General features: G+C 75.8%; 55 protein-coding genes and 1 riboswitch (1 of these 56 only partly in view). Of the genes, 22 read left to right on the top strand and 33 right to left on the bottom strand.

All coding sequences use genetic code 11. The annotated features are described in order from the left end of the window. The 6 genes from E9565_RS06075 to E9565_RS06100 form a co-directional block, all read left to right on the top strand. A partial coding sequence (locus E9565_RS06075; RefSeq protein ID WP_236834323.1) for a hypothetical protein occupies nt 1–401 on the top strand: 401 nt, incomplete at its 5' end. A gap of 87 nt (nt 402–488) precedes the next feature. Further along, nucleotides 489–604: riboswitch (SAM riboswitch) on the top strand. 43 nt (nt 605–647) lie between these two features. Then, complete coding sequence (locus E9565_RS06080; protein ID WP_236828223.1) at nt 648–1940, top strand: bifunctional o-acetylhomoserine/o-acetylserine sulfhydrylase; 1293 nt, start codon at nt 648–650, stop codon at nt 1938–1940. A 1-nt stretch (nt 1941) separates the two neighbouring features. Further along, nucleotides 1942–3018: a homoserine O-acetyltransferase gene (locus E9565_RS06085; protein WP_236828222.1), complete on the top strand. Its 1077-nt coding sequence runs from the start codon at nt 1942–1944 to the stop codon at nt 3016–3018. 40 nt (nt 3019–3058) lie between these two features. Beyond that, entirely contained in the window at nt 3059–3637 is a 579-nt protein-coding gene (locus tag E9565_RS06090; protein ID WP_236828221.1) for a YdeI family protein, read from the top strand. Nucleotides 3638–3662: 25 nt separating this feature from the next. Further along, a complete protein-coding gene (locus tag E9565_RS06095) occupies nt 3663–4733 on the top strand; it encodes a low specificity L-threonine aldolase (protein ID WP_236834324.1) in 1071 nt (356 codons plus the stop codon). Between the two features lie 25 nt (nt 4734–4758). Further along, nucleotides 4759–5958: a cysteine desulfurase-like protein gene (locus E9565_RS06100; protein WP_236834325.1), complete on the top strand. Its 1200-nt coding sequence runs from the start codon at nt 4759–4761 to the stop codon at nt 5956–5958. Between the two features lie 3 nt (nt 5959–5961). On the opposite strand, the gene E9565_RS06105 is transcribed toward E9565_RS06100, so the two are convergent. After that, on the bottom strand, nt 5962–6540 hold the full coding sequence (locus E9565_RS06105) for a gamma carbonic anhydrase family protein (protein ID WP_236828218.1): 579 nt from the start codon (nt 6538–6540) through the stop codon (nt 5962–5964). Between the two features lie 62 nt (nt 6541–6602). Between E9565_RS06105 and E9565_RS06110 the strand changes: the two genes are divergently transcribed. After that, a complete protein-coding gene (locus E9565_RS06110) occupies nt 6603–7640 on the top strand; it encodes a uroporphyrinogen decarboxylase family protein (RefSeq protein ID WP_236834326.1) in 1038 nt (345 codons plus the stop codon). Here E9565_RS06110 and gdhA read toward each other — a convergent pair. From gdhA to E9565_RS06140, 6 genes are all read right to left on the bottom strand, one after another. Then, nucleotides 7637–8986, bottom strand: coding sequence for an NADP-specific glutamate dehydrogenase (gene gdhA / locus E9565_RS06115; protein ID WP_236828216.1), 1350 nt, complete (start codon nt 8984–8986; stop codon nt 7637–7639). The genes E9565_RS06110 and gdhA overlap by 4 nt on opposite strands. An 87-nt stretch (nt 8987–9073) precedes the next feature. Beyond that, nucleotides 9074–10102, bottom strand: coding sequence for a C40 family peptidase (locus E9565_RS06120; protein ID WP_236834327.1), 1029 nt, complete (start codon nt 10100–10102; stop codon nt 9074–9076). A gap of 172 nt (nt 10103–10274) precedes the next feature. Next, a complete protein-coding gene (locus tag E9565_RS06125; RefSeq protein WP_236828214.1) occupies nt 10275–10763 on the bottom strand; it encodes a hypothetical protein in 489 nt (162 codons plus the stop codon). Nucleotides 10764–10860: 97 nt separating this feature from the next. Continuing rightward, on the bottom strand, nt 10861–11163 hold the full coding sequence (locus E9565_RS06130) for a hypothetical protein (protein WP_236828213.1): 303 nt from the start codon (nt 11161–11163) through the stop codon (nt 10861–10863). A 233-nt stretch (nt 11164–11396) separates the two neighbouring features. Next, complete coding sequence (locus tag E9565_RS06135) at nt 11397–12803, bottom strand: metallopeptidase TldD-related protein (RefSeq protein WP_236828212.1); 1407 nt, start codon at nt 12801–12803, stop codon at nt 11397–11399. Next, a complete protein-coding gene (locus E9565_RS06140) occupies nt 12800–14314 on the bottom strand; it encodes a TldD/PmbA family protein (RefSeq protein WP_236834328.1) in 1515 nt (504 codons plus the stop codon). Before E9565_RS06140 ends, E9565_RS06135 begins: the two co-directional genes overlap by 4 nt. Nucleotides 14315–14378: 64 nt before the next feature. Between E9565_RS06140 and E9565_RS06145 the strand changes: the two genes are divergently transcribed. Then, nucleotides 14379–15182: an MBL fold metallo-hydrolase gene (locus E9565_RS06145; RefSeq protein ID WP_236834329.1), complete on the top strand. Its 804-nt coding sequence runs from the start codon at nt 14379–14381 to the stop codon at nt 15180–15182. 97 nt (nt 15183–15279) lie between these two features. On the opposite strand, the gene E9565_RS06150 is transcribed toward E9565_RS06145, so the two are convergent. Continuing rightward, entirely contained in the window at nt 15280–16578 is a 1299-nt protein-coding gene (locus E9565_RS06150; protein ID WP_236834330.1) for an amidohydrolase family protein, read from the bottom strand. Nucleotides 16579–16648: 70 nt separating this feature from the next. Here E9565_RS06150 and E9565_RS06155 point away from each other — a divergent pair, with 70 nt between their 5' ends. Genes E9565_RS06155 through E9565_RS06165 form a run of 3 tightly spaced genes read left to right on the top strand, consistent with a single transcriptional unit; the run spans nt 16649 to nt 18644 of the window. Next, nucleotides 16649–17344: a DedA family protein gene (locus E9565_RS06155; protein ID WP_236834331.1), complete on the top strand. Its 696-nt coding sequence runs from the start codon at nt 16649–16651 to the stop codon at nt 17342–17344. Further along, nucleotides 17341–18024, top strand: a complete 684-nt coding sequence (locus E9565_RS06160) for an HAD-IA family hydrolase (protein WP_236834332.1) — start codon at nt 17341–17343, stop codon at nt 18022–18024. The genes E9565_RS06155 and E9565_RS06160 overlap by 4 nt, the downstream gene beginning before the upstream one ends. Further along, a complete protein-coding gene (locus E9565_RS06165) occupies nt 18021–18644 on the top strand; it encodes an alpha/beta family hydrolase (protein WP_236828204.1) in 624 nt (207 codons plus the stop codon). The genes E9565_RS06160 and E9565_RS06165 overlap by 4 nt, the downstream gene beginning before the upstream one ends. A 96-nt stretch (nt 18645–18740) precedes the next feature. Here E9565_RS06165 and E9565_RS06170 read toward each other — a convergent pair whose 3' ends face one another. The 4 genes from E9565_RS06170 to E9565_RS06185 all read right to left on the bottom strand — a co-directional run bounded on the left by E9565_RS06170 (nt 18741) and on the right by E9565_RS06185 (nt 23820). After that, nucleotides 18741–19811 (bottom strand): SRPBCC family protein, encoded by a 1071-nt coding sequence (locus tag E9565_RS06170; protein ID WP_236825408.1) that lies wholly within the window; start codon nt 19809–19811, stop codon nt 18741–18743. Nucleotides 19812–19937: 126 nt separating this feature from the next. Beyond that, nucleotides 19938–20795, bottom strand: coding sequence for a xanthine dehydrogenase family protein subunit M (locus tag E9565_RS06175; RefSeq protein WP_236825409.1), 858 nt, complete (start codon nt 20793–20795; stop codon nt 19938–19940). Next, nucleotides 20792–23281, bottom strand: a complete 2490-nt coding sequence (locus tag E9565_RS06180) for a xanthine dehydrogenase family protein molybdopterin-binding subunit (protein ID WP_236825410.1) — start codon at nt 23279–23281, stop codon at nt 20792–20794. The genes E9565_RS06175 and E9565_RS06180 overlap by 4 nt, the downstream gene beginning before the upstream one ends. Beyond that, on the bottom strand, nt 23278–23820 hold the full coding sequence (locus E9565_RS06185) for a (2Fe-2S)-binding protein (protein ID WP_236825411.1): 543 nt from the start codon (nt 23818–23820) through the stop codon (nt 23278–23280). Before E9565_RS06185 ends, E9565_RS06180 begins: the two co-directional genes overlap by 4 nt. A 240-nt stretch (nt 23821–24060) precedes the next feature. Here E9565_RS06185 and E9565_RS06190 point away from each other — a divergent pair, with 240 nt between their 5' ends. Next, a complete protein-coding gene (locus E9565_RS06190; protein WP_236825412.1) occupies nt 24061–24585 on the top strand; it encodes a DinB family protein in 525 nt (174 codons plus the stop codon). A gap of 102 nt (nt 24586–24687) precedes the next feature. Here E9565_RS06190 and E9565_RS06195 read toward each other — a convergent pair whose 3' ends face one another. The 5 genes from E9565_RS06195 to E9565_RS06215 form a co-directional block, all read right to left on the bottom strand. Then, entirely contained in the window at nt 24688–25944 is a 1257-nt protein-coding gene (locus E9565_RS06195; RefSeq protein ID WP_236825413.1) for an MFS transporter, read from the bottom strand. 49 nt (nt 25945–25993) lie between these two features. Further along, nucleotides 25994–27325 (bottom strand): GAF domain-containing protein, encoded by a 1332-nt coding sequence (locus E9565_RS06200; protein ID WP_236834333.1) that lies wholly within the window; start codon nt 27323–27325, stop codon nt 25994–25996. 68 nt (nt 27326–27393) lie between these two features. Further along, nucleotides 27394–28662: a multidrug effflux MFS transporter gene (locus E9565_RS06205; protein ID WP_236834334.1), complete on the bottom strand. Its 1269-nt coding sequence runs from the start codon at nt 28660–28662 to the stop codon at nt 27394–27396. 108 nt (nt 28663–28770) lie between these two features. Beyond that, a complete protein-coding gene (mftF, locus tag E9565_RS06210) occupies nt 28771–30180 on the bottom strand; it encodes a mycofactocin biosynthesis glycosyltransferase MftF (protein WP_236834335.1) in 1410 nt (469 codons plus the stop codon). Next, the gene (locus E9565_RS06215; RefSeq protein ID WP_236825417.1) at nt 30177–30731 is read right to left on the bottom strand and encodes a cysteine hydrolase family protein; all 555 of its coding nucleotides are present in this window, start codon (nt 30729–30731) and stop codon (nt 30177–30179) included. Before E9565_RS06215 ends, mftF begins: the two co-directional genes overlap by 4 nt. A gap of 127 nt (nt 30732–30858) precedes the next feature. Between E9565_RS06215 and E9565_RS06220 the strand changes: the two genes are divergently transcribed. Continuing rightward, complete coding sequence (locus E9565_RS06220) at nt 30859–31860, top strand: iron-siderophore ABC transporter substrate-binding protein (RefSeq protein ID WP_236825418.1); 1002 nt, start codon at nt 30859–30861, stop codon at nt 31858–31860. On the opposite strand, the gene mftE is transcribed toward E9565_RS06220, so the two are convergent. Then, a complete protein-coding gene (gene mftE, locus E9565_RS06225) occupies nt 31857–32570 on the bottom strand; it encodes a mycofactocin biosynthesis peptidyl-dipeptidase MftE (protein ID WP_236825419.1) in 714 nt (237 codons plus the stop codon). The two genes, E9565_RS06220 and mftE, sit on opposite strands and share 4 nt — an antisense overlap. 146 nt (nt 32571–32716) lie before the next feature. Here mftE and E9565_RS06230 point away from each other — a divergent pair, with 146 nt between their 5' ends. Together E9565_RS06230 and E9565_RS06235 are read left to right on the top strand one after the other, a co-directional pair. After that, complete coding sequence (locus E9565_RS06230; protein ID WP_236825420.1) at nt 32717–33094, top strand: YchJ family metal-binding protein; 378 nt, start codon at nt 32717–32719, stop codon at nt 33092–33094. Between the two features lie 39 nt (nt 33095–33133). Then, a complete protein-coding gene (locus tag E9565_RS06235) occupies nt 33134–33613 on the top strand; it encodes a pyridoxamine 5'-phosphate oxidase family protein (RefSeq protein ID WP_236825421.1) in 480 nt (159 codons plus the stop codon). Here E9565_RS06235 and E9565_RS06240 read toward each other — a convergent pair. From E9565_RS06240 to mftA, 4 genes are all read right to left on the bottom strand, one after another. Next, nucleotides 33610–35433, bottom strand: coding sequence for a bifunctional diguanylate cyclase/phosphodiesterase (locus E9565_RS06240; protein WP_236834336.1), 1824 nt, complete (start codon nt 35431–35433; stop codon nt 33610–33612). The two genes, E9565_RS06235 and E9565_RS06240, sit on opposite strands and share 4 nt — an antisense overlap. A gap of 71 nt (nt 35434–35504) precedes the next feature. Next, a complete protein-coding gene (gene mftC / locus E9565_RS06245; protein ID WP_236825423.1) occupies nt 35505–36737 on the bottom strand; it encodes a mycofactocin radical SAM maturase in 1233 nt (410 codons plus the stop codon). After that, nucleotides 36734–37036 (bottom strand): mycofactocin biosynthesis chaperone MftB, encoded by a 303-nt coding sequence (gene mftB / locus E9565_RS06250; RefSeq protein ID WP_236825424.1) that lies wholly within the window; start codon nt 37034–37036, stop codon nt 36734–36736. The genes mftC and mftB overlap by 4 nt, the downstream gene beginning before the upstream one ends. 10 nt (nt 37037–37046) lie before the next feature. After that, a complete protein-coding gene (gene mftA / locus E9565_RS06255) occupies nt 37047–37181 on the bottom strand; it encodes a mycofactocin precursor MftA (protein WP_236825425.1) in 135 nt (44 codons plus the stop codon). A 107-nt stretch (nt 37182–37288) separates the two neighbouring features. Between mftA and E9565_RS06260 the strand changes: the two genes are divergently transcribed. The 3 genes from E9565_RS06260 to E9565_RS06270 all read left to right on the top strand — a co-directional run bounded on the left by E9565_RS06260 (nt 37289) and on the right by E9565_RS06270 (nt 39712). Beyond that, complete coding sequence (locus tag E9565_RS06260) at nt 37289–37885, top strand: TetR family transcriptional regulator (RefSeq protein WP_236825426.1); 597 nt, start codon at nt 37289–37291, stop codon at nt 37883–37885. A gap of 119 nt (nt 37886–38004) precedes the next feature. Beyond that, a complete protein-coding gene (gene mftD / locus E9565_RS06265; protein ID WP_236825427.1) occupies nt 38005–39237 on the top strand; it encodes a pre-mycofactocin synthase MftD in 1233 nt (410 codons plus the stop codon). Nucleotides 39238–39289: 52 nt separating this feature from the next. After that, entirely contained in the window at nt 39290–39712 is a 423-nt protein-coding gene (locus E9565_RS06270; RefSeq protein ID WP_236834337.1) for a DUF1707 domain-containing protein, read from the top strand. A gap of 18 nt (nt 39713–39730) precedes the next feature. Here the strand turns inward: E9565_RS06270 and E9565_RS06275 are convergent, their stop codons facing one another. Both E9565_RS06275 and E9565_RS06280 read right to left on the bottom strand, forming a co-directional pair. Next, nucleotides 39731–39934, bottom strand: coding sequence for a hypothetical protein (locus E9565_RS06275; RefSeq protein WP_236825430.1), 204 nt, complete (start codon nt 39932–39934; stop codon nt 39731–39733). 28 nt (nt 39935–39962) lie between these two features. Continuing rightward, nucleotides 39963–41405 (bottom strand): bifunctional 3-(3-hydroxy-phenyl)propionate/3-hydroxycinnamic acid hydroxylase, encoded by a 1443-nt coding sequence (locus E9565_RS06280; RefSeq protein ID WP_236834338.1) that lies wholly within the window; start codon nt 41403–41405, stop codon nt 39963–39965. A 170-nt stretch (nt 41406–41575) separates the two neighbouring features. Between E9565_RS06280 and E9565_RS06285 the strand changes: the two genes are divergently transcribed. Then, entirely contained in the window at nt 41576–42703 is a 1128-nt protein-coding gene (locus E9565_RS06285) for an NDMA-dependent alcohol dehydrogenase (RefSeq protein WP_236825432.1), read from the top strand. Between the two features lie 60 nt (nt 42704–42763). Here the strand turns inward: E9565_RS06285 and E9565_RS06290 are convergent, their stop codons facing one another. The 6 genes from E9565_RS06290 to E9565_RS06315 form a co-directional block, all read right to left on the bottom strand. Beyond that, nucleotides 42764–44638: a MoxR family ATPase gene (locus tag E9565_RS06290; protein ID WP_236834339.1), complete on the bottom strand. Its 1875-nt coding sequence runs from the start codon at nt 44636–44638 to the stop codon at nt 42764–42766. A 100-nt stretch (nt 44639–44738) separates the two neighbouring features. Further along, nucleotides 44739–45458, bottom strand: a complete 720-nt coding sequence (locus E9565_RS06295) for a hypothetical protein (protein ID WP_236825434.1) — start codon at nt 45456–45458, stop codon at nt 44739–44741. A 98-nt stretch (nt 45459–45556) separates the two neighbouring features. Then, a complete protein-coding gene (locus tag E9565_RS06300; protein WP_236834340.1) occupies nt 45557–46105 on the bottom strand; it encodes an MOSC domain-containing protein in 549 nt (182 codons plus the stop codon). Between the two features lie 20 nt (nt 46106–46125). Next, nucleotides 46126–47247 (bottom strand): XdhC/CoxI family protein, encoded by a 1122-nt coding sequence (locus tag E9565_RS06305; RefSeq protein WP_236825436.1) that lies wholly within the window; start codon nt 47245–47247, stop codon nt 46126–46128. Between the two features lie 41 nt (nt 47248–47288). Next, nucleotides 47289–48398 (bottom strand): VWA domain-containing protein, encoded by a 1110-nt coding sequence (locus E9565_RS06310; protein ID WP_236825437.1) that lies wholly within the window; start codon nt 48396–48398, stop codon nt 47289–47291. Then, on the bottom strand, nt 48391–49278 hold the full coding sequence (locus E9565_RS06315) for a MoxR family ATPase (protein ID WP_236825438.1): 888 nt from the start codon (nt 49276–49278) through the stop codon (nt 48391–48393). Before E9565_RS06315 ends, E9565_RS06310 begins: the two co-directional genes overlap by 8 nt. A 68-nt stretch (nt 49279–49346) precedes the next feature. On the opposite strand from E9565_RS06315, the gene E9565_RS06320 reads away from it, so the two are divergent. Continuing rightward, nucleotides 49347–50633, top strand: a complete 1287-nt coding sequence (locus tag E9565_RS06320) for a M18 family aminopeptidase (protein ID WP_236825439.1) — start codon at nt 49347–49349, stop codon at nt 50631–50633. 91 nt (nt 50634–50724) lie between these two features. Here E9565_RS06320 and E9565_RS06325 read toward each other — a convergent pair whose 3' ends face one another. Next, nucleotides 50725–51579, bottom strand: a complete 855-nt coding sequence (locus E9565_RS06325; protein ID WP_236825440.1) for a DUF2382 domain-containing protein — start codon at nt 51577–51579, stop codon at nt 50725–50727. A gap of 350 nt (nt 51580–51929) precedes the next feature. Between E9565_RS06325 and E9565_RS06330 the strand changes: the two genes are divergently transcribed. Next, complete coding sequence (locus tag E9565_RS06330) at nt 51930–52739, top strand: DUF3097 domain-containing protein (protein ID WP_236834341.1); 810 nt, start codon at nt 51930–51932, stop codon at nt 52737–52739. A gap of 179 nt (nt 52740–52918) precedes the next feature. On the opposite strand, the gene E9565_RS06335 is transcribed toward E9565_RS06330, so the two are convergent. Beyond that, nucleotides 52919–53773 carry an aldo/keto reductase gene (locus E9565_RS06335; RefSeq protein ID WP_236825442.1) on the bottom strand — a complete coding sequence of 285 codons (855 nt, stop codon included), beginning with the start codon at nt 53771–53773 and terminating at the stop codon, nt 52919–52921. A 73-nt stretch (nt 53774–53846) separates the two neighbouring features. Beyond that, nucleotides 53847–55085: an MFS transporter gene (locus E9565_RS06340; RefSeq protein WP_236834342.1), complete on the bottom strand. Its 1239-nt coding sequence runs from the start codon at nt 55083–55085 to the stop codon at nt 53847–53849. 148 nt (nt 55086–55233) lie between these two features. On the opposite strand from E9565_RS06340, the gene moaA reads away from it, so the two are divergent. Continuing rightward, nucleotides 55234–55551, top strand: partial view of a GTP 3',8-cyclase MoaA gene (gene moaA, locus E9565_RS06345; protein ID WP_236834343.1) — the 5' portion only. Its footprint extends 738 nt past the window's final position; 318 of the gene's 1056 nt are visible here — the first part of the coding sequence; the start codon lies at nt 55234–55236; its stop codon lies off the right edge, out of view.

The following is a 55551-nucleotide window of genomic DNA, read 5'->3' on the forward strand; positions in this document are numbered from 1 at the left end:
GCTGGTGGGCGGCGATCCCCCGCCGGCTCGGCCGCGCCCGCACCTCCACGGTGGTGCTCGCCGTGCTCTTCGTCGCGGTCTTCGCGCTGTGGCTCAACGTCAAGCCGCCGGCGCCCGGCGCCACCCCGCCGGCCGAGGACACCGCCGTCACCGAGCCCACCGCGCCGACGGGACCGACGGAGACCGGGCCGACGGAGACCGGGCCGACGGAACCGGGGGAACCGACCGAGGAGCCGGGGCCGACGACGACGCCCGTGCCGACCACCCGCCCGACCTCACCGACCACCAGCGCGCCCTCGTCCCCGGACGGGGACGGGACCGGCACCACGACCACCGTCCCGGAGACCACCGCGCCGGTGCCGACCGGCGGCGCGGGCGGGGAGACGGCACCCGGCTCGTAGCCGGTGGGGCCGGTGTTTCACGTGGGACATCGCCCCGGTGCGGGGGCGGGCGCGCGGTGTGCGCACGGGCGTCCTACGATCACGTCGGCTCCTGAGAGGCAGCGCGAAGCACCTGGCTGGCTGCCCGGCAACCTCGACTCCGTCCGAGGTGCTCCAGGGGAAGAGCCGGCCGGCCGGCGCCCCGCCCCCGGCAAGGACGGAGTTCCCGTGCGCCGCGGGATCTCCCGCGAGCGAAGGAGACGGCGCATGACCGACCCGCAGAGCTGGAGCTTCGAGACCCGGCAGATCCACGCCGGCACCAGCCCCGACCCGGCCACCGGCGCCCGCGCGCTGCCGATCTACGCCACCACCGCGTACCAGTTCCGGGACACCCAGCACGCTGCCGACCTCTTCGCGCTGGCGGAGATGGGCAACATCTACACGCGGATCATGAACCCGACGCAGGACGCGCTGGAGCAGCGCGTCGCGTCGCTGGAGGGCGGCGTCGCGGCGCTCGCGGTCGCCTCCGGCCAGGCCGCGGAGACCCTCGCGATCCTCAACCTGGCCGAGGCCGGCGACCACGTCGTCGCCTCCGCCTCGCTGTACGGGGGCACCTACAACCTGCTGCACCACTCGCTGCCGAAGATGGGCATCACCGTCTCCTTCGTCGAGGACCCCGACGACCCGGAGAACTGGCAGTCACTGGTGCAGGAGAACACCCGGGCGTTCTTCGCCGAGTCGATCGGCAACCCCAAGGGCGACGTCCTCGACATCGAGACCGTCGCCGGCGTCGCGCACCGCAACGGCGTGCCGCTGATCGTCGACAACACCATCGCCACCCCGTACCTCGTGCGGCCGCTGGAGCACGGCGCCGACGTCGTCGTCCACTCGGCGACCAAGTACCTGGGCGGCCACGGCACGGTGATCGCCGGGCTCATCGTCGACGGCGGCTCGTTCGACTGGACCGGCGGCCGGCACCCGATGTTCACGACGGCCGACCCGACGTACCACGGCGTCGTCTACGCCGACCTCGGCGCACCGGCGTTCGCGCTGAAGGCGCGGGTGCAGCTGCTGCGCGACCTGGGGCCGGCGGTCTCCCCCTTCAACGCCTTCCTGGTGGTGCAGGGCATCGAGACGCTGTCGCTGCGCATGGAGCGGCACGTGCAGAACGCCCAGCGGGTGGCCGAGTTCCTCGAGGCCCACGACGCCGTCGACCGGGTCAACTACCCGGGCCTGCCCTCCTCGCCGTGGCACGCGGCGCAGCAGAAGTACGCGCCGAAGGGGGCCGGTGCCGTGCTCACCTTCGAGCTGCACGGCGGCGTGGAGGCCGGCAAGCGGTTCGTGGAGGCCCTGGAGCTGCACAGCCACGTCGCCAACATCGGCGACGTGCGCAGCCTGGTCATCCACCCGGCCTCGACGACGCACTCGCAGCTGACCCCGGAGGAGCAGCTGACCACCGGCGTCACCCCGGGCCTGGTGCGGCTCGCCGTGGGCCTGGAGGGGATCGAGGACATCCTCGCCGACCTGGAGGCCGGGTTCCGCGCCGCCAAGTCCGCCTGACGTGGGCGGGTGGGTCGAGGGGGATCCGGCGGGCGACCGGCGGTTCCTCGACCTGCCCGCCGCCTTCGAGCTGGAGCGCGGCGGGACCCTGCCCGGGATCCGGGTCGCCTACGAGACCTGGGGGACGCTCGCCCCGGGCGGCGGCAACGCCGTCCTGGTCGAGCACGCGCTGACCGGTGACAGCCACGTCGTCGGCCCGGCCGGCCCCGGCCACCCGACGCCCGGCTGGTGGGGCGGCGTGGTGGGCCCCGGCGCGGCCCTGGACACCGACCGCTTCTTCGTCGTCTGCGCGAACGTCCTCGGCGGCTGCCAGGGCACGACCGGGCCGTCGTCGGCGGCGCCGGACGGCCGGCCGTGGGGCGCGCGGTTCCCCGAGGTGACCGTCGGGGACCAGGTGCGCGTCGAGGCCGCGCTCGCCGACGCGCTCGGCGTCCAGCGGTTCGCCGCCGTCGCCGGGGGCTCGATGGGCGGCATGCGGGCGCTGGAGTGGGCGGTGCGGTTCCCCGGCCGGGTGGGGGCGCTGTTCTTCCTCGCCTCGACCGCCGTCGCCTCGGCCGACCAGATCGGCACCCAGACGACGCAGCAGGCCGCGGTGCGGGCCGACCCCCGCTGGCGGGACGGCGGCTACCCGCTGGACGACCCGCCGGTGGCGGGGCTGGACGTCGCCCGGCGGATCGCCCACCTCACCTACCGCAGCGCGGACGAGCTGGAGGCGCGCTTCGGCACCCGGCTGCAGGAGGACGGCCGCTTCGCCGTCGCCTCCTACCTTCAGCACCACGGGGCCAAGCTCGCCGGGCGCTTCGACGCCGGCAGCTACGTCGTGCTCACCCAGGCGATGAACAGCTGGGACGTCGGCCGGGGCCGCGGCGGGGTGGAGGCGGCGCTGGCCGGGGTGACCGCCCGGGCGCTGGTCGCAGGCGTGGACAGCGACCGGCTGTACCCCGTGGCGCAGCAGCAGCGGGTGGCCGACGCCCTCGGCGTCCCGCTGCGGCTGATCCGCTCCCCCTACGGCCACGACGGTTTCCTCGTCGAGACGGCCGAGGTCGACGCGCTGCTGCGCGAGCTGCTGGCGGGCTGAGGCGCCCCGATCCGTCGCACCCCCGGGCCAGGATGGTGCCGTGCCCGCACCGACGGACCTGCCGATGCTGCCGTTCGCCGACCAGCCCGCCCTGGAGGCCTGGCTGGAGGCCGAGCACGCCACGGCTCCAGGCCTGTACGTGCAGATCGCCCGCAAGGGCTCGGGCATCCGGTCGGTCACCAGCGCGGAGGTCGTCGAGGCGGCGCTGTGCTTCGGGTGGATCGACGGGCGCGGCCTGCGACTGGACGACAGCTACCACCTGCTGCGGCTCACCCCGCGCCGCCCGCGGAGCGTCTGGTCGCAGAAGAACGTCGCCACCGTGGAGCGGCTGACCGCCGAGGGGCGGATGCGCCCGGCCGGCCTCGCGGCGGTCGAGGCGGCGCGCGCCGACGGCCGTTGGGCCCGCGCCTACCCCGGCCCGGCCACCGCCACCGTGCCCGACGACCTCGCGGCGGCGCTGGCCGCCGAGCCGGGGGCACGGGACGCGTTCGACGCCCTCGGCGGGCAGGACCGCTTCGCGATCCTCTTCCGGGTGCACACCGCCGCCACCCCGGCCGGCCGGGCGAAGCGGATCGCCGCCGCGGTGCGGGCGCTCACCGAGGGCCGTGGCGGGCGCTGAGCGGGCCACGGGCGAGACTGGCCGGGTGGACGACGACCTCCTGGCGCTGCGCGAGGGCTGCACCCGCTCGCTGACGGGGCACGGCGCGTGGCGGCCGGCCGACCTGCTGGCCACGGTCCCGGCGGACGCCGCGCCGGACCGGTACGGGGAGGGCGGGGTGGTGGCCGAGCTGGAGGCCGAGGTGGCGGAGCTGCTCGGGCTGCCCGCGGCGGTGTACCTGCCCAGCGGCGTCATGGCCCAGCAGGCGGCGCTGCGGGTGCACGCGGACCGGAGCGGTCGGCGTACCGTCGTCTGCCACCCGGAGAGCCACCTGATCCGGCACGAGGAGCAGGCGTTCGAGCGGCTGCACGGCATGGTGCTGCGCCCGGCGGGCGACCGGTACCGCCTGCTGCTGCGCGCCGACCTCGACGCCGTCGCCGAGCACCCCGCCGCGCTGCTGGTGGAGCTGCCCCAGCGCGACCTCGGGGGCCCGATCCCGGCGTGGGAGGACCTCACGGCGCAGGTGGCCTGGGCCCGGGAGCGCGGGGCGGCCGCGCACCTGGACGGTGCCCGGCTGTGGGAGGCCGCGGCCGGCTACGACCGCCCGCCGGCCGAGATCGCCGGGCTGTTCGACACCGCGTACGTCAGCTTCTACAAGGGCATCGGGGCGCTCGCCGGCTGCTGCCTGGCCGGCCCGGCCGACGTGGTCCAGGAGGTCCGCGAGTGGCGCCGCCGCCTGGGCGGCACGCTGTTCGGCCTCTGGCCCGCGGCGGCCTCGGCGCTGGCCTGCCTGCGCCGGCGGCTGCCCCTGATGCCCGCCTACCTGGCGCGCGCCCGCGAGATCGCCGGCGCGGTGCGCGACCTGCCGGGCGTCACCGTCGTCCCCGACCCGCCGCAGACGCCGATGCTGCACCTGCTGCTCCGCACCACCCCGGACGCGTTCACCACGGCCGCCCGGCGGCTGGCCGCCGACGAGGGCCTGTGGACCTGGCCGCAGGCGGCGGTCACCGGCGACCCGGGCGCCGTGCGGGTGGAGCTGCCGGTGGGCGACGCGACGCTGGCGCTGACCGTCGAGGAGGCGCGGTCGGCGATCGCCGCCCTGGCCGGGAGGTCCTGACGGCCGGGCGCTAGCGTCGGCGACCATGGGCTTCGACGTCGCCGCGCTCCGCTCCTGCTTCCCGTCGCTGGCCGGCGGCACCGCGCACTTCGACGGCCCGGGCGGGACCCAGGTGCCCGAGGCGGTGGGCCGGGCGGTCGCCGCGACGCTGACCGCGCCGATCAGCAACCGCGGCTCGGTCACCGCCGCCGAGCGGCTCGCCGACGAGACGGTGCTGGGCGCGCGCTCGGCGGTGGCCGACCTGCTCGGCGTCGAGCCGGGCGGCGTCGTCTTCGGGCGCAGCGCCACCGCGCTCACCTTCGACCTGGCCCGCACGCTGGCCGCCGGCTGGGGCCCGGGGGACGAGGTCGTGGTCACCCGGCTGGACCACGACGCCAACATCCGGCCGTGGGTGGTCGCCGCGGAGGCCGCCGGCGCGACGGTGCGGTGGGCGGCGTTCGACCCCGCCACGGGCGAGCTGACCGCCGACGACGTCGCCGCCGTGCTCTCCGACCGCACACGCCTGGTGGCGGTCACCGGGGCGTCCAACCTGATCGGCACGCGGCCGCCGATCGAGGAGATCGCCGGGCGGGTGCACGCGGCGGGTGCGCTGCTCGTCGTCGACGGCGTGCACCTCACCGCCCACGCGCCGGTCGACGTCCCCGCGCTCGGTGCCGACGCCTACCTCTGCTCGCCGTACAAGTTCCTCGGGCCGCACTGCGGCGTCCTGGCCGCCGACCCCGCGCTGCTGGAGACGCTGCACCCGGCGAAGCTGCTGCCCAGCTCGGACGCCGTGCCCGAGCGCTACGAGCTCGGCACGCTGCCCTACGAGCTGCTGGCCGGGACGACCGCCGCCGTGGACTTCCTCGCCGCGCTGGGCGACGGCGGCAGCCGCCGGGAGCGGCTGGTCACGGCGATGACCGCGATCGAGGAGCACGAGGACCGGCTGCGCGAGCGGCTGGAGGCGGGGCTCGCCGGGCTGCCCGGGGTGCGGCTGTGGTCGCGGGCGGCGCACCGCACGCCGACGCTGCTGCTCACCTTCGAGGCGGGCGAGGCCGCCGACGCCTACCGCTTCCTCGCCGCGCGGGGCGTCAACGCGCCGGCGGGCTCGTTCTACGCGATCGAGGCGAGCCGGTGGCTCGGGCTCGGCGACACCGGCGGGCTGCGGGTGGGCCTGGCGCCCTACAGCGACGCCGACGACGTCGACCGGCTGCTCGCCGGCCTGCGGGAGTGGCTCGCCCGCTGACCCCTAGGGCATCCCGTCGCCGGGGAGGTGACCGGCCGACGGGAGGGGGCGGCGCACGACGGGCCGGACCTTGCGCGCCTCGGGGAGCCGCTCGGAGTAGGCGGCCGCGTTCCCGCGGATGTGCAGCAGGTCGTCGTCGGTCGCCTCGCGGACCACCTTGGCGGGGACGCCGGCGATCACCGACCGCGGGGGGAACTGCTTGCCCTGGGTCACCACGGCCCCGGCGGCCACGATCGACCCGGTGCCGATGTGCGCCCCGTTCATGACGACGCTGCCCATGCCGACGAGCACCTCGTCGTCGATCCGGGCCCCGTGCAGCACGACGCGGTGCCCGACCGTCACGTCCCGGCCCACCACCAGCGGGAAGCCCGGGTCGGAGTGCAGCGTGCACCCGTCCTGGACGTTGGAGCCGGCCCCGATCTCGATCGTCTCCTGGTCGGCCCGGGCCACGGCGCCGTACCAGATGCTCGCGCGCGGGCCCATGGTGACCGCGCCCACCACGACGGCGGTCGGCGCGACGAAGGCCTCGTCGTCGATCCTGGGCGCCCCGAAGGGCAGTTCCGCGATGTAGTTGTCCGCCACGCCCTCAGCACAGCACAGCCCCGCACGAGGCGCACGCAGCGGATCCTCGGCAGACTCCCTGCATGCCCGCCGCACCGCTGCCCCCGCTGCCCACGTCGATCGTCGGCAGCCTGCCCCAGCCGGACTGGCTGATCGACCGCGACCGCCTCGCCCACCAGTTCCCGCCCCGGGTGCGGGCCGCCGAGCTGTGGCGCATCCCGCCGGAGCTCCTCGCCGGCGCGCAGGACGACGCGACCCTGCTCGCGATCCGGTCGCAGGAGGAGGCGGGGCTCGACATCGTCACCGACGGCGAGATCCGGCGCGAGTCCTACTCCAACCACTTCGCGACGGCGCTCAGCGGCGTGGACGTCGACCAGCCCGGGACCATCCTCAACCGGTCCGGCAAGCCGATCCCGGTGCCGCGGGTCGTCGGCGACATCCGCCGGCCGGCCCCGGTCCAGGCCGACGACGTCCGCTTCCTGCGCGCCCACACCGACCGGGCCGTGAAGATCACCGTCCCCGGCCCGTTCACGATGGCCCAGCAGGCCCAGGACGAGCACTACGGCGACGGCCGGTCGCTGGCCCTTGCCTACGCCGACGTCGTCCGTGCCGAGATCGCCGACCTGTTCGCCGCCGGCGCCGACATCGTGCAGATCGACGAGCCGTGGCTGCAGGCCCGGCCCGAGGTGGCCCGGGAGTACGGCGCGGAGGCGGTGACCCGTGCCGTCGAGGGCGCCCCCGGGCCGGTGCACCTGCACCTGTGCTTCGGCTACGCGGCGATGGTCTCCGAGCGGCCCGAGGGCTACTCGTTCCTGCCGGAGCTCGCCGACACCCCCGTGGACACGGTCGCCGTGGAGACCGCGCAGTCGCACCTCGACCCGGCCACGCTGCGCCCGCTGCGGGGCAAGGGCATCGCGCTCGGCGTCCTCGACCTCTCCACCGAGGAGGTGGAGACGCCGGAGACGGTGGCCGACCGGGTGCGGCGCGCGCTCGAGGACGTCGACGTCGACCGGCTGGTGCTCACCAGCGACTGCGGGCTGAAGTACCTGTCCCGGGCCTCCGCCGCCGGCAAGATGCGCTCCCTGGCCCGGGCCGCGGAGGTCCTGCGCACCGAGCTCTAGATCAAGCCGTGGGCGTGCACCGCGTCGGCCACCTGCAGGAAGCCCGCCACGTTGGCGCCCAGGACGAGGTCGCCCGGTGAGCCGTACTCGTCGGCGGTCTCGTGGCAGCGGGCGTGGATGTCGCGCATGATCTCCTCGAGCCGGGCCTCGCTGTGCTCGAAGGTCCAGCGGTCGCGGGACGCGTTCTGCTGCATCTCCAGCGCGGAGGTCGCCACCCCGCCGGCGTTGGCCGCCTTGCCCGGGGCGAAGGCGATGCCGGCGTCGCGGAAGGCCTTCACCGCCGACGGGGTCGCCGGCATGTTGGCGCCCTCCACCACGTACCGGCAGCCGTTGCGGGCCAGGGTCGCCGCGGCGTCGCCGTCGAGCTCGTTCTGCGTGGCGCTGGGGATCGCCACGTCGCAGGGGACGTCCCAGATGCTCCCGTCCGGCACGAAGCTCGCCGAGCCGCGGCGCTCGGCGTAGTCGGAGATCCGGCCGCGCTCGACCTCCTTCACCTGCTTGAGCAGGTCGAGGTCGATGCCCTTCTCGTCGACCACGTAGCCGCCGGAGTCCGAGCAGGCGACGACGGTGCCGCCGAGCTGGTGGACCTTCTCGATGCCGTACACCGCCACGTTGCCCGAGCCGCTGACCACGACCCGGCGGCCGTCGAAGGACTCGCCCCGCACCCGCATCATGGCGTCGGCGAAGAAGGCGGCCCCGTACCCGGTGGCCTCGGTGCGCACCAGCGCACCGCCCCAGCCCAGGCCCTTGCCGGTGAGGACGCCGGACTCGTAGCGGTTGGTGATGCGCTTGTACTGGCCGAACAGGTAGCCGATCTCGCGCGCCCCGACGCCGATGTCACCGGCGGGGACGTCGGTGTACTCCCCCAGGTGCCGGTAGAGCTCGGTCATGTACGACTGGCAGAACCGCATGACCTCGGCGTCCGACCGCCCCTTGGGGTCGAAGTCCGCGCCGCCCTTGCCCCCGCCGATGGGCATGCCGGTGAGCGCGTTCTTGAAGATCTGCTCGAACCCGAGGAACTTGACGATGCCCAGGTTCACCGAGGGGTGGAAGCGCAGGCCGCCTTTGTAGGGCCCCAACGCGGAGTTGAACTCGACCCGGAAACCGCGGTTGATCCAGACCTCGCCGCGGTCGTCCTGCCACGGCACCCGGAAGATGATCTGCCGCTCCGGCTCGCAGATGCGCTCCACCGTCTTCATCTCGGTGTACTCGCGGTGCCGGCCGAGGACGACGGCCAGCGACTCCAGCACCTCGCGGACGGCCTGGTGGAACTCCGTCTCACCGGGGTTCCGGCGCAGCACCTCGTCGTAGATCGCGCGGACGGTCTCCGGTACCTCGCCACTCACCACGTGCCCCTCTCGCGCCGGTCGCTCATCACGCGCAACGTACGTCGCTCGCTCGGGGGTCGCGGAACGGGGTCGGGCGGTAGGTCGTCAGCCGGTGGGGCGGACGCCGAACCGGAAGCCGCCCTGGTCGACCGTGGTCACCGCCAGCGGCGTCCCGTAGGTGCGGGCGTGCACGATCATCCCGTTGCCGATGTACAGCGCGACGTGGCTGATCGGCGAGTAGTAGAAGACCAGGTCGCCGGGCTGGAGCTCGCCGCGGGAGAGCGGCGGGCCGATCTTCGACTGGCCGCCGCTGGTGCGCGGCAGGGTGATGCCGGCGGCGGCGTAGGCGTAGGACGTCAGCCCCGAGCAGTCGAAGGCGTCCGGACCGGTGGCGCCGCGCCGGTAGGGGGCGCCGACCTGGGCGAGCGCCACCTGGATGGCGGTCGCCGCGGCGCTACCGGGCGCGACCGGCAGCTCGGCGACCGACGGCGCCGCCAGGCGGGGCCCGGCGACCATGGTGGAGACCCGGTCCTGCTCGGCCGCGGAGAGCCGGGCGTAGTCCGACTGGTACTCGACGGCGCGCCGCTCCACCTCGGCCTGCTGGGCCTGCAGCTCGGTGAGGCCCGCCTGGGCGGTGGCGGCGGCCTGGTCGGCGGCGGCCTGGGCCTCGTCGGCGGCGGCGCGGGCCGCGGCGACCTGCGCGATGACCGAGTTGGTGTGCGTGGCGATCATGTCCAGCGTCGTCATCTGCTGGACGAGCTCGCCCGCGGAGTCGCTGGTGAGGAATGCGGCGACCCGCGACTGCGCCTGACCGGTGAAGCTGCTCTGCACGATCGCCCGGATCTGCGGCTCGTGGACGGCGAGCGCCTCGCGCGCGGCACGGGCCTGCTCGGCGGCGGCCACGGCGGCCTGCTGGTGCGCTGCGACGATCTCCTCGGCCTCGTGGACCTGTGCCTCGATGACCGTCAGCTGCTGGGCCGCCTCCGCCATCCGCTCCGCCGCCTCGGCCACCGTGCCGGGGTCGGCGGAGGCCGCGGTCGGGGGGAGGACCGCCGTCGCCGCCGCCAGCACCGCGGCGCCGACCGTCAGGACGGCGCGCGTGCGGCGTCGGGGAGTCGTGCGCTGCGCCTGCACCCTGGCCTCCGATCACCTGCGCCCGGGCCCGGGGAAGGGGCCACGACCATGCGCGTCAGCACCGAACGTAGGGATCTCGCACCACGCGGTAGCGGGGGCGCGCGGGCCGGTGGACGCGGGTTGGTCCCGCCCGTCACACGGGTCCCAGGAGCGCGCCGCCTTCCCGGGCGGCTCAGCGTCGGCGGGGGCCGGCCGCGGTGCCGTCGGGCAGCCGGTCCGGCGCCAGGGGGACGAGGCGGTCGGCCACGGCGCCGGTGACGAGGGAGTAGACGACCTTGTGGGCGACGTCGACGACCCGGTCGCGGCGGGACCAGGTCCAGGGCGGCGCCCCGACGCCGGTGGCGTTCTCGAGCGTCTGGTCGGTGGCCAGCCGGACGGAGGCGTGCCAGGCCGACGCGCGCACGCCGCGCAGCCCGCTGGCGGCCCAGATGCCGCGCAGGGCACCGACGGCGGCGCCGGTGCCCCAGTGCATGAGGTGGTTGCGCACCGGCGGGCGGGCGGACCCGGGCAGCCGCCGGCCGGTGCCGAGCGCCGTCAGCGTGCGGGCGGGGACGTAGCTGTCCGGCCGCCCGGTCACGGCCTGCTCGAGCTTCTCCCCGAGGGTCATCACCGCGACCCCGGCGATCCCGGCAACAGCCCCCCGCACGGCAGCGCGTCCCATCACGGGAACCGCACTACCCCAGAGGTGACGTACTGGAACGGCCTCGCCGCAGGGACCCGGCGCGAGCGGAGCGAGCACCGGGGGGCGGCGAGGTCCTTCACCCGGCGAGGGGCTCCTGCACCTCGAGGGCGGCGAGCGCCTGGAAGTCGCGCAGGATGCCGGAGAGCTCCTCGGAGGTCCACGGCTCGCAGCAGTCGCAGCCGTCCTCGCGGAAGCTGACCAGGCCGATGGAGCCCCCTGCCTGGTCCTCGGCGATGGCGAGGTGACCGGCGGAGGGGTGGCGGTGGCAGGTGCAGCCGGCGGCGCAGAGGCCCAGGCCCCAGCCGGAGATGACGACGGTGTGCCCGTCGTCGCGGACCTTGCCCACCTGGAAGACGGACGGCTTGCGACTCCTGGTCACGGAGTCCTCCCCTCGACAGCCCCGTGGGAGCGGGGCTCGCGTGCGGTACCCGGTTTTCCGAGCCAGGGGATGTTTCGGCATCCGCCCGCTGTGGGTAAAGCCTCCTGCCAGCTCTGGTACCGCCACTGAGGGTAGTTCGACGCATACAGGTCGTCGCCGTCAGTTTCCGCCAGGGTGCCCGAGATCGACTTGGCGGAAGTGTGACGGAACGGCCCCGACCCGCCGGACCGGCCTCAGCTCGCCGGGCTGACGCTGCTCATGTTGAAGTCCGGGACCCGCAGCGCCGGCATCGCCGTCCGCGTGAACCAGTCGTTCCACTCCCGCGGGAGCGTGCGTTCGGTGACTCCTGCCTGCACCGCTCTGCCGAGCAGGTCGACCGGGGACTCGTTGAACCGGAAGTTGTTCACCGCGCCGGTCACCTCCCCGTTCTCCACCAGGAAGACCCCGTCGCGGGTGAGCCCGGTGAGCAGCAGGGTCTGCGGGTCCACCTCGCGGATGTACCAGAGGGTGGTGAGGAGCAGGCCCCGGTCGGTCGCGGCGACCATCTCCGCCTGCGTCGTCGTGGCGCCGGGCAGCTCGAGCAGGAGGTTGCCCACGGCGGCGGTGGCCGGCGCGGTGGTCCTCAGCGCCCACGACCGCGGCCGGACCAGGTCGGCCAGGACGCCGCCGGCGATCCAGTCCACCGCCGGCGTCGCCATGCCGTTGTCGAAGACCGAGGCGGCGCCCGAGGAGGCACCGACCACCTGGAACGGCGACGTCTCCAGCCCGGGGGCGTGCGGATCGCTGCGCAGGGTCAGCGGCAGGGTGGCCAGCCGCTCGCCGATGCGGTTGCCCCCACCGGTCCGGGCGAAGACGTTGCGGCCCTCGTCGGCGTCGCGCGCCTCCATCGTCCAGTAGAGGTAGATCATCAGGTCGGCGACGGCCGAGGGCGGCAGCAGCGTCTCGTAGCGGCCGGCCGGCAGCTCCACCTGCCGCTGCGACCAGGCGAGCTTCTGGCGGACGTCGGCGGTGAGATCGGCGACCGAGACGTCGCGGAAGTCGCGGGTGCCCGTGCCGGCCCAGACCGACCGGCCGAAGTCGGGTGTCTTGCCGTTGAGCTCCACCCGCCCCGAGGGCTGGTCGTGCCGCAGCCGCAGGCCGGTGGAGCTGCCCAGGTAGGTGGTGCGCATCGAGTGCTCGGCGAAGCCGAACAGCAGCTCGCCCCGGTCGCGGGCCTCGCCGAAGGCCTGGCCCAGCGCCGGCGCGAAGTCGGCGAACACCCCGATGGAGGTCTCCGCCGGGTCCGCGTCCCAGTCCCCGGCCCCGGGCGGGGCTCCGCCGTCGCGATCCGGGGCGATCAGCGGCATCGCGTCCTCGGCCGGGCCCGCATCCCGTGCGGCCTGCTCGCTGGCGGCCACCAGGGCGGCGACGTCGGGGGCGCCCGAGCGGCTCACCGTGCCCGCGGCCATCCCCGCGCCGCCGTCGACGAAGGAGATCACCACCACCGAGCGCGACCGCATCGCACCGTTGGTGGTCAGGCTGTTGGCGGCCCACCGCAGGTTCGCCTCGGCCCCCTCGACGACGATCGCCACCTGGCCGTCGGCGGTGGAGGCGGCCAGCGCCTCCTCGACGACGTCCTGCGGGCGCTGGAACCGGCTCATCGCCCGGCCTCCTCGACGGTGTTGAGGATGGTCACGCCCTCGAACAGGGCGGTGGGGCAGCCGTGGCTGACCGCCGCGGTCTGGCCCGGTTGCGCCTTGCCGCAGTTGAACGCCCCGCCCAGCACGTAGGTCTGCGGGCCACCGACCGCGCGCATGGCGCCCCAGAAGTCCGTCGTCGTCGCCTGGTAGGCGACGTCGCGGAGCTGCCCGGCGAGCCGGCCGCCCTCGATGCGGTAGAAGCGCTGGCCGGTGAACTGGAAGTTGTAGCGCTGCATGTCGATCGACCAGCTCTTGTCGCCGACGACGTAGATGCCGCGCTCGACCCCGGCGATGATCTCCTCGGTCGACGGCCCGTCCGGGGCGGGCTGCAGGGACACGTTGGCCATCCGCTGCAGGGGCACGTGGCCGGGCGAGTCGGCGTAGGCGCAGCCGTTGGAGCGGTCCATCCCGCCCAGCCGGGCCGTGTTCCGGTCCACCTGGTAGCCGACGAGGACGCCGTCCTCCACGATGTCCCACTGCTGCCCGGCGACGCCCTCGTCGTCCCAGCCGACCGTGGCCAGCCCGTGCAGGGCGGTGCGGTCGCCGGTGACGTCCATGATCGGCGAGCCGTACCGCAGCGAGCCCAGCTTGTCGGGCGTGGCGAACGACGTCCCCGCGTAGGCCGCCTCGTAGCCCAGCGCCCGGTCCAGCTCGGTGGCGTGCCCGATGGACTCGTGGATGGTCAGCCACAGGTTCGAGGGGTCGACGACGAGGTCGTAGCGGCCGGCCTGCACCGAGGGCGCCCTGGTCTTCTCGCGCAGCAGCTCGGGGATCTCCGCGAGCTCCGCGCGCCAGTCCCACCCGGTGCCGGTGAGGTACTCCCAGCCGCGGCCGGCCGGCGGGGCGAGCGTGCGCATGCTCTCGAAGGCACCGGTGGCCCGGTCGACGGTGAGCGCGGTCAGCTCGGGGTTGACGCGCACCCGCTGCTGCCGGGTGCGGGTGCCTGCGGTGTCGGCGTAGTACTTCTGCTCCTTGACCAGCATGCAGCCGGCCTGCACGTGCTCGACGCCGTCGCCGGCCAGCAGCTGCTCGGACAGCTCGGTGAGCAGCGCCGCCTTCTCGGCGTCGGGCACGGTGAACGGGTCGACGTCGTAGGCGGAGACGTACTCGGCGTCCGGGTACACCGGCTCGGGCGCCAGCTCCACGCGGTCGGAGTTGAGGGCGGCCGCCACCCGGGCCACCGCCACGGCCTCCTCGGCGAGCCGGACGGCCTCGGCCGCGGTGAGGACGACGCCCGCGGCGAACCCCCAGGTGCCCTCGAACACCACGCGGACGGCCAGCCCGAGGTCCTCGCCGTCGGTGAACGCCTCGGGCCGGGCATCGCGCAGGTTGATCGTCTGCGTGCGGATGCGCTCGACCCGGAGGTCGGCGTGCGAGCAGCCCAGGTCCAGCGCGCGGGTCAGCGCGGCGTCGGTCAGCGCGGTGAGCGGGAGCGCGAGGAAGGTCTCGTCGATCGTGCGGGTTCCTGGCACGCCGCCTGTCTACCAGCGCCCGCGCCCAGGGGTGAGCCGGGAAGCCGGGGGTAAGCGCCTGCGCATGGACCCGGCGGCGGACGACGTGACCATGACCTTCGGCGGCAACGCCACGATGCTGCTGCACATCGGTGGGTTCACCCTGCTCACCGACCCGAACTTCCTGCACCGCGGCCAGCGCGCGCACCTCGGCTACGGGTTGCGCAGCAAGCGGCTCACCGACCCGGCGCTGCTGCCCACCCAGCTGCCCGAGCTCGACGGCATCCTGCTCTCGCACATGCACGGCGACCACTGGGACCGGATCGCCACGCGGTCGCTGCCGAAGGAGACGCCCGTCGTCACGACGCCGGAGGCGGCGGGGTGCCTGGCCGACCGCGGCTTCACCGGCACCGCGGACCTGCGCCCGTGGCAGACGCACACCTTCGCCCGTGACGACGGGGAGCTCCGGGTGACGGCGGTGCCGGGGGTGCACGGCCCGGGCCCGCTGGCCCGGGTGCTGCCGCAGGTGATGGGCAGCGTGCTGGAGCTGGTGCGCGACGGCACGGTGACCTGGCGCGGCTACATCAGCGGCGACACCCTCTACCGGCCGTTCCTGGGCCAGGTGCTGGAGCGCTGCGGCCCGCTGGACGTCGTCATCCCGCACCTGGGCGGCACCAAGGTGCTGGGCGTCACCGTCACCATGGACGGCCGGCAGGGCGCGGACCTGGTGGAGCTGCTGAAGCCGCCGGTGACCGTGCCGGTGCACTACGACGACTACGCGGTGTTCACCTCGCCGCTGGGCGACTTCGTCGCCGAGGTGGCCCGGCGCCGGCTGCCGGGCACGGTGCGGCCCGCTCACCGCGGGGAGACGATCAGCCTCCGCGCATGACCGGGCGATCCCGGGCACTGCTGGCCGCCGACGCGGGGGCAGCCTGGTGGACCACGCGGCGGGTCCCGCACGGCGAGCTCGTCGTCAACCGCGTGCCTCAGCCCGCGGCGAGCCGGGCGGCCCGCTCGGCGACGTCGGCGCGCAGGGCCGAGGCGTCGACGGTGGTCGAGGCGCCGTCCCGGACGACGGGGCGGCCACCCACCCAGACGTCGCGCACGTGCCGCCCGGCCCCGGACCAGACCAGGTGGGCCAGCACGTCGGCGGGGTCGCCGACCGGCTCGAAGACCAGGTCGCGGGTGTCGACGTGCACCAGGTCGGCCCGCCGGCCGACGGCGAGCTGCCCGAGGTCCGGCCGGCCGATCGCGTCGGCGGCACCGCCGGTGGCCAGCCAGAACGCCTCCCCCGCGGTCAGCGCGGTCGCCGACCGCTCCCGCAGCCGCGCCAGGCCTGCCGCCAGGCGCAGGTCGGCGAGGAGGTCCAGCGAGTCGTTGGACGCCGGCCCGTCGGTGCCCAGGCCCACCCGGAGGCCGCGGTCGAGCATCGGGCGCAGCGGCGCGACCCCGCTGGCCAGCTTGGCGTTGCTCGCCGGGCAGTGGGCGACCGCCACGTCGAACTCCTGCCACAGCTCGAGGTCGCCGTCGTCCAGGTGCACGCAGTGCGCAGCAAGGACGCGCCCGCCGAGGACGTCGTAGGAGGCGAGCAGCCCCGGCACCGACAGGCCGTGCGCCGCCAGCAGGTCGGCGCCCTCGGTCGCGGTCTCTGCGACGTGCAGGTGCAGCAGCAGGTCCTGCTCGCGGGCCGCACGGGCGGCATCCGCGAGCACGGGGAGCGGCACGGTGTAGGCCGCGTGCGGCCCGATGCCGTACTCGACGGTGCCGTCGTCGGGCGCGGTCCCCGCCAGGGCGACGGCGGCGGCGAGCTGCTCGGCCATCGGCGGCATGCCCGGCAGGGGGAGCAGCGGGGTCGCGATCACCGCCCGGGCGCCGGTGGCGCCGACGGCGGCGGCGATCCGCTCGGGGTGGAAGTACATCTCGACGCTGGTGGTGATCCCGTTGCCGAGCATCTCCGCCGACGCCGCGGTCATGGCGACCTCGACGTCCTCGGGGGTGAGGCGGGCCTCGCGCGGCCACATGACCTCGCGCAGCCAGCGGTCCAGCGGCAGCCCTTCCCCCTGGCCGCGGAACAGCGCCATCGGCGCGTGCGAGTGGGCGTTGACCAGGCCGGGGGTGAGCACGCCGGGCAGCGCGACGACCTCCGCGTCGCCCTGCGGCGGCGCCTCCGCCGCCGGGCCCACCCAGGCGATCGCGCCGTCGACGACGTCGAGCACGCCGTCGGGGACCACCGTCCCCGCGCGGTCGCCGACGACGAGGGCCCGGGCGGTGAAGCGCTGCCGCATGCTGGCGAACCTAGCTGCGCCCCGGCCCGGGGGCGCGGCGGCGGACGGGGTCGCCTCTACCGTGGAGCCCATGTCGTTGCTCGCCGCTGCTACCTCCGACGAGGGCGGCATCACCGGTTTCCTGCTCGATCTCGTGGAGGCCCTCGGCCCGGTGGGCGTGGGTCTGGCCATCCTGCTGGAGACGGTCGTCCCGCCGATCCCCAGCGAGGTGGTGCTCGGCCTGGCCGGGGTGCTGATCCGCGGCGGCGAGATGGCGCTCGTCCCGGTCGTGCTCTTCGCCACCCTCGGGTCGATCGTGGGCGCCATCTTCTTCTACTACATCGGGAAGGCGCTGGGCCCGCGCCGTTCGCACGCGTTCCTCGACCGGCTGCCCCTGGTCGAGACCGCCGACGTCGACAAGACCTTCGCCTGGTTCGAGCGGCACGGGCGCGCCGCGGTCTTCTTCGGCCGCATGGTGCCGATCGTGCGCAGCTTCATCTCCGTGCCCGCGGGGGTCGTCCGGATGCCGCTCGGCCAGTTCGTGCTCTACTCCGCCGCGGGCAGCCTCATCTGGAACAGCGTGCTCATCGGCCTGGGCGTCGCCCTCGGCGACGTGGTGTACGAGTACCTGGAGTACTTCGACTACGTGATCTACGCGGCGGCCGCGCTCGGCGTGGGCTGGCTGGTCTGGAAGCGCGCCATGGACGTCCGCCACCACCGCCGGGCCCGGACCGGTCCCGACCGGCTGGACCTGGCCGACGAGGACCCCGGGCGCCCGTCGGCATGACCCCGCCCGTGCCGCGCTCCCGGCCCGACGTGGTGGCCTTCGACGTCAACGAGACCCTGCTGGACCTCGCGCCGGTCCGCGCCACCCTGGTGGAGCTGGGCGAGCCGGCCCCGCTGCTGGGCACCGTCTTCGCGCGCACCCTGCTCACCGGCTTCGCGGCGGCCGCCGTCGGCTCCTGGTGCCGGTTCCGCGACGCCTTCGACGCCGCGCTCGCGCAGGAGACCGGGCTGTCGGCCGGCCAGCGCGCGAGCGTGGCCGACGCCTTCGGTGAGCTGTCGCCGCACCCCGACGTGGAGCCCGCGCTGCGCCGGCTGACCGAGGCCGGGATCCGGGTGGTCACGCTGTCGCACGGCTCCCCCGGCGTGGCCGAGGCCGGCCTGGAGCGGGGCGGGATCACGCCGCTGGTGGAGCGGACCATGACCAGCGAGACGATCCGCGCCTGGAAGCCCGCCCGCGAGGTGTACCTGTGGGCGGCCGGGCTCTGCGACGTGCCCCCGGACCGGATGGCGCTGGTCGCGGCGCACGGCTGGGACGTGCTGGGCGCGCGGCGGGCGGGCCTCACCGGCGCGTGGTTCCCGCGCGGCGAGCGGGTGTTCCCGGCGGTGTACGGCGAGCCCGACGTGACCGGGGCCGACCTCGCCGGCGCGGTCGACGGCCTGCTGGCCCTCCCGCCCCGGTGACCGCGCTCGACATCGCGACGCCGCACGGCCCGGCCCGCGCCCACCTCACCGACGGCGGCTCCCGCGGGACGCTGCTGCTCGGGCACGGGGCCGGCGGCGGGGTGGAGTCGGCCGACCTGCTGGCGGTGGCCCGGGACGCCGCCGAGGGCGGGTGGCGCGTGCTGCGGGTCGAGCAGCCCTGGCGGGTCGCCGGGAAGCGGATCGCTGCGGCGCCGGCGCGGCTGGACGAGGGCTGGCGGGCGGTCGTGGCCCACCTGTCGGGCACCGGGCACCTGACCGGGGCGCTCGTCGTCGGCGGCCGCAGCGCCGGGGCGCGGGTCGCCTGCCGCACCGCGGGGCAGGTCGGCGCGGACGGCGTGCTGGCGCTGGCGTTCCCGCTGCACCCGCCCGGCCGGCCCGAGAGGAGCCGCGCGGACGAGCTCACCGGGGTCTCCGTGCCGGTGGTCGTGGTCCAGGGCGAGACCGACGCGTTCGGCGCCCCGCCCGAGGTGGCCGCGGTCCTGGCCGGCCGGTCGCACGCCTCCGTGTACGCCGTCCCCGGTGACCACTCGTTGAGGAGGAACCCCGACCTCGTCGGTGCGGCCGCCGCCTCGTGGCTCACCGAGGTGCTCGTCGGCTGACCGGCCGGGCCGGACCTGTGGCGGGGTCCCCCGCGGCGCTCCGCCGCTGAGTGCTCCTGGGAGCAGAGGCAGAGCGTCCGCGCACCCCCGACCGGCTCAGCGCCGGCGGCGGCGCCTGACCACGAGGGCGATGACCAGGACCAGCGCGGCGACCCCGGCGGCCGGGGCGGCGTAGCGGGTCAGCGCCGCCCCGCCGGCCACCTCGAGCAGGTCGATCGGCTCGGGCTCGGTCGGCGCGGGACGCGACCGCTCCGCCGGACCCGTGCCGGGGACGCTGCGCAGCGGGGCGCCGGTCGAGGGCCGTCCGGGCGGGGCGGTGTTCCCGCTGGGCGGCGCGCTGGGCGCCTTGCCGGCGGGCGCGGTGTCCGTCGGACCGGTGCCGGCGGCCTTCTCGGCGGTGACCTTGGCCGCGGTCTCCTTGGCCGGGGTCTCCGTCGTCGCCGTCTCCGTGCCGGTGGCCGCCCCGGCCTTGGCCGCGGTGGCCTTCTTCGCAGGGGCCGCCTTGGCGGGAGCGGCCTTCTTCGCCGGCGCCACCTTGTCGGTGGCGGAGGCGGCGGCCTTCTTCGTCGCCGCCGCGACCTTCTCCGCCGCCGTGCCGTCGCCGGCGGCCTGCTCGGCAGAGGCGGCGACCTCCTCGACCGCGCCGGTGGCCGTCGCCGCCGCCTTCGCCGCGGGGCCCGCGTCCGCTGCCGCGGCCGCCCGGTCGGCGTCGCCCTGCGCGTCCCCCTCGCCGAGCTGGGCGGCGAGCTTGTCGGCGAACTGCCCCAGCAGCTTGTTGCCGACGTCGGTCATCACCCCGCGCCCGAACTGCGCCGGGCGGCCGGTGATGTTCAGGTCGGTGAGGACGTCGACCCGCGTGACCGACCCCTCGGCGCGCAGGTTGGCGGTGACCGTCGCCGCCGCCGTCCCGTTGCCGCGCTGGTCCTTGCCGCGGGCGTCGATGACCGCCCGGTGCGCCGCCTCGTCCTTCTCGATGAACGACGCCTTGCCCTGGTAGGTCAGGTTGATCGGCCCGAGCTTGACCTTCACCCGGCCGGTGAAGTCGTCGCCGTCGACGGAGTCCAGGGCCGCGCCGGGCATGCAGGGGGCGATCCGCTCGATGTCGAGGAGCACCCGCCAGGCCTCGTCGACGGGCACCGGCACGGTGAACGAGTTCTCCAGCTGCACGGGATGACCTCCGTAGGGGGACGACGCGACCCGGTGGACCGCGGCCCTGGTGACGTACTGGAACGGCCCCCGCGCCCCCGGCACGAGCCTGCGAGTGCCGGGGGGCACGGGGGTCCTCTCGTCAAGCTACAGCCCGGCGGCGGCCGTCACCGCCCGGCGCGTGAGGACCGTCGCCAGGTGCTGCCGGTAGTCGGCCTGGGCGTTGAGGTCGCTGCTGGGCTCGGTGCCCTCGGCGGCGTGCGCGGCGGCCGCGGCGATCGCCTCGGGGGTCGCCTCGGCCCCGGAGAGCGCCGCCTCCACCGCACCGGCCCGCAGCGGGGTCGGCCCCATGTTGGTGAGCCCGACCCGCGCCTCGGCGATGTGCCCGTTCTCGCGGCGCACCGCGGCGGCCACCGCCACGATCGACCAGGCCTGGGCGACGCGGTTGAACTTCTCGTACCGCATGCCCCACTGCCCGTCCAGCTTCGGGACGCGCACCTCGACGAGCAGCTCGCCCTCGCCCACCGCAGTGGTGAGGTAGTCGACGAAGAAGTCCCGCGCCGGCACGGTGCGACGCCCCTCGGGGCCCGCGATGACGAACTCGGCGTCCAGCGCCAGGGCCACCGCGGGCAGGTCACCGGCGGGGTCGGCGTGCACCAGCGCGCCGCCGAACGTGCCCCGGTGGCGCACCTGCCGGTCGGCCACCGTCTCGGTGGCCTGCGCGATCAGCGGCGCGTGCTGCTGGATGAGCGGGTCGGCGAGGACGTCGGAGTGCGTGGTCATCGCGCCGATGACCAGCGCGTCGCCGTCCTCCCGCACGCCGCGCAGCTCGGCCACCCGCCCGAGGTCCACGACGGTCTCCGGCGCGGCCAGCCGCAGCCGCATCACCGGGATCAGCGACTGGCCGCCGGCGAGGACCTTCACGTCCTCACCACCGGCGGCGATCGCCTGCAGCGCCTCGTCGACCGTGGTCGGGCGGGCGTACTCGAACGGTGCGGGAATCATCGGTCCCCTCCCAGCGACGAGGCCTCGGTCGACACGCCGGCGGTGGTCTCGGTCTGCGCCCCGCCGTAGGCGTTGGAGCCGGCGGTGGCCCGGTCGCCGCCGTCCCCTCCGGAGTGGATGGCCCGCCAGACGCGCTCGGGCGTCAGCGGCATGCGGATGTCGGTGACCCCCAGGTGCCGGACGGCGTCCAGCGCCGCGTTGACGACCGCCGGCGTGCTGGCGATGCAGCCGGCCTCGCCCACGCCCTTGGCGCCGATCGGGTTGCCCGGCGCCTCGTGCACGGTGTTGCCCGTGTCGAAGTGCGGCAGGTCGGCGGCCGAGGGCACCAGGTAGTCGACGAAGGTGCCGGTGGTGAGGTTGCCGTCGGCGTCGTAGATCGCCTCCTCGTAGAGGGCCTGCGCGATGCCCTGGGCCAGCCCGCCGTGCACCTGCCCCTCGACGATCAGCGGGTTGACGATCTTCCCGACGTCGTCGACGCAGGCGTACTTGCGGATCTTGACGAAGCCGGTCTCGGTGTCGACCTCCATGGCGCAGATGTGCGTGCCGTGAGGGAAGGAGAAGTTGACCGGGTCGAACGTCGCGTCCGCGTCGATCGACGGCTCCATGCCCTCGGGGAAGTTGTGCGCCGCGAACGTGGCCAGCGCGATCTCCTGGATCGAGATGCTCGTCCCGGGCGTGCCGCGCACGGAGAACGAGCCGCTCTCGAACTGCAGGTCGTCCTCGCCGGCCTCGAGCAGGTGGGCGGCCACCTTGCGCGCCTTCGCCACGACCTTCTGCGAGGCGCTGACGACGGCGGCACCGCCGACCACCAGTGAGCGGGAACCGTAGGTGTCCAGGCCGCGGGAGGAGATCCCGGTGTCGCCGTGCAGCACCTCGACGTCCTCGAACGGCACGCCGAGCTCGTCGGCGACCAGCTGGCTCCACGCCGTCTCGTGCCCCTGCCCGTGCGGGGTCGAGCCGGTGACGACCTCGACCTTGCCGGTGGGCAGCATGCGGATCGAGGCGTGCTCCCAGCCCCCCGCGCCGTAGGAGAGCGAGCCGAGCACCCGGGAGGGCGCCAGGCCGCACATCTCGGTGAAGGTGGAGAAGCCGATGCCCAGCTGCACCGGGTCGTCCGACTCGCGACGTCGGCGCTGCTCCTCGCGCAGCTCGTCGTAGCCGAGCAGCTCGAGGGCCTGCTGGGTGGCGGCGTCGTAGTCACCGCTGTCGTACTCGAGGCCCGCCACCGTGGTGAACGGGAACTCCTCGGCCTTGATCCAGTTCTTGCGGCGCAGCTCCAGCGGGTCCATGCCCAGCTCGACGGCGAGCTCGTCCATGATCCGCTCGATCGCGAACGTCGCCTCGGGCCGGCCCGCGCCGCGGTAGGCGTCGGTGGGCGTCTTGTTGGTGAAGACGCCCTGGCAGTCGAACCGGTAGGCCGGGAACTTGTAGATGCCCGGGTACATGAAGGCGCCCAGCACCGGCACACCCGGGCTGACCAGCCGCAGGTAGGCGCCCATGTCCGACAGGATGTGGACCTTGAGGCCCTTGATGTTGCCCTCGCGGTCGGCGGCGACGTCCACGTACTGGATCTGGTCGCGGCCGTGGTGGGCGCTCATCAGCGACTCGCTGCGCGTCTCGGTCCACTTGACCGGCTTGCCCAGCCGCCTGGCCACCAGGAGGGTGATGACCTCCTCGGGCGTCACCTGCAGCTTGCCGCCGAAACCGCCGCCGACGTCGGGGGCGATGACCCGCAGCTTGTGCTCGGGCGTGCCGGTGATCATCGCCAGCATCAGCCGCAGGATGTGCGGCACCTGGGTCGACGACCACATCGTGTAGTTGTCACCCTGTGGCTGGACGACGGCGGCCCGGGGCTCCATGAACGCCGGGATCAGCCGCTGCTGGACGAACCGGCGGCTGACCACGACCTCGGCGTTCGCGAACGCCTCGTCGGTGTTCTGGCCGGTGCCGGCCTCGCCGGCGTCGAAGACGAACCGGAAGCTCTCGTTCGAGCTCAGGTGGTCGTGGCACAGGTCGGGCTGCTCGGCGACCGCCTCCTCCATGTCGAGGACGACGGGTAGCGGGTCGTAGTCGACGTCGACCAGCTCGACGGCGTCCTGCGCGGCCGCCTTGCTGCGGGCGACGATGACCGCGACCGCCTCGCCCACGTGGTTGACCTCCTCGACCGCCAGCGACGGGTGGCCGGGGTTGACCATGTCCGGGGTGACCGGCCAGGCACAGGGGATCGAGCCCTGCTCCTCGGCGAAGTCGCGGCCGGTGAACACGGCGACCACGCCGGGCGCGTCCGCGGCCGCGGAGACGTCGACGGAGGTGATCTTGGCGTGCGCGACCGGGCTGCGGACGACGGCGAGGTGCAGCATGCCCGGCAGCACCATGTTGTCGGTCCAGGTGGTGCGGCCCGTGATGAGCCGCGCGTCCTCCTTGCGCTTGCGCGCCTTCCCGACCTCCGGGGCCGGCGCCTCGGTCCGGTCCTCGAGCGCGGTCATGCCTGCCCCACCACGTGCGGAGCGGCGGCGGTGTCGACGACGGCCGGCGCGACGTGGCCGTCGCTCGCCGGAGCACCGCGCATCTCGCCGGCCGCGAGTTGCACGGCCCGGACGATGTTCTGGTATCCGGTGCAGCGGCAGAGGTTGCCCTCGATGCCCTCGCGCACCTCGTCGTCGCTCGGGTCGGGGTTGTCCTGCAGCAGGTCGATCGAGGCCATGATCATGCCCGGGGTGCAGAAACCGCACTGGAGGCCGTGCATCTCGTGGAAGGCCTTCTGCACCGGGTGCAGCTCGCCGCCGCGGGACACGCCCTCGATGGTGGTCACCTCCGCGCCGTCGGCCTGGACCGCCAGCACGGTGCAGCTCTTCACGGCCTCGCCGTCGAGGTGCACGGTGCAGGCGCCGCAGTTGCTGGTGTCGCAACCGACCACGGTCCCGACCTTGCCGAGCTGCTCGCGCAGGTAGTGGACGAGCAGGGTCCGCGGTTCGACGTCGTCCTGGTAGGACGCCCCGTCCACCCGCACGCTGATCCGGGTCATCAGTCCTCCGCCTCGTTGCAGGGGTCGCTGCGCCCGCGGTTCCCCGCGGGCCCGAGCGGAGTCTGACCTGAAAGCTGTGACTTAGGCCACGCTTACCTGCGCGCTTTCTCGTGCCGCATCCGCCGGTCGGGCGGCGAATCGGGGCCGGAGGACGTTGCACGGCCGTTGCAGGCCGGATCACCGCGGTTCCTGGCAGCCCCGCCGCTGGCGCCGTGCCCGGCGACCGACGACGGTTGCCGCGTGCCGACCACCGCCCCGCCCCGCAGCCCCGCCGAGGCCCTGGCCGTCCAGCAGCAGCGGGTGGCCGGGCTGCTCGCCGCCGCTCCCGCCGCCGCGCTGCCGACCCGGCGCCTGCCGGCCGTCGAGGTCGCGCGGCTGGTCGGGTCGGGCCACTTCCCGGCCTACGCCGCCGAGCTCGCCTGGACGCCGCACCAGGTGGCGGGCCACCTGCGGGACAGCGCCCGGGTGTTCACCGCCCGCGTCGCCCGGCTGCGCACCGAGGAGGACCCGCTGCTGCCCGACTTCGACCCCACCGCCGCCGACCGGGTGGCCGGGTACGCCGCCGTGCCCCCGACCCGTCTGCTCGACGAGCTGCAGGTGGCCCAGGCCGCGCTGCTGGAGGCGGTCCGCGGCGTGCCGGAGGCCGAGCGGTCACGCACCGGCCGGCACGCCACGGACGGGGCGCTGACGCTGGGCGACGTCCTCGACTTCCTCCCCGGCCACCAGCGCGACCACGCCGAGCAGCTGGCCGCCCTGCTCCGCTGAGCGCGATGTCCCGACGGTGAGCACTGGTGCGCAGCTCGGCGCGACGGAACTGCACACCGGCGCCCGCTGTCGCCCGGCCCGCGGAAGCCCGGCGTCTCGGGGTCAGCGCGCGACGGCCGGCTCCGCGTGCGGTGCCGGCGCCGGCCCACCCGCCGCGGCCGCGCGGAGCTCGCGACGCCGGAGCACCGCGGAGGCGGTGAGGGCCAGCAGGCCGAGCACGGCGAGCCCCGCCCCCACCCAGCCCGGCGCGGTGTAGCCCAGGCCGGCGGCGATGACCAGCCCGCCCAGCCAGGCGCCGAGCGCGTTGGCGGCGTTGAGCGCCGAGTGGTTCAGCGCCGCCCCGAGCATCTGCGCCTCCCCGGCGACCTCCATGAGCCGCAGCTGGAGGCAGACCACCAGCACCGACGCGCTGGCGGCGAACAGGAAGATCGCGAGCACGATGGTGACCGGGGTGCGGGCGGCCACCGGCACCAGCGCGAGCAGCACGCCGGTGACGACGTTGGCGCCGACCAGCGAGGGGAACAGCGCGAGGTCCGCGAGCCGGCCGCCCACCGCCGTCCCGAGCACCCCGCCGATGCCGAAGGCCAGCAGGACCAGCGGGATCGCGGCGCGGGACATGCCGGTCACCTCGGTGACCAGCGGCGCGATGTAGCTGTAGACGGCGAACATCCCGCCGAAGCCGACCACGCCGACCAGCAGCGTGAGCAGCACCTGCGGGCGGCGCAGCGCCCCGAGCTCGGTGCGCACCGCGGCCTCGCGGTTGCCCGGCGCGGAGGGCACCACCCAGGCGGTCGCGGCGATGGTGAGCAGCGCGAGCACCGCGACCGCCCAGTAGGCGGTGCGCCAGCCGAACTGCTGCCCGAGCCAGGTCGCCGAGGGCACGCCGGCGACGTTCGCCAGGGCCAGGCCCAGCATCACCGAGCTCACCGCCCGCCCGCGCAGGTGCGGCGCCACCAGCGAGGCCGCCACCAGGGAGGCGACGCCGAAGTACGCCCCGTGCGGCAGCCCGGCGAGGAACCGGGAGGCCAGCAGCGACCCGTACCCCGGCGCCACCGCGGTGAGCACGTTGCCCGCGATGAAGGCGGCCATCAGCCCGAGCAGCACCGCGCGGCGGGGCAGCGTGGTGGCCAGGGCGGCGATCACCGGCGCCCCGACGACGACGCCGAGCGCGTAGGCCGAGATGAGGTGGCCGGCGGTCGGGATGGTGATGCCCACGCCCTCGGCCAGGTCCGGCAGCAGCCCCATGGTCACGAACTCGGTGGTGCCGATGGCGAACCCGCCGAGCCCGAGGGCGACGACCGCGGCGACGAGCCGGCCGGTGCGCAGGGGTGGGCGGTCGGCGAGGGGTGCAGCGGTCACGCCAGCTGCGAAGTCGTGAGCCGCCCTCAGCATTCCCGCGCCGGGCGGGTCACCGCGCCCGGCCGGCCAGCCGCAGGCGGTGCAGGTGCGCGGTGACGGCGGCCCGGCGCGGCGATCCGGCCGGCAGGACCTCGCACAGCGCGTGCCAGACCCCGGCGTCCTCCCGCAGCTCGGGCAGCTGGGCCAGGCGCAGGAGCAGGTCCGGGCGGCGGCCGGTGAGCACCGCCCGCCGGAGCAGGCCGAGCAGCCGGTCGCGGGCCTGCCGCACCCCCGGCGCCTGCGAGCCGGGCAGCACCGGCCCCGCGTAGCGCTCGAGGGCGGCGGCGAGCTCGCCGCGGGCGACGAGCCGGCGCACCTCCTCGGCGTCGGTGCGCACCCGGCCCACCAGCCGGTAGGGGCGGGATGCCAGCAGGTCGTCCCCGACCAGCCGCCGCAGCCGGGAGAGCTCGGCCCGCACGGTGACGGTGGCCGCCGCGCCGGCGTGCACCTCGGCGGCGAGCTGGGCCGCGTCGCGCCCGTGGCCGGAGACGGCGGCCTCGGCCAGCAGGAACAGCAGCTCCGAGTGGCGGACCGACAGCTCCAGCGGCCCGCCCGGGAGCGTCAGCCGCGCCCGCTCCCGGCCCAGCACCTCGAGCCGGGCCTCCGCCGGCGCCGGCCCCGCCGCCACCGGGCCGCCCGCGAGCCGCTCGCGGTGCAGCCAGCGGAGCTCGGACTCGACGGCGGCCACCGTCGCGCGGACCAGGGTGAGCACGTGCGGGCTGGCCACGTGGTCGCCGCCGGTGACGTCGATCGCGCCGAGCAGCGCGCCCGACACCGGGTCGTGCACCGGGGCGGCCGAGCAGCTCCACGGCTGCACCGCCCGGCGGAAGTGCTCGCTGCCGTAGATCTGCACGGCGGCGTCGACCGCCAGCGCCGTCCCGGGGGCGTTGGTGCCGGCGACCTCCTCGGACCACCGGGCGCCCTCGACGAAGTTCGTCGCCGCGGCCCGGCCGCGCAGCGCGCGGTCGCCCTCCACCCACAGCATCCGGCCGGCGGCGTCGCTGACCGCCACGATCATGCGGTCGGCCTCGGCGTCCTGCACGAGCAGCCGGCGGATCACCGGCAGCACCGGGGCCAGCGGGTGGGCGTCCCGGTACGCCCGCAGCTCGGCGTCGAGGAGCTCGACCGGGGGCGACCCGCCGTCGGGGTCCACACCGCTGCCCAGGGAGCGCCGCCAGGAGTCGCGCACGACCGGGCGGACCGCGTCGTCGTCCGCGGGCAGCACGCTGGCGGTGACGAGCCGCTCGTGCGCCGCGCGCAGCCGGCGGGCGCGGGCGGCGGAGGGCGGCCCGTCCGGCAGCGCCAGCCACGGGTTGACGGCGGTCGTCACCGGCCGGGCCACGGGGAGTCGCTCATCTCCCGGTCATCGTGGCCGCTGCCGGCGGTTTCCACCAGACCGGCGGCCGCGGGTCAGCGCCCGGCAGCCGCCGTCCCGTCCCCGGCCGGCAGCTGCCAGGGCCGCACGACGGTGCCCAGGACGACGAGGGCGAGCACCAGCGCCGCGACGACCACCAGGCCGACCGCCGTCGAGTCGTTGCCGAGCAGGCCCACCACGGGGGAGACGACCGCGCCCACGCCGAACTGGACCGCGCCGAGCAGGGCCGCCGCGCTGCCGGCGGCCTCGCCGTGCCGGGACAGCGCCAGCGCCGGGGCGTTGGGCAGCGCGAGGCCGCAGGCGAACAGCACCACCCAGAGCGCGCCGGTGACCGCGGGGAGCCCGCCGGTGCCCGTGGCGGCGACCCCGACCAGCGCGGCCCCGGCGAGCGCGCCGAGGACCGTGCCGGAGACGAGCAGCCGCTGCGGCGACCAGCGGCGCAGCAGCAGGGGGTTGAGCTGGGTGGCCGCGATGAGCCAGAACGCCCCGGCGCCGAAGAGCAGGCCGAACTGCTGCTCGTCCAGGCCGAACTCCTCCTGGTAGACGAAGGAGGAGCCCGCCACGTAGCTGAACAGCCCCGCCATGGTCAGGCCGGCGACGAGCACCAGCCCGACGTAGACCCGGTCGTGCAGCAGACCGCGGTAGATCCGCAGCGTGCCGCGCACCCCGTTGCTGCTCCGCCGCTCCGGCGGCAGCGTCTCGCGCAGGGTCAGCCACCCGACGACCACCATGACCAGCCCGTAGGCGGCGAGGGCGGCGAAGACGCCGCGCCAGCTGGTGAAGCGCAGCAGCTCCCCGCCGAGGGTGGGTGCCAGCACCGGCGCGGCGCCGAGCACGAGGAACAGCCGGGAGAGCATCGTCGCCGCGGCCCGGCCGTCGTAGAGGTCACGCACCACGGCGAGCGCGATGACGGCACCCGCGGCGGCGCCGACGCCCTGCAGGAAGCGCAGGGCGCCGAGCACGGCGATCGTGGGGGCGACGAGCACCAGCAGCGAGGCCAGCACGTGCAGCGCCGTCCCGGCGACGAGCGGGCGGCGCCGGCCCCAGGCGTCCGACAGCGGGCCGATGACCAGCTGGCCGACGGCCAGGCCCACGAGCGTGCCGGTGAGCGTGAGCTGCACCGTGGCCGGCGTCGTCAGCAGGTCGTCGGTGATGCTCGGCAGCGCCGGCAGGTACATGTCGATGGTCAGCGGCCCGAGGGCGACGAAGGCGCCCAGGGTCAGCGCGGTGCGCGCGGCGCCCGGCCGGTCGGGCGCGGTCGCGGCGGCGGCTGCGGGCGCGGTGCGCTGCTGGGTGGTGGTCACGGGTCCCCCGTCGATCGGTGCTGAGCGGGACCCACGCTGGTCGGACCGCAGTACGACGGCCTTCAAGGCGCCCGGGCCGCCGGGCATTCCGGCACCCCGCGGATCCCGTCAGCGCGGCGGGCGCACCGGCAGGAGCGCCCGGGCGTCGCGGGCACGCACCGCACCCGCCCACAGCCCGGCGCCGTAGGCGAGGTCGTCCAGCCGCCGGGCCACGCCGTGGCGGACCGGCCCGATCCGCCCCCGGTGCGGCCACCAGCCCACCAGCGCGTCGCCCACGGCGACGGCCAGCACCCCCCGCCGGGCCCGGCGCGAGGCGAGGGCCACCGCCGCGGCCAGCGGCCAGTGGTGCCGGGTCACCGACCGGGCCAGCGCCTGACCGGACGCCGCCAGGCCCCGCGCCACCAGGCCGGCGGCGAGCGCGGCCGGCACGGGTTCGCCGGGGCGGGCGAGCCGGCGCGCGAGGCGGGCGGTGGTCCAGCCGAGCAGGGCGAGGCCGGCGGGCCGGCCCCACCGGCCGCCCGCCACCAGCAGCGCCCACGTGGCGGCCGTCTCCGGCGCCATCACCAGCGGTGAGACGGCCGGGCCGTGCCGGGCGGCGAGCAGCGCGGCGCCGGTGCCGTAGAAGGCCCGGCGGCGCAGCCACGTGGTCGTGGGCGCCGGGTGCTCGTGGGCGACCGCGGCCGCGGGCTCGTACCGGACCCGCCAGCCCGCTGCGGTCAGCCGCCAGACGAGGTCGACGTCCTCGGCCACCCGCATCGCCTCGTCGAAGCCGTCCCCCAGGGCCGCCCGGCGCACCAGCAGCGCGGCGCTCGGCAGGTAGGGGACCGCGGACATCGGCCGCACCGGCGCCGGGTGCGGGCCCATGTCCAGCGCCCCGGCGACCGCCTCGTACGGGCTCGTCCAGCCGCGCGCCGCACCGTCCAGCGGCACGATCCGCGGGCCGGCCACGGCCACCCGCGGATCGGCCAGGTGGGGGCGCAGCAGGCCGAGCCAGCCCGGCAGCGGCACGCAGTCGGAGTCCAGGAAGGCGACGAGCTCCGTCGTCGCGACCGCCAGCCCGGTGTTGCGGGCGGCGGCCGGCCCCCGGGCACCCGGATGCCGCAGCACGCGGACGCCCGCCGGCGCGACGACCGGCACCGCCGACCCGTCGTCGACGACCACGACCGGCAGCGGAGCGGTGGCGGGGTCGGCGCGCAGCGCGGCGAGCAGCCGGGCCAGCTCCTCCGGGCGGTCCCTGACGGGGACGACGACGGTGACCCCGGCGGGCGCGGGATCCGCGGGCAGGTCGGGGTGGGCCAGGCCGGCGTCGAGCAGGCGCCCGGCGAGCGCGGCGCCGGCCGGGTCGGCGACCACCAGGCGGTCGGTGGCCAGCAGCTCCGCGGCGCGGGGGGCGAGCCGCACCAGCCGCAGCGGCGAGCCGCCGAGCAGGGTGGTGCCGCCGTCGCGGCGGCGGGTGCGCGGATCGAGCGCGACGGCGAAGCCGTCGGGGAGCCGGCCCCCGGGCGGGGCGGGGATCACCCCTCCGCCAGCACCTCGGCGGTCGTCGCGAGGGACACCAGCGGGGCGTAGCCGGCCATCACCTGCAGCGCCCGCTCGTGCTCCTCGTCGCCGGCCCCGGCGCAGGCGTCGGTGACCACGCGCACGTGCACGCCGGCGTCGGCGGCCGGCAGGACGGTGGAGACGACGCAGCAGTCGGTGGCGACGCCGGCGACCGTGATCGGTCCCTGGCCGACCAGCGCGGCCAGCTCCGGCCCCCACTTGCCGAACGTGGTGGCGTCGACCACCGGGTGCCCGCCGGGGTCCTCGACGAGCTGGTAGCAGTGCGCGTCGGGCGGCTGCAGGGCGAAGTCGTACTGCGCGTAGTACTCCTTCCACGCCCCCGCCGGCTGCGCGGGGGCCACGAAACGGGTCCACACCACCCGCTCGCCGAAGGCGGCGACCAGCCGGCGGATGCGGGGGCGGACCTCCTCGAACCGCGGGGCGGTCCAGGGCGAGTCCTCCTCGCCGAACACGTGCTGCAGGTCGACCACGACCAGCCAGCCCTCGCGGCCCGCGCTCCCGCCGTCCATGCCCCGCTCTCCTCGTGCCGTCCCGCCCGCTGCCCGCGGGCCCCGACAGTAACGATCCGGTCCCGGCCGCCGGATCGCCGGATCCCTGTGCTTAGGTCAGCCTCACCTGATCGTCGGAGGAGATCCCATGTCCGTCCGCCCCGCCCTCCGCGGCGCCGCCGCGCTCGCGGCCACCGCCCTCGTCGTCACCGGCTGCGGCGGCGGGGACGAGCCCGCCCCCGCCGGGAGCGAGGCGACCGGCGGTCCGTCGTCGTCGGCCTTCCCCGTCACGGTGGAGACCGCCTTCGGCGACGTCACGGTGGAGGAGGAGCCCACCCGCGTGGTGGCGCTGGGCTGGTCCGACGCCGAGACGGCGCTGGCCCTGGGCGTGGAGCCGGTCGGCGCCAGCGACTGGCTCGCCGTCGGCGGCGAGGACGGCCTCGGGGACTGGGTCGAGCAGGGCTACGAGGAGCCGCCGGTGCTCATCGAGACCCTCGAGCCCAGCTTCGAGGCCATCGCCGCCCTGGAGCCCGACCTGATCCTCGACACCCGCTCCTCCGGCGAGGAGAGCCGCTACGAGCTGCTGAGCCAGATCGCCCCGACCATCGGCCAGCCCGAGGGCGTGGGCCCGTACCAGACCACCTGGCAGCAGCAGCTGGAGCTGGTCGGCCAGGCGCTGGGGAGGGCCGAGGAGGCCGACGAGCTCGCCACGCAGGTCGAGGAGGCCTTCGCCGAGGCCGCCGCCGAGCACCCGGAGTTCGACGGCACCGAGGTCGCGGTCGGCGCCTACACCTCCGAGGGCTTCGGCGCCTACGTGAGCGGTGACAGCCGCGTCCGGTTCATGGAGCAGCTCGGCTTCCAGAACAAGGCCGAGATCGAGGCGCTGGCGACGGAGAACTTCTTCGTGCCGGTGAGCGAGGAGCAGCTCTCCCTGCTCGACGCCGAGCTCACCGTGGTCTTCCCGATCTTCGTGGAGGCCTCGGAGTTCACCGGCGACCCGCTGTGGCAGGCGCTGCCCGCCGTCCAGGAGGGGCGCGCCGTCGTCCTGGAGGACCTCACGGTGCTCAACGCGTTCTCCAGCGCCTCGGCCCCGGGGCTGCTCTACGCGATCGACGCGACCGTCCCGCTGTTCGCCGACGCGCTGGACTAGCCGGTCGCGTGCCCCGGTGACAGCAGCCGCCCCGCGTCGTCGACGTGCCAGGTGCCGACGGCGGCGGTGAGCCGGCCGACCAGCCCGTCGAGCAGCCGGGCCCCCTCCTCGGCGCCGGCGCCGGACGGGTCGCCCAGCACACCGGTGGGGCTCACGGCCCGCACGCCCTCGGCCCGCAGCCGCGGCAGCAGCGCGCGGATCGGCGTCGTCTCGCCGGTGACGGCGCGGTCACGCCGGACCTGCTCCGGTTCCACGTGCAACATCAGCGACGTCTCGGTGCGGCCGGCGTGCGCGTCGCCGTCCGGGAAGCCGCACGGGAACCAGGCCACGTCGCGGCCCTCGGCCCGCACCCGCGGCACCGCCGTCCGCAGCGCGTCGAGGTTGCCGCCGTGCCCGTTGACGATCAGCACGCGGCCGGCCCAGCGGCAGGCCGAGCGCCCGTACTCGACGAGCAGCCCGGTCAGCGCCTCGGTGCCCAGCGAGACCGTGCCGGGGAAGTCCTCGTGCTCGCCGCTGGCCCCGTAGGCCAGCGCGGGCGCCAGCAGTGCCCCCGGCAGCCGGTCGACGGCGCCGTCCGCGACGGCCGTGGCGACGGCGGTGTCCGTCGTGAGCGGCAGGTGCGGGCCGTGCTGCTCCACCGCGCCCAGCGGGACGACCAGCAGCGGGCGCTCGGGCAGCTCCGGCCAGGTGGCGGCGCCGAGGGAGGTCACCGCCGCACCCTAGGCGCCGGTCAGGTCGCGGGCGCCACGTGAGGCGCCGTCCCCCGCCGCTGCCCGGCAACTGTCCTCGGCAGCTCGGCGGCAGCGCGAGCCGAGCCGGCCTGCGGCCCGCCCGGGACCGCGGGCAGGATCCGGGCGTGCCCCCTCGTCGCTGCCCCTGCGGGACCGGCCTGCCCTACGCGGAGTGCTGCGGCCCGCGCCACGACGGCTCGGCGCCCGCGGCGACCGCCGAGCAGCTCATGCGCTCGCGGTACAGCGCCTTCGCCGTCGGCGACGCCGGCTACCTGCTGCGCACCTGGCACCCCGCCACCCGGCCGCCGGCGCTGGACCTCGACCCCGCGGTGCGCTGGACCGGCCTCGAGGTGCTCGCCACCGGCGGTGGCGGGCTGCTCGCCGCCCAGGGCACCGTGGAGTTCGTCGCCCGCTACCGGCACGGGGGCGCGGACGGCGAGCAGCACGAGGTCAGCCGGTTCGCACGCGAGGACGGCGCCTGGCGCTACGTCGACGGCCGCTGACGCGTGTCGCGGGTCGCCCGGCGGGGAACCGGCGGAGGCATGAGCGCAGAGGACACCCGCAAGGTCGCCGAGCTGATCAAGGGGGAGCGCTTCGGCTTCCTCACCACCACCGCCCCCGGCGGCAAGCTGACCAGCCGGCCGATGACGCTGCAGGAGGTCGAGTTCGACGGCGACCTCTGGTTCTACGCCGAGCGCGGCTCCCACCCGGTCGAGCACGTGACGGCGTCCCCGCAGGTCAACGTCGGCATCGGCTCGGGCGGCACCTGGGTGTCGCTCACCGGCCACGCCCGCGTCGTCGACGACCTGGCCAAGAAGAAGGAGCTCTGGAACGGCGGCGTCGAGGCGTGGTTCCCCGGCGGCCCGGAGGACCCCGACGTCGTCCTCATCAAGGTCGAGGGGGAGTCGGCGGAGTACTGGGACAGCCCCGGCGGCCGGCTGGCCACCGCCTTCAGCTTCGTCAAGGCCAAGGCCACGGGCGAGCGGATCGACGCCGGCGAGAACCGGAAGGTCGACCTCTAGCGCACCGGCACGCCGAGCCGGGCGCCCGCGCGCTCGGCCGGTTCCGGCCGGGCGAAGAAGTAGCCCTGGGCCGAGCCGCAGTCCATCGCGCGCAGCACCAGGCGCTGCTCGTCGGTCTCCACGCCCTCGGCGACGACGTCGAGGCCCAGGCTGCGGGCCAGCTCGACGATCGAGCTGACCAGCGTGGTGGCGGCCCCACCGGCGGCCAGGTCGTTGATGAAGCTGCGGTCGATCTTGAGGGCGTCCGCGGGCAGCCGGCGCAGGTAGGAGAGCCCGGAGAAGCCGGTGCCGAAGTCGTCGATGGCGATGCGCACGCCCAGGTCCCGCAGGCTCTCCAGCTGGCCGACCGTGCGGTCGACGTCGCGCACGAGCATCCCCTCGGTGACCTCCAGCGTGAGCTGCTCCGCCGGGAACCCGCTCTCGGCCAGGACGGCCTGCACGTCGGCGCGGACGTCGGTCTCCGCGAGCTGGCGCGGGGAGAGGTTGACCGCCATCCGCAGCGGCGCGCCGTGCTCGGCCGACCACGCGGCGCCCTGCCGGACGGCCTGCCGGAGCACCCAGCGGCCGATCTCGACGACGGCGCCGGACTCCTCGGCCAGCGGGATGAACTCGGCGGGCGGGACGGTGCCGTGCTCGGGGTGGTGCCAGCGCACCAGCGCCTCGAACCCGGTGGTGCGGCCGTCGGCGAGCGAGACGGTGGGCTGGTAGTGGACCGCGAGCTGGCCGGCGGCCACCGCGCCGGCGAGGTCCTGCTGGAGGGCCGCGCGGCGGTGCGCGGCATCCCCCATGCCGGCCGAGTAGACGACCACCCGGTTCTTCCCCTGGGACTTCGCCAGGTACATCGCCAGGTCGGCCCGGTGCAGCAGCGTCGCGGCGTCGGGCCGGTCGGCACCGGAGGCGGTGGCGATGCCGATGCTCCCGTGGACCGTGGTGGTGCCGGGGTCCAGCGGGACGGGGAGGGCGAAGGAGAGCAGCACCCGCTCGCCGACGGCGCGCGCGACGTCCTCCCCGCCGTGGACGACGACGGCGAACTCGTCCCCGCCGAGCCGCGCCACGAGGTCCTCGGGCCGGACGCAGTCGCGCAGCCGCTCGGCGACGGTCTGCAGCAGGACGTCGCCGGCTGCGTGCCCGCGGCTGTCGTTGACGTCCTTGAAGTCGTCGAGGTCGATGAAGATCACGCTGAGGGCGCCGCCGCGCTGGAGCACCCGGTGGGTGATGTCCTCGAGCAGCGTGCGGTTGGCCAGCCCGGTCAGGGGGTCGCTGAGCACCTGGTCCTCGTTGAGCCGCCAGGCGGCCAGGTGCGCAGCGCTGGCCGCCAGCACGAAGGCGGCGTGCACCGCGGCCCACAGCCACGGGTGCCCGGCGCCGTTGTGGCCGAAGACCTCGTGCGGGAACAGCGCGCCGACCAGCCCGTGGTGGGCGCCGACGACGACGAGCGCCAGGCCGTAGGGGACCCAGTCCTGGTACAGCGAGACGACGCCGACCATCACGAAGAAGGCGAAGTGCGACTCGGTGACGCCACCCCACAGGTGCACCAGCGCGACGCAGGCGGCCAGCAGGCTCCCGGTCGTGGCGGCGGTCCGCGCCCGCCGGCCGGCCGCGGGCAGGAGCTCGACGACGAGCGGCCCGGCGACGGCGAGCAGGACGGCCACCGCGGCCGGCTGACCGTGCCCCCACAGCCAGGCCAGCAGCACCAGCGCGCCCGCGACCGCCAGGCACAGCCGGACGATCGCGCGGTGCCGCCGCTGCCACACCGCCTCCGGGAGGAGCCGGCCCTGGGGCAGGACCCGGAGCAGCCGGGCGCGCAGTGCGGTGATCACCTCGCCGGCATCGGCACGGCCCGCCCGGCGCTGGAGCGGCCGGGCGGGCTTCCCCCTCCGAGGGGGTGGGCTCAGCGCAGGTCCAGCCCCGCCAGCGGTGACTCGTCGCAGGCCCGGGCGGGCGGTGCGGGGAGCGCCGGCATGCCCAGCAGGGTGGGCTGGCCGCGCACCGGGCCGGTGTGCGAGTGGTCCAGGTGGCTGCGCGGCTTCACCGTGGCGGCGTCGCGCGCGGCCAGCGCCGTCTCGCCGTACCCCTGCACGCACTCGGGGTCCGGGCCGTCCAGCGGCAGGCCGGTGAAGAACTTGGCCGCCATGCAACCGCCGCGGCAGGCGTCGAAGTGGGCGCACTTGGTGCAGGCGCCGCCGGTCTGCGGGCTGCGCAGGTCGGCGAAGAGCTCCGAGGACTGCCACACCCGCTGGAAGCCGCCCTCGTCGCGCACGTTGCCGGCGAGGAAGTTCTCGTGGATGGCGAACGGGCAGGCGTAGACGTCGCCCACCGGGTCGATCAGGCACACCACCCGGCCGGCGCCGCACAGGTTGAGCCCCGGCAGCGCCTCACCGAACGCCGAGAGGTGGAAGAAGGAGTCGCCGGTGAGTACCTGCTCCCCGTTGGCGAGCAGCCACGAGTACAGCTCGCGCTGCTGGTCTTGGGTGGGGTGCAGCTGGTCCCAGACGTCGGCCCCGCGCCCGGACGGGCGCAGCCGGGTGATCCGCAGCTGGGCGCCGTAGCGGTCGGTGAGCGCCTTGAACGCGTCGAGCTGCCCGGCGTTCTCCCGGGTGACGACGACGGAGACCTTGAAGTCCTTCATCCCGGCCTCGGCCAGGTTCTCCAGCGCCCGGACCGCCGTGGCGAAGGAGCCGGTGCCGCGGACCCGGTCGTTGACCTCGGCGGTCGCGCCGTCCAGGGAGATCTGCACGTCGACGTAGTCGGTGGCGGCGAGCTGGGCGGCACGGGCCTTGTCCAGCTTGACGCCGTTGGTGGAGAACTTGACGCCGACGTCGTGGCCGATCGCGTAGTCCAGCAGGTGCCAGAAGTCCGGCCGGACGGTCGGCTCGCCGCCGCCGACGTTGACGTAGAAGACCTGCATCCGCTGCAGCTCGTCGATGACCGCCTCGGCCTCGGCGGTCGAGAGCTCGCGCGGGTCCCGCCGTCCGGAGGAGGACAGGCAGTGCACGCAGGCCAGGTTGCAGGCGTAGGTGAGCTCCCAGGTCAGGCAGATCGGCGCGTCCAGCCCGTACTCGAACTGGTCGACCAGGCGCCCGCCGGTGGGGCGATCGGGGCGGGCGGGCAGGACGGCGGTCATGCGGTACGCCTTTCGATCATCTGCGAGCGGGCGAGGTCGGCCAGCGCCTTCACGTAGGCGCCGCGCTGCGCGCCGGGCACGCCGCACGCGACGAGCGCCGCCTCGGCGCTGGGGTGGCCGGCCAGCGCCTCGACCACCGCCACCAGCTGCTTCGACTTCAGGAAGGACAGCTTGCGGTTGCCGAAGTGGTAGACCAGCGCGCCGAACGGCTCCGGCCGCAGCGCGACCGAGCGGGCCTTCTGCCAGGGCAGCGCCGGGTCGAAGTCGACCGTCACGGAGGGCCCGGCCGGAGCGGTCACCGGGGGCGGCTCAGTAGACGCCGCACATGCCGTCGATGGAGACCTCCTCGACGAGCGACTCCTCGACGAGGGCCTCCTCGGTCGCGGGGGCCTCGGGGGCCCGGAACTCGGCGGCGGGGACGTCGGTCGGGGTGGTCTCGGGCATGTCGGCCTCCGTGAACGCGGTCACATGGACGAGCCGGACGTTAGTGACACCCGGTGCCAGGGGCAACAGCGGGTCGCCCACGCCCCGTGGACGGGCACAATGCCCGCGTGGCGGGGACGAGGACGGCGGCCGAGGCCGGCCCCGACGGGCGCGCCCGGGTGGAGCGCGCCGCGCTCGACCTGTTCGCCACCCGCGGGTTCGAGCAGGTGACCAGCGACGAGGTCGCCGACTCCGCGGGCATCAGCCGCCGGACGTTCTTCCGCTACTTCCCGACCAAGGCCGACGCCGTCTGGGGCGACTTCGCCGGCCACGTCGCCCGGCTCGAGCGGCTGCTCGCCGTCGCCGACCCGGCGCAGCCGGTGCTCACCTCGGTCTGCGCCGCCTACGTCGAGGTGAACGACTACCCGGACGCCGAGCTGCCGCTGCTGCGGGAGCGCATGCGGCTGATCCTCACCGAACCGGCCCTCCTCGCGCACAGCCAGCTGCGCTTCGCCGAGGTCGACCGGGTGGTCGCCCGGCACGTCGCGACCCGGACCGGCGGCGAGCCGACCGGGCTGCTGCCCCGGCTGGTCGCGGCGAGCACCCGCGCCGCCGCCACCACGGCGTTCGAGGCCTGGCTCGCCCAGGCCGGCTCACCCCTCACCCGGCACCTGCACCTGGCGTTCGACGAGATGGCGGCGGGGTTCCCCAGCCTCCGCGGCTGACCCGGCCGGCGACCCGGTGTGGCCGCCGTCTCATCCGCGGCGCTAGCCTGGCACTCAGTGCCACCGGCCGCCGCGCCGGCCCACCGCCCGGTCGACCGGGCCGGACGAAGGAGAGCCCCATGGCCAGCGCGTGGTTCGAGTCGGTCGCCGAGGCCCAGCGCCGCGCCAGGCGCCGGCTGCCCAAGGGCGTCTACGGCGCGCTGGTCGCCGGCTCCGAGCGCGGGCTGACCCTCGAGGACAACCTCGCCGCCTTCGCCGAGCTCGGCTTCTCCCCGCACACCGCCGGGCTGGCCAACGAGCGCAACACGGCGGTCACCGTCATGGGCCAGCCGGTGTCCATGCCGGTGCTGATCAGCCCGACCGGCGTGCAGGCCGTCCACCCGGACGGCGAGGTCGCGGTGGCCCGGGCCGCCGCCGCCCGCGGGGTGGCGATGGGGCTCTCCTCGTTCGCCAGCAAGCCGATCGAGGAGGTCACGGCGGCCAACCCGCAGACCTTCTTCCAGGTGTACTGGGTGGGCACCCGCGAGGAGATGCTCGCCCGCATGGAGCGGGCGCGGAAGGCCGGCGCGGTCGGGCTGATCGCCACGCTGGACTGGTCGTTCGCCTACGGCCGCGACTGGGGCAGCCCGTTCATCCCGGAGAAGATCGACCTCGAGGCGGTGCGCCGGTACGCGCCGCAGGTAGCCCTCAAGCCGCGCTGGCTGCTCGACTTCGCCCGCACCCGCAAGCTGCCCGACCTGACCGTGCCCAACATGGTGGCCACGCCGGGCGACCCGGCGCCGACCTTCTTCGGCGCGTACGGCATGTGGCAGCAGTCGCCGATGCCCACCTGGGAGGACGTCGCCTGGCTGCGCGAGCAGTGGGACGGCCCGTTCATGCTCAAGGGCGTCATGCGGGTCGACGACGCCAAGCGCGCCGTCGACGCCGGCGTCACCGCCATCTCGGTCTCCAACCACGGCGGCAACAACCTCGACGGGACGCCGGCCTCGGTGCGCGCCCTGCCCGCGGTGGCCGAGGCGGTGGGCGACCAGATCGAGGTGCTGCTCGACGGCGGCATCCGCCGCGGCGGCGACGTCGCCAAGGCCCTGGCGCTGGGCGCGAAGGCGGTCATGATCGGCCGCGCCTACCTGTGGGGGCTCGCGGCCAACGGCCAGGCCGGCGTGGAGAACGTGCTCGACCTGCTCCGCGACGGGCTGGGCTCGGCGATGGTCGGCCTGGGCCGGTCCGACGTCTCGGAGCTGCGCCGTGACGACCTCGTCGTCCCGCCGGGCTTCGAGCGGGCCCTGGGCGACACCGCGGTGGAGAACGCGCTGCTGGCCACCTCGCCCGCCCGCCGGCGGCGCGAGGCCTGATCCCCGGGGAAGTCGGGGCCACGCCCGAGGGCGGCCTGCCAGGATGACCGGCGTGAGCGAGCCGGTACGGTCCCAGGACCTCCGCATCTCCGACGCCGAGCGCGCGGCCGTCGCGGCGGGGCTGCAGCGCGCCCACGACGCCGGCCAGCTCGACCTCGCGGAGTTCGACGAGCGGGTCCGGGCCGCGTGGGGAGCGCGCACCCGCGGCGAGCTGGCCCGGGTGACCGCCGACCTGCCGGCGCTGCCGCCGCCACCCGGCCCGCGCCGGGTGTTCCGCGACGACGCCGCCGGCACCGCGATGAAGGTCCTCACCACCGTCTGGCTCTGCCTGAGCCTGGTGAACCTCGCGGTCTGGGGCATCCTCGAGCTCACCGTGGGCGGGGTCCACCCGTGGTGGCTCTACGTGGCCGTGCCGCCGGGCGCCGTGCTGGGTGCGCTCCACGCGATCGGCACCGGCCGGCCGGACCGCGGCTGAGACCGGTGGCGGCCGGGCTCAGCGGCCGAGCAGGCCGCCCAGCCCTCCCCCACCGCCGAGCTTCTTGACCAGGTCCATCGGGTCGATGCCGAACTTCTGCAGCAGACCGGCGTCGCGGTCGGTGTCCACCTGGCCGGGCAGCTCCTGGTCGGCCTGCTGGGCCTTGCCGTCCTCGCCCTGGGAGCGCAGCAGCTGCAGGATCTGGTCCTTGTCGATGTTCATGACCGGCGAGGTACCCCTGGGCCGCCGCTCACACCCGCACGGAACGGACGATGCGGTCGGGGCGGACCCGCACCAGCGCGGCGTCCCCGAGCCAGCGTCGGAGCGTGCCGGTCGGGTCCTCGATCGGGACGGCGGTCCCGTCGGGGCGCCGGATGCGCAGGTCCGCGGTGATCTCGACGTAGCCGTCGCCGAGGACGTCGTCCAGCCGGCGGACGGTTCCGTCGACGACCACCTCGGGCTGCGGGAGGAGCGTCCCGGCCAGCCGACGGCCGGCCCGGCCCCGGCGCGCCACCAGCGGGCCGCGGCGCAGCGGCGGCGTGCGGCTGTCCGTGGCCAGCCGGGCGACGGCGGGGATGCGGCGGACGGCGGCCAGCACCACCCGCCGCAGCACCGCGCCGCCGCGCCCGCCGCCGGTCATCAACCGACCGAGCAGCAGCGCCACCCGGATCAGCTCCCGCGCGTGCGGTTCGCGCTCGGCGCGGTAGGTGTCCAGCAGCGCGTCCGGCGCCTCCCCGCGGAGGACGGCGGCGAGCTTCCAGGCCAGCTGGTGGACGTCGCGCAGCCCGAGCCCCAGCCCCTGGCCGACGAACGGCGGGGTCAGGTGGGCGGCGTCGCCGGCCAGCAGCACCCGCCCGTCCCGCCAGCGGTCGGCGACCTGCGCCCGGAACGTGTACTCGGCCGCCCGCAGCACCCGGACGTCGGCGGCGCCCGCGACCGGCGCCAGCAGGGCGGCCAGCCGCTCGGGGGAGGAGAGCTCCTCCGCGGTCTCCCCCGGCGCCAGCCGGAACTCCCAGCGGTAGCGGTCGCCGGTGACCGGCATGAAGGTGGCCGCCCGGCGCGGGTCGCACACCTGGTGCACCCCGGGCCAGACCGGGAGCGGCGCCCGCGCCCGCACGTCGACGACCAGCCACCGGTCGGCGGGGGCGAGGTCGACCATCCGGGCGCCGATCAGCTCCCGGACCGTGCTGTTGGCGCCGTCGCAGCCCAGCACGGCCGCGGCCCGGACGGACCGTTCCACCCCCGTCGCCCGCTCGGCCAGCCGCACGGTGACACCCCCGCGGTCCTGCGCCAGGCCGGTCACCTCGCAGCCGCGGTGCACCTCGATGCCGGGCTCCGCCGCCGCGGCCGTGGCCAGCACCTCCTCCAGGTCGGGCTGGTGGACGAAGGAGCCCTGCGGCCAGCCGTGGGCACCGACGTCGGGGGCCCGGCGGAACTCGGCGAGCACGCGGTGCGCCCCGTCCAGGAGCCGCAGCCCGGCCATCGGCCGGCAGCGCGCGGCGACCTCGTCGGCCACGCCCGCCGCCTGCAGCGCCCGGAACACCTCGTCGTCGAGGTGGACCGCCCGCGGCAGCGGGTACGGCGCGGCGTGCCGCTCGAGGACGACCACCGCCAGGCCGCGGCGGGCCAGCAGCAGCGCCGCGGTCAGGCCCACCGGGCCGGCGCCCACCACGACCACCGGCCCGCCCGTCACGGCGCCAGTCTGGCCGACGCGGCCCCGCAGAGGTGCAGCACGTTGCACGCGGCACCGGGTGCCTTGACGCGGCGGCCTGCGGCTCAGCACCCTGTGACGCACTGCACACGCCGCTCCGACGTGTGCGCGGGCCACCCGCGACGACGCGGGTCGACGGAAGGAAATGCCGGGTGAAGACCAAGGGCGCGATCCTGTGGGGTGTGGGCGAGGAGTGGTCGATCGAGGAGATCGAGCTCGGTGATCCGCGGGAGGGCGAGGTCCAGGTCCAGCTCGCCGCCTCGGGGCTGTGCCACAGCGACGAGCACCTCGTCACCGGCGGCACCCCGGTGGCGTCCTACCCGGTCATCGGCGGCCACGAGGGCTCGGGCGTCGTCACCAAGGTCGGCCCCGGCGTCACCGGGCTGCAGGAGGGCGACCACGTCGTCACCGCCTTCATCCCCGCGTGCGGCACCTGCCCGCCCTGCTCGCGCGGGCAGCAGAACCTCTGCGACCTCGGGGCCAACCTGCTGGCCGGCACGTCGATCTCCGACGGCAGCTACCGGGTCCAGGCCCGCGGCAAGGACGTCATCCCGATGTGCCTGCTCGGCACGTTCTCCCCGTACATGACGGTGCACCAGGCCTCGGTCGTGAAGATCGAGCCGGACATCCCGCTCGAGGTCGCCGCCCTCGTCGGCTGCGGCGTCACCACCGGCTGGGGCTCGGCCACCAAGGTCGCCGACGTCCGGCCGGGCGAGAACGTCGTCGTCATGGGCGTCGGCGGCGTCGGGATGAACGCCGTCCAGGGCGCGGCCGCGGCCGGCGCGAAGCGGGTCATGGTCATCGAGCCGGTGGCGCAGAAGCGCGAGTGGGCCATGCAGATGGGCGCCACCCACGCCTTCGCGAGCATCGAGGAGGCCACCCCGGCGATCAACGAGCTGACCTGGGGCCGCATGGCGGAGAAGACGATCATCACCGTCGGCGACATCCAGGGCGAGGACATCGCCGCCGCGCTGAGCGTCACGGGCAAGGGCGGCCGCGCCGTCGTCACCGGCATGGGCAACGCCGCCAACGTCGACGTCAAGCTCAGCCTGTTCGAGCTCACGCTGCTGCAGAAGGACCTGCAGGGCGCGATCTTCGGCGGCCTCGCCCCGCGCAACGCCATCCCGGAGCTGCTCTCGCTCTACCAGGAGGGCCAGCTCAAGCTCGACGAGCTTGTGACCACGAAGTACAAGCTCGAGGACATCAACCAGGGCTACCAGGACATGCGCGACGGCAAGAACATCCGCGGGATGATCGTCTACGGCGACGCCGACCGCTGAACCCGCGGCAGTCGGTCTCCGCCCGCTCCTGGTGGGCAGGGACCGACTGCCGCAGGGCCGCTACCCCAGCAGCCGGGTCAGGGCCGGGCCCAGGTCGGCCAGCGAGCGCACGGGGGCGACCGAGCCCCCGCCGCGGGCGGCCAGCGCCCGCGACGCCGCCAGCGCCTCCTCCTCCGCCGTCCCGCCGGGCAGCGGGCACAGCACGTCGAGCCGGTCGATGCCGCCCAGCGCCGAGGCGGCGTCGCCCCCGGCTGTGGCCAGGCAGTCCGACAGCAGGACGACCAGCCGCTCGTCGGCGTGCGCCGCCGTCCGCAGCTGCCCGGCCGCCGCCCGGAGCGCCGCTGCGAGGTCGGTGGTCCCGTGCCCCCGGAGACCCACCAGCGCCAGCACCAGGTCCTCGGCCGACCGGTGCCGGCCCTGCTGCTGCAGAACCTCCACCCGGTCGGCGAACGCCAGCACGCTGGTGCCCAGCCGCTCCCCGGCGGCCAGGACGACGCCCGCGGCGGCCACCGCGGCGATCGCCACCCCCAGCCCGCTCATCGAGCCCGACCGGTCGACGACCAGGCACACCGCCCGGCGGGCGCCGGCCCACCGGCGGGTCGCGACGTCCTCCGGGGCCGGCGGCCACGGCCCGCTCCACCGCTCCAGGGTGCGGTCCAGGTCCAGCTCGCCGTCACCGCCTCGGCCGGTGACCAGCCGCCGGGTGCCCCGCGCCCGGGCGGCGCCCACCCGGCCCACCTGCACGAACACGCGGGCCGCCAGCCGGCGCGCGGCCGCCCGGAGCTCGCGGTCGGTGGCCGTCGCGAGATCGGCGAGCAGCGCCGCCGCGGCGTCGGGATCGGCGCCCATCAGGCCGGCGAACGCCTCCTCGTCGAGCTCGCCCACCTCGGGGCTGACCTCGTCGAAGGCGGCGTGCCGCAGCTGCAGCTCGCGGCGCGCGGTCTGCCGCGGGCCCCGCCGGGCCGGCCGCTCGCGCCGGGCGCCCCCGCTGTCCGGGCCTGCCGCCTCAGGCGGCAGGCCCCCCGCTTTTCCCGGGCCGTCCCCGGCGGGCGACGGCGGCGCCCCGGGCGACGGGTCCGGCGGCGCCGCCCCGACCGGCCACACCTGGTCGAGGATCTCGTCGAGCACGGCCTCCGGGGTCCGCTCCACACCCTCGGTCACCCGGATCCGGCCGGAGAGCGCCGCGTGCAGGGCGTCCCGCGCCGCCTCGCGGGCGCCGTCGTCCTCGAGACCGGCCAGGCCGCGGAGCCGCAGCAGCCCGTCGAGCAGCAGCACCAGGTCGATCGCCCCGCGCACGGACGACCCGGTGCGCAGGTCGCGGTGGCCGCGGGTGGCCCGCACCAACGCCACCGCGAGGGCGACCGGCCGGGGCCGCGCGCCGGTCACCGAGGCGACGATCTCCCGCTCGGCGGCCTCGTCCTGGTAGCCGAGCACCACCCGGCACATGCGGTCGGCGATCGCCTGGCCCACCCGCGCGGTGCCGATCGCGTCGAAGGGGTTCATCGCCGCGATCAGCCGGAAGCCCGCCGCCGCCCGCACCGTGCCCAGCCGGGGGACGGCGATCTCCCCCTCGGTCAGCACCGTGATGAGGACGTTCAGGGTCTCCTCGGGGATGCGGTTGAGCTCCTCCAGGTAGAGCAGGCCCGAGCCGCGCATCGCGGTGAGCAGCGGGCCGTCGGTGAAGCTGCCGGGCACGTAGCCCTCGGCCATCACCGCCGCCGGGTCGTAGGAGCCGACCAGCCGGGCGGGGGTCAGCTCGGCGTTGCCCTCGACGAAGACGACGTCGCGGCCCACCTCGCCGGCGACCGCCCGCAGCAGCGTCGACTTCCCGGTGCCGGGCGGCCCTTCGAGGACGACGTGCCGATGGGTCTGCAGGGCGACGGTGAGGACCTCGCGCTCGCGCTGCAACCCGATGACCGGGGGACCGTCGCTCACCGGGCTCCTCCCTGCGCCGTGGCGCACCTGCCGCAGCCGGACCGCGGTGGCGCGTCCGGCCGGGACCCGTCGGCGGGCCCCGGCCGGACGCTACGGCAGATCAGCCGCCGAGGGTGTTCAGGTCGACCGGGTTCTCCGGCGCCGTGATCTCGACCGTCTCGCCGAACTCGCTGAACCGCACCGTGGCCGGGGCGTCGCCCTTGTCCTCGATCAGCAGCGGGTAGGGGGCGTCCTCGTCGTCGGCGACGGTGAGGGTGCTGCCGTCGTCCTGGGTGACGACGACGACCGGCTCGCCGTCCAGCTCGCCGGAGGTCACCTCGCCGGTGATGTCGCTGCCACCGGAGGCGCGCAGCTCCTGCACGAGGCCGGAGAGGGTCAGCGTGCTGAACGAGCCCGCCGCCTCCTCGGGCATGAGCACCCACTGGCCCTCGAGCTGCCCGGCGAACTCGGCCGGCATGCCGAAGGAGGCCCAGAAGTCGGCCGGGGCGCGGACGTAGGCGGTGCCGGCGGTGTAGACCAGCTCGACGGTCGCGCCGTCCATCGTGATGGTGCCCTGGGCGTCCTCGCCCTGGAGCTGCAGGTCGAGCTCCTGGGTCGTACCGCCCTCCTCCATCGACCCGACGACGTGCGCCGCGCCGGCCTCCTCGAGGGCGCCGAACGCGGTGTCGACCACCTCGGCGGCGTCCTGGTCGGCCAGCGAGCTCGCGCTCTCGGCGGCGGTGGTCGTGGCCGGCGCTGCGGTGCCGGCGTCCTCGGAGCCGCCGCAGCCGGCGAGCAGCAGGACGGCGGCGCCCGCCGTGGCGAGACGTTGGATGCGCATGGTTCCCCTCGTGTCCGGCGGGCCGGTCGGCCCCGCCGCGCGCCATGGTGCAGGGCACCGGCCCGCGCGGCGCGCACCGGGGTGGGCGTGTCCACCCCTCAGGGGGACGGGGACCGCCGGGGCAGCCGCGCCCGGGAGCGCCCGGCGGCCGCGGGGTCCAGCGGCACCGGGCTGCGCAGCACGGCCGGGCCCAGGCGCAGCACGCCGTCGGAGAGCGCCCCGCAGCGCACACCCCCGCGCCCCCGCAGACCGCGGTGCGCACCGGGCGCGAGCACCAGGTCCATCCACGCGCAGGGGTTGGCCGGCCGCCCGCCGCCCAGCAGCACCGGGCCGTCGCCGCAGTCCAGGGAGAACCGCCGGCCCCGCAGCGCCTCGACCTCCGCGCCGCGCAGCACCACGTTGCGCCGCGCGAGCAGCGGGTCGAGCGGCGCCACGCCGAGCTCCGCGGCGAGCTCCTCCAGCGACTCCACCGCCAGCACGGTCACCTGCGCGTCGCGGTGGGCCGGCCTCCCGGCGTAGCGGTCCCCGACGATGCCCACGCCGGCCCGGAGCTCCAGCCGCTCCCGCCGGTCGGCCGCCTGATCCGGGACCGCCGTCCCCGGCCGGCCGTCGTAGCGGTGCACCGGCGAGGCGAGCAGCCCGACCACCTCGACGTCGTAGCGGTGCCTCAGCGCTCCGCCGTCTCGTGGATGGGCCCCTCGACCTCGGCCAGTCGCCGGCCGGTCCCGCCCCACCGGCCCTGGATGATCTCCGCGGCGATCGACACCGCCGTCTCCTCGGGGGTGCGGGCGCCGAGGTCCAGGCCGATCGGCGAGGCGAGCCGGGCCAGCTCCCCGTCGGTCAGGCCGGCCTCGCGCAGCCGGGCCAGCCGTTCGTCGTGCGTGCGCCGCGAGCCCATGGCCCCCACGTACGCGACCGGGGTCCGCAGCGCGACCTCCAGCAGCGGGACGTCGAACTTCGGGTCGTGGGTGAGCACGCAGAGCACGGTGCGCTCGTCGACCCGGCCGGCGTCCACCTCGGCCTGCAGGTAGCGGTGCGGCCACTCGACGACGACCTCGTGCGCGTCCGGGAAGCGCTTCGGCGTCGCGAACACCGGCCGGGCGTCGCAGACGGTCACCCGGTAGCCGAGGAAGGCACCGACGCGGGCGACGGCGGCGGCGAAGTCGATCGCGCCGAACACCACCATCCGGGCCGCCGGGGCGAAGGAGTTCACGAACAGGGTCAGGTCGTCGCCGCGCCGCTCGCCGTCGTGGCCCACGTGCAGCAGGGCGGTGCGGCCGGCGGCCAGCATGCCGCGGGCGTCGTCGGCGACGGCGTCGTCCAGCCGCCGCGAGCCCAGCGTGCCGGAGGCGCGGTCGGGCCAGAGCACCAGCCGGCGGCCCAGCCGGTCGTCCGGCCCGGCCACCACGGTGACGACGGCGACCGGCTCGTGGCGGCCCACCGACTCCGCGACCTCGCCCAGCTCCGGGAAGGACTCGCGGGACACCGGTTCGACGAAGACGTCGAGGATCCCGCCGCAGGTCAGCCCGACGGCGAACGCGTCGTCGTCGCTGACCCCGTAGCGCCGCAGCACCGGCTCGCCGGTCTCGACCGCGTCCTTGGCCTCCTCGTACACCGCGCCCTCGACGCAGCCGCCGGAGACGCTGCCGACCGCCGTGCCGTCGGGCCCGACCAGCATCGAGGCACCGGCCGGCCGCGGCGCCGAGCGCCAGGTGCCCACGACCGTGCCCACGCCGACGGTCTCCCCCGCCTGCCACCAGCCGACGAGATCGTCCAGGACATCACGCATGCGCTCGCCCCTCCGGACCGCGTTGTTCCACGTGCAACGTCTCACGCACGGGCTATCACTCCCGACAGCTCCTCGAACGCGGCCATGCTGTGCCCGGCCACGAAGTGGTCCACCGACGGCAGCGCCGCCTGCATCCCGCCGGTGAGCGGTTCGTACCCCATCCGGCCCTTGTGCGGGTTGACCCAGACCACGGTGTGCGCCAGCCGCTTGAGCCGCGCCATCTGCTCGGCCAGCAGCGCGGCGTCCCCGCGCTCCCACCCGTCGCTGCAGACGACGACGACCGCCCCGCGCGCGGTGCCGCGCTGGCCCCACCGGTCGAGGAACGCCTTGAGCACCTCGCCCAGCCGCGTGCCGCCCGACCAGTCGGGGATCGCCTGGCCGCCGGCGGCCAGCGCCCGGTCGGGGTCGCGCAGCCGCAGCTCGCGGGTGACGCGGGTGAGCCGGGTGCCGATCGTGAACACCTCGGTCGACGCCGGCCGCGCCCGGACCGCCGCGTGCGCGAAGCGCAGCAGGGCGTCGGCGTAGGGGGTCATCGAGCCCGAGACGTCGACCAGCAGGACGACGCGCCGCGGGCGGGGTCGCGCCCGGCGGTGCACCAGGCGGCTGACCTCGCCGCCGTCGCGCAGCGCCCGCCGCACCGTGCGGGCGGGGTGCACCGACCCGTGGACGGCCGGCCGCCGGCGCCGGGCGGGGCGCATCGGCGCGGCCGGCACCATCAGCGCGAACAGCCGCCGCAGGTGCGCCTTCTCGGCGTCGGTCAGCCCGGCGACGTCGCGGTGCCGCAGCACCTCGTCGGCGCTGGCGCGGGCCGCGAGGTCGGGGGCGTCGGGGTCCTCGTCGCCCTCACCGGTGCCGGCGTCCAGCGGGGCGCTGACGGCCAGCCGCGGCTGCACCTGCGCCGCGGCGGGGGCCGGGCGGGGGCGGCGCCCCGAGAACCAGCCGAGGAAGGCGGCGTCGTAGCGGTCCAGGTCGTCCGGCCCGGCGCAGAGGGTGAGCCGGCCGGCCCAGTAGACCGCCGAGGGGCGCAGGACGTCGAGGTGGCCGAGCGCGGCGAGCATGGCCTGGACCCGGTCCGGGGAGGCGGGCACGCCCGCGTGCCGCAGCGTCCGGGCGAAGCCCAGCACCGTGTCGACGACGTCCCGCTCAGCCACCGAGCAGCGCCTCCGGGGCCAGCGACCGCACCCGCTCGGTGTCCTCCCGGTACTTGAGCACCGCGCCGAGGGTGCGCGCCGCCAGGTCGGGGTCCAGGTCACGAGCGCCCAGGGTGTGCAGCGCCGTCGCCCAGTCCATGGCCTCGGCCACCCCGGGCGGCTTGAGCAGGTCGAGGGTGCGCAGCGTCGCCGTCGCCCGGGCCACCTGGCGGGCCAGCTGCTCGGTGACCTGCGGCAGCCGGCGGCGCAGGATCGCGACCTCGCGGTCGAAGTCGGGGTGGGCGAGCCAGTGGTAGAGGCAGCGGCGCTTGAGGGCGTCGTGCACCTCGCGGGTCCGGTTGGAGGTGAGGACGACCAGCGGCGGGACCTCCGCACGGACGGTGCCGAGCTCGGGGATGGAGATCGTGAAGTCGGAGAGGATCTCCAGCAGGAACGCCTCGAACTCGTCGTCGGCGCGGTCCACCTCGTCGACCAGCAGCACGCTCGGCGCGTCCTCCAGCGCCTGCAGCAGCGGCCGGGCCAGCAGGAACCGGCGGTCGTAGAGCGAGGCCTCCAGCCGGGCGGGGTCGTCGGCGGCGTGCGCGGCCTCGGCGGCGCGCAGGTGCAGCAGCTGGCGGCCGAAGTCCCAGTCGTAGAGCGCCTGGCTGGCCTCCAGCCCCTCGTAGCACTGCAGCCGGTAGAGCGGCCGGCCGGTGATCTGCGCCAGCGCCTGGGCCAGCGCCGTCTTGCCGACGCCGGCCTCCCCCTCGAGGAACAGCGGCCGGTGCATGGCCAGCGCCAGGTGCGCGGCGGTGGCCAGCCCCTCGTCGGCGAGGTAGCCGGTGCCCTCGAGCGCGGCGGCCAGCTCGTCGGGGGTCCCGGGGACCGTGCGCTCGCTCACAGCAGCAGCATCCCACCTGGCCGCCGGCGTCCGCGCCCGCACCTCCCCCCGTCGGGCACGATGGCCGCATGCCGACCGCCGCTCCCGACCCGCTCGCCCTCGGCGACGACCTGCGCGCCTTCGTCGACGCCTCGCCCTCCCCCGCCCACGCGGTCGCCGAGCTGGTGCGCCGGCTGCGCGCGGCCGGCTTCACCGAGCTCGCGGAGGCCGACTCCTGGGCTCCGGCGCCCGGCGGGCAGCACTTCGTCGTCCGGCACGGGAGCGTGATCGCCTTCCGCCTGGGCAGCGGCCCGCTCGCCGGGGCCGGCATGCGGCTGGTGGGCGCGCACACCGACTCCCCCACGTTCAAGGTCCGGCCGCGCTGGGAGGTGCGGCAGTCCGGGTACCGGCTCGTCGGCGTCGAGCCCTACGGCGGCGGCCTCTGGCACACCTGGCTGGACCGGGAGCTCACGGTGGCCGGCCGGCTGGCGCTCCGTGGGGGGCGCACCGCCCTCGTCCGGCTGCCGGGTGCCCCCCTGCGGCTGCCGTCGCTGGCCATCCACCTGGACCGGAGCGTCCGGGAGGGGCTGACCCTCGACCCGCAGCAGCACCTGGTGCCGGTGTGGGACCGCGACCTCGGCACGGGCCCCGGCCTGGCCGAGGCGCTGGCCGACGCCGCCGGGGTCGACCGGGGCGACGTCGTCGGCACCGACCTGGTGCTGGCCGACACCCAGCCCTCGGCGCGCGCCGGCGCGGACGGCACCTGGGTGGCCGCGCCGCGGCTGGACGACCTCGCGTGCTGCCACTCCGGGCTGCTCGCACTGCTGGCCGCACCCGCCGGCGAGCGCACGCAGGTGCTGGTCTGCAACGACCACGAGGAGGTCGGCAGCGGCTCGATGTCCGGCGCCCGCGGCAGCTTCCTCGAGGACGTCGTCCGCCGGCTGGCCGCCGCCACCGACCCGGGGGACCCGCAGGCGGCGCACCGGGCGCTGGCCCGCTCGGTGCTGGTGTCGGCCGACATGGCCCACGCCGTGCACCCGACCCGCGCGGAGCGGCACGAGCCCGCGCACCGGCCCGAGCTCGGGGGCGGGCCGGTGCTCAAGGTGAACGCCAACCAGGCCTACGCCACCGACGCGGCGTCGGGCGGCTGGTTCACCGAGCGCTGCGACGAGGCGGGCGTCCCCGTGCAGACCTTCGTCACCCGGGCCGACCTGCCGTGCGGCAGCACGATCGGGCCGCTCACGGCGACCCGGCTGGGCGTCGCCACGGTCGACATCGGCGCCCCGATGCTCGCGATGCACTCCTGCCGCGAGCTGGCCTCGGCGCACGACGTCCCGCTGATGGTCCGCGCCCTGGCGGCCTGCCTGGCCGGCTGACCGCCCCCGGGCGCGACGGCGGCGGCCGACCGGAGTCTGGTCTCGGTCGGCCGCCGCGCGTCAGGTGTCCCCGGCCGGGGCCGGGGAGCGATCACATGCGCCGGTTGGCGCCGTCCGCGCCGTCGACCTCGATCTCCTCCTTGCGGAGGGTCTCGTCGACCTGCACGTCGTCGGTGACGGTCTCCTTGTCCAGGCGGACCCGCTCGACCGGCGTGGCCTCCTTGGAGACGACCGGCTTCTCGGCGCGGAGGGTGACCTCGTGCTCCTCCTCGCTGATCGCCGGCCCGTCCATGGCGTTGCCGGCGTTGGCGTCCGTGATCGGCTCGCGCTCGACCCGGACCTCCTCGTGCGACACGGGGACGGTCTCGGTGACGTTCTCGCTCACGACGTACTTGCGCAGCCGGGCCCGGCCGGTCTCCTCGGAGCGGGTCCCGACCTCCAGCCGCTCCTCGGAACGGGTCATGGCGTTGTCGGTGGTCGGGCCGGAGGTGTCGTGGCCGACCGTGCCGCGGGTGTCGGTGCGGGCGGTGTCGGTGTACCCGGTGTCGGTACGACCGGTGCCGGCCACGCCGGCGGTCCCGGCCACGCCCGTGGTGTCGGTCGTGGTCGTGGTCTCGGTGCGACCGGTGGTCCCCGTGCCGAGGCCGTAGTACCGGTACAGCTCCTCCTCCTCCTGCGGGGAGAGGTGACCGTCGGTGTCGATCTTGGGGGCGTCCTTGACGCGGTCCTTGCTGACCGGTACGCGGAGCCCGTCGTCGGTCAGGTTGGCGTCACGGATCGGGACGAAGGACTCCTTGGTCCCGAACAGCCCGGTGCGCACGGTCACCCACTCCGGCTGGCCGGTCTCGTCGTCGAGGTAGACCTCGGAGGCCGACCCGATCTTCTGACCCTCGGTGTCGTAGACGTCCTGGCCGATCACGCGGCTGATGGTCTCGGTGCCGATCATCGTCGTTGTCGCTCCTATCTGAGCTCGGGTGACGTTCGTCCCTCGGATGGGTGACCGGCACGATCGCCGTGAAACGACCGGATCGAGATCAACAGCCGCGTGCGCCCCCCTCCGTCCCCGCATCCGCGCCCACCGGCGGGCGCCCGAGGCAGGTCGGACCGACCATCGCCGCAGGTCACGCCCCGGGTCGCCGCCGCGGGGGGTGGTCAGCGGAACGGCCGGCGACCGCCCGAGCACCCGTGACGCAGCGTGATCCGTGGCCGCCCGGGCGTGTCGGGCCGGATCGGTCCGGCACACCCCGCCCGGCGCGTCGTCCACGACCCGGGGCGGGGCCTGCCTAGCGTCGTCGCGTGCCTCCCCGTTCGCCGTACGACGACCTGGTCCACCCCCGCACCGTGAAGAAGCCGGTGCCGCAGGTCGAGGCCGAGCGCGACCTCGTGGTCGAGGACCCGAGCTCCGGCTTCGTCGGGGCCGTGGTGCGCTGCGAGAAGGACGTCGTCCACCTGGAGGACCGCAACGGCCGCGTCCGGGCCTATCCGCTCGGCCCGGGTTTCTGGGTCGACGGCCGGCCGGTCGTGCTCGTGCGCCCGAAGCCGGTGGCGCCGGCCGGGCCGGCCCGCAGCGCCTCGGGGTCCACCTACGTCGCCGGCGCCCGGGCCCGGGTCGCCCGCGAGGGGCGCATCTACGTGGAGGGCAAGCACGACGCCGAGCTGGTCGAGAAGGTCTGGGGCCACGACCTGCGCATCGAGGGCGTCGTCGTCGAGCCGCTGCACGGCGTGGACGACCTGCCCGGCATCGTGCGCGAGTTCCGCCCGGCGTCCGGACGGCGGCTCGGTGTGCTGGTCGACCACCTGGTGCGCGGGTCCAAGGAGTCGCGCATCGCCGAGCAGGTCACCGGGGAGCACGCCCTCGTCGTCGGCCACCCGTTCATCGACATCTGGCAGGCGGTCAAGCCCTCGGTCGTCGGGATCAGGGCGTGGCCGACCGTCCCGAAGGGCGAGGACTGGAAGACGGGGGTCTGCCGCCGGCTGGGCTGGGAGGACGACACCGGATACGTGTGGGCGCAGCGCATCCTCGCCCGCGTGCGCACCTGGACCGACCTCGAGCCCGCCCTCATCGGCCGCGTCGAGGAGCTCATCGACTTCGTCACCACCGACTGACCCCGGCCACGATCGGGGAACCTGGTCATGGCGCTTCCTCCCTCACGGTGCGCGGTGAGGGAGGACGCCGTGCGGTGGGGGAGGACCGGTCCGGGGCGCCCCCGCCGCACGTCGAGCGGGGCGCGGGACGACGACGGGCCCGCCCGCGGGGATCGCGGACGGGCCCGTCGGACCGGGCGTCAGCCCGGGATGTAGTTGAAGGTGTCCGGGTCGGGCCCGGTGCGCTCGCCGCGGTCCAGGCCGGTCAGCGTGGCCATGTCCTCACGACCCAGCTCGAAGTCGAACAGCGCGAAGTTCTCCTCCATGCGCTCGCGGGAGGAGGACTTCGGGAAGACGACGTCGCCGCGTTGCACGTGCCAGCGGAGCACCACCTGGGCCGGGGTCCGGCCGAGGCGCTGGGCGATCTCGGTGATCGCCGGGTCGCCCAGCACCTTGCCCTGGGCGATCGGCGACCAGGCCTCGGTCACGATCTGGTGCTCGGCGTCGAACGCGCGGACGTCGTCCTGCGCCAGGTAGGGGTGGACCTCGATCTGGTTGACGGCCGGGACGACCTCGGTCTCGTCGAAGAGCCGCCGCAGGTGGTGCGGCTTGAAGTTCGAGACGCCGATCGCGCGGCAGCGGCCGTCGCGGTAGATCTCCTCCATGGCCTTCCAGGTCTCGACGTAGTCGACGTCGATGCCCGGCAGCGGCCAGTGGATGAGGAACAGGTCGAGCTGGTCGAAGCCGAGGTCGGCCAGCGTCCGGTCGAAGGCGCGCAGCGCGTCGTCGCGGCGGTGGAAGCCGTTGTTCAGCTTGCTGGTCACGAAGATCTCGCCGCGGTCGATGCCGGAGCGGGCGACGGCCTCGCCGACACCCTTCTCGTTGCCGTACATCTCGGCGGTGTCGATGTGCCGGTAGCCGACCTCGAGCGCCGTCGCGACGGTGTCGGCGGTCTCCTCGGGCGGGACCTGGTAGACGCCGAACCCCAGCTGCGGGATCTCGACGCCGTTGTTCAGTGCGAGGGAGGGCACTCCGTGGGTGGGTGGCTGGGCCACAGGCTGATCCTTCCGGTTCGGGGGAGGGCCGCGAGCCGCACGGTCGGTCGTGCGCGATCGGCCCGTCCCCCGCCTACCCGGTGGTGCCCTCCTCAACCAGCTCCGCGCGCGCCGCCCGGTCGCCCACCAGCGCGGCCCCGGCCACCCCGAGCAGCGCCACGAAGGCGGCGGCGACCGCGGGCACGGCGAACGCCGTCTCGGCACCCCAGGCGTCCACCGCGGCCCCCGCCGCCGCCGAGCCGACCGTGACGCCCAGCGTGAGCCCGGAGATGGTCCAGGAGAGCGACTCGGTGAGCAGGCCCGGCGCCGTCCGCGACTCCACCAGCGAGGTGCCCGAGACCAGCACCGGCGCGATGGTCAGCCCCGCGAGGAAGCCCACGCCGACGAGCACGGCCAGCGACCCGACGCCCCACAGCAGCTGCGCGGCCAGCCCGAACGCGACCGCCGTCGCCACGAACCGCGTGGCCAGCGTGCCGGGCAGCCGCGCGAGGCCGTAGACCAGGCCGGCCACCAGGCTCCCCGCGGCGAAGACGGCGAGCGCGACCCCGGAGAGCGCCGGCGCCCCCTCGGCCTCGGCGAAACCGACCACCACGACGTCGATGGCGCCGAACACGGTGCCCACGGCCAGGTACGTGACGGTGACGACCAGCAGCGTCGGCGTCAGCACCGCCCACCAGCGCGCGGTGGCCGACCCGGCGACGGGGTGCGGCGGCGGGTCGGTGTCACGCAGCCCGGCCAGCCAGAGCCCGCCGACCGCCCCCAGGACGACGCCGGTCAGGAACCCGACGGGCGGGGCGACCAGCGTGGCCAGCAAGGTCACCAGCGGCGGGCCGACGACGAAGACCACCTCGTCGACGACGGCCTCGAAGGCGAACGCCGTCTGCCGGCCGGCGGGGTCGAGCGCCGCGGCCCACCGCGCGCGCACCAGCGACCCGATGTTCGGGCTGCTGCCACCGACCGCCGCGGCGAGCAGGAACCAGCTCCACCGAGGCGCGCCGCCCACCACGGCGGCGACGAAGGCGACACCCGAGAGGGCGAAGAGGGTCATCGCCAGGCGGAGCACCGGCCCCTGCCCGCGGCGGTCCATGGCGCGCGCCCACTGGGGTCCGGCGATGCCGTAGCTGAGCGCGAGGGCGCCGGAGACGGCGCCGGCGAGGCCGTAGCTGCCGGTCTCCCGGGAGACCAGCAGGACCGCGCCCAGGCCGAGCATGGGCGCGGGGAGCCGCCCCACCCAGCCGGCCAGGGAGAAGGCCACGGACCCGGGGACGGCGAACAGGCGGCTGTAGGGGCTGAAGACGGTGCGGGCCGACACGGTTCTCTCGCGCTTCCTGGCCACAGGCGAGTGCGGGACGTCCTCCGCCGGTCTCTCGGGTGGCGAGGGCACGGTAGCAACGGCTCCGCGGCGGCGCCCGCGCATTTCCACCCAGCCACGGATCGCCCGGCGCGGCTACATTCGGGCCATGACCGGCGCCGACCTCCCCGATCCCGTGGTCCGCCGGGGCGTGGGCGCGGTGGCCGCCGGGTCCGGCGGCCTGGTCGACCGGTACGGCCGCACCGCCACCGACCTGCGCGTGTCGCTGACCGACCGGTGCAACCTGCGCTGCACCTACTGCATGCCGCCGGAGGGCCTGCAGTGGCTGCCCAAGGTCGAGCAGCTCACCGACGACGAGGTCACCCGCCTGGTGCGCATCGGGGTGGAGCACCTCGGCATCCGGGAGGTGCGCTTCACCGGCGGCGAGCCGCTGCTGCGCCCGGGTCTGGTGGGCATCGTCGCCGCC

The organism is Blastococcus sp. KM273129, from assembly GCF_021698995.1.
Taxonomy (GTDB): Bacteria; Actinomycetota; Actinomycetes; order Mycobacteriales; family Geodermatophilaceae; genus Blastococcus.

Excerpts from the sequence above, each read along its gene's own strand:
- E9565_RS06080 (WP_236828223.1), top strand. The coding sequence starts at position 648 with ATGACCGACCCGCAGAGCTGGAGCTTCGAGACCCGGCAGATCCACGCC.
- E9565_RS06100 (WP_236834325.1), top strand. The coding sequence starts at position 4,759 with ATGGGCTTCGACGTCGCCGCGCTCCGCTCCTGCTTCCCGTCGCTGGCC.
- E9565_RS06110 (WP_236834326.1), top strand. The coding sequence starts at position 6,603 with ATGCCCGCCGCACCGCTGCCCCCGCTGCCCACGTCGATCGTCGGCAGC.
- E9565_RS06125 (WP_236828214.1), bottom strand. The coding sequence starts at position 10,763 with ATGGGACGCGCTGCCGTGCGGGGGGCTGTTGCCGGGATCGCCGGGGTC.
- E9565_RS06135 (WP_236828212.1), bottom strand. The coding sequence starts at position 12,803 with ATGAGCCGGTTCCAGCGCCCGCAGGACGTCGTCGAGGAGGCGCTGGCC.
- E9565_RS06145 (WP_236834329.1), top strand. The coding sequence starts at position 14,379 with ATGGACCCGGCGGCGGACGACGTGACCATGACCTTCGGCGGCAACGCC.
- E9565_RS06150 (WP_236834330.1), bottom strand. The coding sequence starts at position 16,578 with ATGCGGCAGCGCTTCACCGCCCGGGCCCTCGTCGTCGGCGACCGCGCG.
- E9565_RS06155 (WP_236834331.1), top strand. The coding sequence starts at position 16,649 with ATGTCGTTGCTCGCCGCTGCTACCTCCGACGAGGGCGGCATCACCGGT.
- E9565_RS06160 (WP_236834332.1), top strand. The coding sequence starts at position 17,341 with ATGACCCCGCCCGTGCCGCGCTCCCGGCCCGACGTGGTGGCCTTCGAC.
- E9565_RS06175 (WP_236825409.1), bottom strand. The coding sequence starts at position 20,795 with ATGATTCCCGCACCGTTCGAGTACGCCCGCCCGACCACGGTCGACGAG.
- E9565_RS06180 (WP_236825410.1), bottom strand. The coding sequence starts at position 23,281 with ATGACCGCGCTCGAGGACCGGACCGAGGCGCCGGCCCCGGAGGTCGGG.
- E9565_RS06185 (WP_236825411.1), bottom strand. The coding sequence starts at position 23,820 with ATGACCCGGATCAGCGTGCGGGTGGACGGGGCGTCCTACCAGGACGAC.
- E9565_RS06215 (WP_236825417.1), bottom strand. The coding sequence starts at position 30,731 with ATGGACGGCGGGAGCGCGGGCCGCGAGGGCTGGCTGGTCGTGGTCGAC.
- E9565_RS06220 (WP_236825418.1), top strand. The coding sequence starts at position 30,859 with ATGTCCGTCCGCCCCGCCCTCCGCGGCGCCGCCGCGCTCGCGGCCACC.
- E9565_RS06235 (WP_236825421.1), top strand. The coding sequence starts at position 33,134 with ATGAGCGCAGAGGACACCCGCAAGGTCGCCGAGCTGATCAAGGGGGAG.
- mftC (WP_236825423.1), bottom strand. The coding sequence starts at position 36,737 with ATGACCGCCGTCCTGCCCGCCCGCCCCGATCGCCCCACCGGCGGGCGC.
- mftA (WP_236825425.1), bottom strand. The coding sequence starts at position 37,181 with ATGCCCGAGACCACCCCGACCGACGTCCCCGCCGCCGAGTTCCGGGCC.
- mftD (WP_236825427.1), top strand. The coding sequence starts at position 38,005 with ATGGCCAGCGCGTGGTTCGAGTCGGTCGCCGAGGCCCAGCGCCGCGCC.
- E9565_RS06275 (WP_236825430.1), bottom strand. The coding sequence starts at position 39,934 with ATGAACATCGACAAGGACCAGATCCTGCAGCTGCTGCGCTCCCAGGGC.
- E9565_RS06295 (WP_236825434.1), bottom strand. The coding sequence starts at position 45,458 with ATGCGCATCCAACGTCTCGCCACGGCGGGCGCCGCCGTCCTGCTGCTC.
- E9565_RS06305 (WP_236825436.1), bottom strand. The coding sequence starts at position 47,247 with ATGCGTGATGTCCTGGACGATCTCGTCGGCTGGTGGCAGGCGGGGGAG.
- E9565_RS06320 (WP_236825439.1), top strand. The coding sequence starts at position 49,347 with ATGCCGACCGCCGCTCCCGACCCGCTCGCCCTCGGCGACGACCTGCGC.
- E9565_RS06325 (WP_236825440.1), bottom strand. The coding sequence starts at position 51,579 with ATGATCGGCACCGAGACCATCAGCCGCGTGATCGGCCAGGACGTCTAC.